The following is a 56,760-nucleotide window of genomic DNA, read 5'->3' as shown; positions in this document are numbered from 1 at the left end:
AACAGGATATTGACCGAGTTGATCATCGAGATGATGCAGAAGCCTTGAAGAACATTGGTCGTTCAATTGAAAGAAGTGTGTTGGCACGCGCAGTCAAATGGCATCTAGAAGATCGAATTATTGTGCATGAGAATAAAACCATCGTGTTTAATTGACCGCTTGACTTTTCTGTAGCAATTGGTCATAATATAAAAAAATTAACGAGCGTTGAAAAGGAATAGTAAGCAGGGACTGCTGTGTAAAGAGAGCGAATGAAATGCTGAAACATTTGCCACAGACAGCTGCTGAACCTACCTTTGAGCCTTAGAGGAAAAATCTAAGCGCATGCCTGGCGTTACAGGAGTTGAGTGGAATAAGCAATCATGCTTATTCAATGAAGGTGGTACCACGGAAAATCCCTTTTCGTCCTTTAAATTAGGAGGAAAAGGGATTTTTTTTATTGGGAAAGGTATAGCGGAGGGAATGTACGATGAAAAAGCAGAGAATTGTCATTAAAATTGGTAGCAGTTCATTAACAGAACAAAAGGGAGCGATTGATGAACAAAAAATGTGGGACCATGTCAAAGCCATCGCGAAGCTTAAAGAGGCTGGACATGAGATCATTTTAATTTCATCAGGAGCAGTTGCGGCAGGGTTTGGGCGTCTAGGATACCCTTCAAGACCTGTTACGTTAAAAGGAAAACAAGCCGCCGCCGCCGTTGGACAAGGCTTGCTCATGCAGAAATATACAGAGTTATTTTCTCAGTTTGACATGACGCCTGCACAAATGCTCCTCACTCGTAATGACTTTTCAGATCGAACCAGATATCGAAATGCGTATGCCACGATGATGGAACTGCTAGAAAGAAGAATATTACCAATTATTAACGAAAATGATTCTGTCTCTATTGAGGAACTCACATTTGGTGATAATGATATGCTGTCAGCTCTCGTTAGTGGATTAATCCATGCAGACCAACTGATCATTCTAACAGACATTAATGGGATCTATGATGCAAACCCTAATGAACATCCTGAAGCGAAGAGGTTTGACATCCTCACACATATTACGGATGAACTGTTCTCATATGCGAAGTCTACAGGCTCAAAGGTCGGTACAGGCGGAATGAAATCAAAGCTATCAGCTGCACAAACGGCACTATCTCTTGGAGTCAAAGTATTCATTGGAACAGGATCGGGAGAAGACAAGTTGCTTCAAATTCTTGCTGGTCATGGTGATGGGACTTACATTGGTGAACAGGACTTATCGGCGGTAACGAATCGTCGTCAATGGATTCAATTTCACTCACCAGTCTCCGGGAAAATTATGATTGACGGAGGAGCAGAAGCAGCCATTTCTCATAATGGAAGCAGCCTGCTGCCTGCTGGTGTCATTGATGTAGCCGGTGATTTTTCTAAAGGAGAGGTCGTCGAGGTCATTGGTCCAAACGGTTTAGTCGGGAAGGGACAAACGCTGTATGCAGCAGATGAGCTCCTGGCGGTAAAAGGGATGAGAAGTGATGAGCTTGATATAGAGAAACCAGAGGTCATTCACCGGGATCACTGGGTTCAACATGTGAAAATTGAGGAGGGTAACCGATGAATGAAGTTCTTGAAAAAGCGAAAAAAGCGAGTATAGCCAAAGAACAGCTACTATTAAAAACAACGGAACAAAAGAATGAAGCCCTAAAAGCGATTGCCAAAGCCTTAAAAGCGTCAACAGCTTTTCTCATCGAAGAGAATCGCAAGGATGTCCTAGCAGCAGAGGAAAAACAGTTCACCTCATCCGTCATTGACCGAATTACATTGACGGAAGAACGAATTGAAGCCATCGCAGATGCAACACTCCAACTTGTACAATTAAAGGACCCAATTGGTGAAACGCTAGAAACAATCCAAAAAGAAAATGGTCTCCTCATCGAAAAGGTACGTGTGCCTCTTGGGACTGTTGGAATGATTTATGAAGCAAGGCCGAATGTGACAGTCGATGCAGCGACACTTTGTTTGAAAACTGGAAATGCAGTGATTTTACGAGGAAGTTCTTCTGCTATCCATAGCAATAAAGCCATTGTCAAAGTGATCCATGAAGCGCTAAAAGAAACGGATATCCCTGTAGACAGTGTGCAATTGATTGAAGACACAGGAAGAGAAACCGCCAAAACGTTATTCACTTTAAATGACTATTTAGATGTACTCATCCCACGCGGAGGAAAAAATTTAATCGATCTTGTTGTAAGAGAGTCTACCGTGCCAGTGCTTGAAACGGGTGCTGGGAATTGTCACATCTTTATAGATGAAACAGCCCAAAAAGACATGGCTGAACAAATCGTATTGAATGCCAAAACACAAAGACCGTCTGTGTGTAATGCAATTGAGAGCATCATCATTCATAAAAATTGGGCAAGGACACACGGCGCTTCATTGTGTCAAACACTACATGCAAATGGTGTAGAAATACGTGGAGACGAGGATGTTTGTCAGCTTGATGAACATGTTACGCTAGCGACACAAGCTGATTTCGAAACAGAATTTTTAGCCCCAATTGTTAGTATCAAAATGGTGCAAAGTATAGAAGAAGCCATTCAGCATATTCAAACATACGGATCCAAACATTCTGAGGCGATTATTACTGAAAACGATCAACACGCTTCATTATTCTTAACGGCAGTCGACGCTGCAGCTGTGTATCATAACGCCTCCACTCGATTTACAGATGGCTTTGAATTTGGTTATGGTGCTGAAATTGGCATTAGTACACAAAAGCTTCATGCAAGAGGACCAATGGGTTTACCAGCTTTAACTTCTGAAAAGTTTGTGATTCGCGGACATGGTCAAGTAAGAGAATAAATCACGATAAAGAGAGTCCTATCGAAGAGGGCTCTCTTTTCCTTTTGTATTTTTTATGTTAAGTATGATAAAATATGGTAATGTTTTATATTTTGAGAAGATTGGAGAAGGCAACATATGGCGAAAACGATTCCCTCTTCCGATATTGGAGTGAAAATCAACAAGTGGTATGAATTAATCCGCAGATTTGATTCAGAACAAGCAGAACAGGTAAAGCAGGAAATTCGCACCTCTCTTGATTCAATGGAAGAAGATCAGAATTTGCTTCTCTATTTTTCTTTAATGGAATTTAGGCATGAAGTGATGCTTGATTATTTAAAGCCATTAAAAGAAGGAAAGCTGCGCGCCAACTTTTCCGAGCTTTCGAAAGAAATAGACGAGCACCAAACGCATGTGACAGGCATGCTTGAATACTACTACCATTTCTTCAGAGGCATGTATGAATTTGGCAGAAGGCAATACATTGCCGCCATCTCTTCTTACCAAAAGGCAGAGCACAAGCTTTCTTTTGTATCTGATGACATTGAACGAGCGGAATTCCATTTTAAAATGTCGGAAATCTATTACCATATGAAACAAACACATATCTCGATGCACCATGCAAAACTTGCGCTCGATGTCTATGTTCAGCATGAACTGTATGCACTACGTACCATTCAATGTGAATTTATTGTGGCTGGAAATTATGATGATATGAGGCGGCATGAAAAAGCGCTACCACATCTAAAAAGAGCACTCGACAAATCTAAGGACTTTCAAAATGTGCGTTTCATCGCATCCTCTTTGTTCAATATGGGGAACAGCTATTATCGAATGGGAGACTTGGTTCGCGCGCTTGAACTCATGAAAGAATCCATCGTGTTATTTGACCAAAATCAATCTGATCATCTCCGCCGATCTATTGATCCTCTTTATACAGCCGCACAAATCTTATTTAAACAAGGGCAAATAGAAGAAGCGATACACTACCAAACAGAATGTATGAAACGGGCAGAAGCTTTGCAAGACGATATTCATATTCAAAAGACAAAATTTCTAACCGCTCTATACAAAAAGCAAGATGCCGAACAAATTAAACAGATATTCCACTTTTTAGAGTCTGCATATGCATATCCAGATATAGAGGAGCTAGCATTAGACACCGCAAAGTATTATAATGAAATAGAAGATTATGAAAAATCTTCCATGTTCTATCAAGAAGCAGAACATGCGCGAATCTATATTCAGAGAGGGGATTGTTTATATGAATTTTAAAAAATGGGCAGTCGTCTGTACAAGTATCTCCGTTTTGGCATTATGGCTGACAGTATCTAATGCCGCTCCAGACAACAGAAACCACACGATGGAACAACAGAATCCGCAGCATGACTTCATCTGAAAGCCCTATATATAGGGCTTTTTTTATTTGTACATGTTGAAACGCACAATGGATTCAAACAAATGTCTTTCTGTTGACTTGGGCAATTAGATTGTGTACAATTCAATTATGAAAAATGTTTATAAAGGGAGAGGGATAGATATGTCAGATATTTTATTTACAGCTACTGTATCAGCAGTAGGCGGAAGAGAAGGAAAAGTGGTCTCAACAGATGGTGTACTTGAACATGATGTTGCGATGCCTGGGACACCTCGAGCGAAAAAGCTTGAAAAAGCGACCAACCCAGAACAATTATTTGCAGCAGGATACTCAGCATGCTTTGATTCAGCTCTTCAAATGGTCGCTAGAATGGAGCGCGTCCGTTTTGAAAGTGAAGTAACCGCACATGTAAGCTTAGTGAAAGATCAATCAGATGATGGGTTTAAATTAGGCGTCAAGTTAGAAGTGAAAGGGACTGGAATTGAACAATCTGCTTTAGATGAACTTGTTCGTAAAGCACATGGGGTGTGCCCATATTCAAAAGCAACAGCAGGAAACATCGAGGTAGAACTTGTAGCAGTTGCACAATAAAAAAGAGCATCATAAAAAGGCTGAGGACATGTTCCCTCAGCCTTTTTTGTGGGTTAATTCTTGTAAAAGCCCGTGTAAAGACGCACGTAATGTTTTCAGCTCTTCTTCAGATTTGCCTGTTCCAGTCAGCATCCGTAATGGAATGGTGGTTGCCTTCTCTTTTAACTGTTCACCGTATTCCGTTAATCGAATGTGCACAGAACGCTCGTCTTCTTTTGAACGCTCTCGGATAATCAATCCATTCTGTTCCATTCGTTTTAACATTGGGGTAAGTGTGCCTGAGTCTAAATAAAGAAGCTCTCCCATTTTCTTTACATTTAACGATTTGTGCTCCCATAACAACAGCAATGTCAAATATTGTGGATAGGTGATGTTGAGCTCATCTAATAACGGCTTATAACGCTTCGTCATCTCTCTTGAACTTGCATACAATAAGAAACATAGCTGATTCTCCAGCTTCATATGATCGAATTCATTTGTCATGTCTGTCACCAACTATTTTTATCATACTTTCCATTGTATAAGATTTTCATCCTTTTTAAAATAAATACATGCTGAAATTGAAAAAATATTCAATGTGCGCTCAATGTTTGAGAAAGTGATGAAACGTGAAAAGTAATAATAGAAAAAGGAGGAGATTGAAATGAAACCTTTATTCACAGCGAAAGTGAAGGCGCATCATGGAAGAGAAGGACATGTGCGATCAGACGATGGTGTTCTTGATCACCAGATTGTGATGCCGAATGTAAAGAAAGAGGGAGACACAGGCACGAATCCAGAGCAATTGTTTGCAGCTGGCTATGCAGCTTGCTTCGGGGGAGCGCTTGAGCAAGTGGCAAAAAAACAAGGGATCGAAATCGAATCGGACGTTGAAGGACAAGTCAGTCTATTAAAAGATGAAAGTGATGGGGGATTTAAGCTAGGTGTGAAGCTGATTGTCTCCGCAAAAGGTCTAGACCATGACAAGGCGAAAGAGCTCGTCGAGGCTGCCCATCAATTCTGCCCATATTCAAAAGCAACAAGAGGGAATATAGAAGTGGACCTTGAAGTGGCGCAGTAAGGAAAAATCTAAGACACCTGCATTGTGCAGGTGTCTTTATTAGTATTCTTTCTTCTTTTCGAAAGCTTCCCAAGCTTCAAATGGTGCAAGGTTTTTTGGAAGAGTTAGTTGATGGAATGGAATGTTTCTTGTTTCATACTCTTTGTTTATTTCTTCATAGATAAACGAGTCATCAAAACCAGAAGACGCTGCATCCTGATGTCCAGCTGCAAAATAAACCGCTTTTGGTCTCGCCCAATAAATAGCGCCAAGGCACATCGGACAAGGCTCACAGCTTGTATATAAAATACAATCTTCTAACTGATATGTATGAAGAGCCTGACACGCATGTCGAATGGCTACGACTTCTGCATGTGCGGTTGGATCATTGCTTGTCGTGACAGTGTTGCTTCCCTCAGCAATAATCTGCCCATCCTTCACAATAACAGTTCCAAAAGGGCCGCCTGTTCCTTGATGTACACTTTCTACTGCAAGGTCAATTGCGCGTTGTAAAAAAGCTTCGTGATTCATTGTTTGTTCCCTCCCAATGTTCGACTCATACCTTAGTATAAATGATTCATGAGAGAAAAGAAAATGACTGGTAGATGATCAGATCACGCATATGTGAAGTGAAAAAAATCCCCTGCTTCACATCGCAGGGGAGGGGTATTTCTTTATTTATGCATGCTGCGCTAGCTTTTTGCGGGCTACTTCAGCAGCTGTTACCATGTTTTTCAATGCCGCAATTGTTTCAGGCTCTTGTCTCGTTTTCAATCCGCAGTCAGGGTTGACCCAGAAGCGATCTGTCGGACAGACGTTCAGCGCATCATCAATAATCTGACTCATTTCTTCGACAGATGGTACGCGTGGGCTATGAATATCATATACCCCAAGTCCAAGACCTTTTAGGTAAGGGTGTAACTCTAAGTAATCAAGGAATTCACCATGGCTTCGTGAGTGCTCAATTGTAATCACGTCCGCATCAAGATCTTCGATGGTATCGACAATATCTTCAAAGTTACTGTAGCACATATGTGTATGAATTTGTGTCTCGTTTTGAACAGAAGAAGTCGATAAACGGAAGGACTCTGCTGCCCAGTTTAAATATTCTGCCCAATCACTCTCTTTTAAAGGAAGACCTTCTCTTAAGGCAGGTTCATCTACTTGAATGACTTGGATACCTGCTTCTTCCAGCGCTTCTACTTCTTTACGAAGTGCGAATGCGATTTGGAAGGCGATGTCTTTTCGAGAGATATCTGTTCTTGGGAAAGACCAATTTAAGATGGTAACAGGTCCTGTCAGCATACCTTTGACCTTTTTCTCTGTTAAGCTTTGTGCGTAAACCGTTTCTTTGACGGTCATTGGTGATGTGAATTCGACATCTCCATAAATAATTGGTGGTTTTACACAGCGTGATCCATACGATTGCACCCATGCAAACTTCGTAAAGGCGAATCCGGCAAGCTTTTCACCAAAATATTCAACCATGTCCGTACGTTCAAATTCACCATGAACCAGTACATCTAGACCAATCTCTTCTTGAATATCAATCCATCTCTTTGTTTCTCTCTTAATAAATTCATCATATTCCGCTTCCGTCCACTCATTTTTGCGCCATTTTTGGCGGGCACTCCGTACTTCTGCCGATTGTGGGAAGCTACCAATTGTTGTTGTTGGCAGTAGTGGTAGTCCGAGTGATTCGTTTTGAATACGAAGACGCTCTTCAAAGGCAACAGGACGCTTAAAATCTTTAGAAGAAAGACTATTGCGTTCAGCAGTTAAATCCGCATTTGTTCCTTTAGCAAACTCTTTTAAGGTAAGAAGTGCTTCTGTTGCTTCATTGATATGTTGTTCAATTGCAGCTTTGCCATTTGTGAGGCCTTCTTTTAAGCGTGTTAATTCAACCAGCTTCTCAGTGGCATAAGAAAGTCCATTTAATAGTTTTTCTTCAAGCTGTTCGCTTGGGTGTTTCGCCACCGGTACATGAAGTAAGCTGCTTGATGGCTGTAGCCATACTTCTTTTGCTTGTATATCCCCAATGAGTTCAGATACAAAAGATAATCGTTCACCAAGATCTGCTCTCCAAATATTGCGGCCATCAATGATTCCAGCTGCTAATATTTTATCTTTCGGGAAGCCATGCTTTTTCACCTGCTCAAGATTGCGTCCTTGGTCATGGACAAAATCAAGACCGATGGCTTCAACAGGGTAAGTGACAAGCTCTTCATACGCATCTACAGAATCAAAATATGTTTGGAGAAGAAGATGTAAGCCCGGGACTGCTTTTTTAATGGCTTCGTAAATGTCTTTTACTTCTTTTACTTCGTCACTCGAAGCGGTCACAAGTGAAGGTTCATCAATTTGAACCCATTTGACGCCGGCTTCTTGAAGCTCTTTTAATACTTGAATATAAAGTGGAATGAGGCGTTGCTGGATGTCTTTCTTTTCACTTGCTTCATAGCCTTTGGAAAGTGTAACAAACGTGTAAAGACCAAGGACAACAGGCTTTGTCTCAACCCCAAATGCTTTCTTCACCTTTTCATAGGCTTCAAGTGGTTTGTTATGTGTGACTTTGAATTCTGTGCTCTTTTCATATTCTGGGACGATGTAGTGATAGTTTGTATTGAACCATTTTGTCATTTCACTTGAGACAGCATCTTTCGTTCCTCTTGCCATCGCAAAGTATGTATCTAGTGGGTCTTTCAAGCTGCGGAAGCGCTCTGGAATCCAATTAAACATGACAGCAGTATCCAGAACGTGATCATAGAAGGTGAAATCTCCTGAAGGAACAACATCAATTTGTTGATCAATTTGCGTTTTAATCGCAGTTAAAAATTGATCATCGAGTGTGCTTAATAGTGTTTCTCGGTCAGTTTGACCTTTCCAATAAGACTCAAGTGCTTTTTTCCATTCTCTGTTTAAACCAATTCGTGGGAAACCTAGATTGCTTGTTTTAACAATTGTCAATTCCAATTCCTCCTCTAAATATAAAAAGACATTTACACTCATGGTCAAGATTGATGAGGGCAAATGTCTGGTTTAAAAAGACAAAATGTGTGTGCGAAATCAAGCGTAAGTATCACTGACGCTTTTCCGACATCTCCTATCAACCGTAGGTGTTTGATGTGATAGAGCGGCTGGTATCCTGGCTAGTGAATCTACAAGCCTTTCATCCTTCCCATCAAGTGACAGTGGATTCAAAAAGAAAAGCTCTCCTCACTTACAGTGGCGGGACCGCGCCGGATTTTCACCGGTCTTCCCAATTCAAATTCGACACGTAATCGAATTACCGACTCTCAAACTATGAATTTATTGTGTTCGATTATATAACGTTCACTTCATTTCGTCAAAGTAAATTTTGAATAATTTTAATTAAAAAAATCCTGAGAAAATTCTTTCTTTTCTCAGGACCTTTATCTACCTAGAGAGATAAAAGATCTGCTTCTACTGTTTTTTCTAAAAGTACATCTGGTGCCGTTAAATATAAAAATCCATTTCCTACAAGGGTTTTGGGTTGTTGTAGTGGTAGGGTTCTTCTCACAAGTTGTGCATAGACTTCAGGTTCTGTCAGCTTACGCTGGAAGGCTTCCTCTTCGGCATTTTTAATAATGGCGAGTGCACCGCTGACATGTGGAGCAGCCATTGAAGTCCCTGTGAGCCTGCCATATTTATGATTGGGAAGAGTGGATAAAATATTTTCCCCCGGAGCGACGAGATCGATTTCTTTATTGGCATTGGAAAATTCAGAGGATGTTCTAGTAAGTGAGACAGAACCGACAGCGATCACCTCATTGTATGCAGCTGGGTAGGAGAATTCTTCGGTACGCTCGTCCCCATCACCTTCGTTGCCTGCTGCACAAACAACAAGTACACCGCTTTTGACTGCTGCTTCAATGGCTTCCTGCAAGGCTGGTTCGTTGCTAGGTCCACCAAGAGACATAGAGATAATGTCTACTTTTTGCTCGACAGCGTAATTGATCCCGTTAATGATCCATTCATATTTCCCACTTCCATGTTCACCGCCAAGAACTTTTACGATGAGTAGCTTTGCTTCTGGGGCTACACCTGAAATTCCGCCATTGCGATCTGTTGCCGCAATGGTTCCGGCTACATGGGTGCCGTGACCATTGTAGTCTTTCACACTTTCAGCGTCGCTCTGATCATCATCAGTGAAGTTCTTTCTTCCGATGATTTGATCCTTCAAATCTGGATGTTCTGTGTCGCAACCTGTATCAAGGACGGCAATAGTCATGCCCTTCCCTTTGAAGCCACTTGACCAAAGATCGGGTGCTTTAATCTCCTGAATACTTTCTGGCGTTTCTTTCGCTTCCATCACATTGGCTTTTACTTCATACGGAATTAAGCGAATTTCACCTTTCATAAGAAAGCCCTCCTTATTTTGTTTTCAAAGTAGATTCAGGCTGCGTAATATTATTGTATAAAACAACCTCTCCATCGAAAAGGGTCAATTGTAATAATTTTTAAAATAATCAAAATATTATCAGCGGTGCAGATCTTATCACCTATTGTTGAAAGACGTCGTATGATGAGAGAAACACTTGATATCATATGAAAAAGAAGAAAATGATGTGTAGTGAGCTTGTGTATATATTGATGGAAATGGGTGGAAAGGACTAGTTTTAATTGAATGAATAAACAATAGAAAATAGTGATGAAGATTGTTTTTTAAACGGCTGTTGTTTTTTGAATATAATGTAAGGGGTGGTAGGAGGGAAATCGATTCGTATCAATTGAATCCTTGATCTTATGAATATAAATGTCTTTATTCAAGAAAAGATAGGATATGAAGATTGAGACTGTTCCAAAGGCGGGCAGGCAACCTTATAATAATGTAAAGATACAGCATGCTTTCAGATAGGAGAGATAGGAATGAATAAAGGGAAGATCCTCGTGGTCGAAGATGAAAAGAAAATTGCAAGGGTGCTTTCACTTGAACTTGAATATGAAGGATATGAGGTGACAGTGAAAGAGACAGGGGCTTTAGGACTCGAAGCTTTGAAGGAAGAGAGCTTCGATTTAGTCCTGCTTGACGTGATGCTTCCAGAATTAAGCGGTCTTGAAGTGCTAAGAAGGGTTCGGAAAACGAATAACACCACTCCCATTATTTTGATTACGGCGAGAGGGAGTGTTCCAGATAAGGTAAGTGGTCTTGATCTTGGCGCAAATGATTATATTACAAAGCCATTTGACATAGAAGAATTGTTCGCACGGATTAGAGCGCAGTTGAGATTCAACATACAGACACAAGAAGAAAATGAAGCAGAACTCAGCCTAGCAGATTTGAGAGTGAATGAGAAAACAAGAGAGATCAAAAGAGGCGATCACATGCTTGAGTTGACCCCAAGAGAGTATGATCTACTTGTTCATTTGCTCAAACATCAACAGCAAGTACTCACAAGGGATCAGCTTTTAACAGCCGTTTGGGGCTTCGATTATTATGGAGACACGAACGTAGTCGATGTGTATATTCGTTATTTACGAAAAAAAGTCGATTATCCATTTGAAAAACAGCTCATCCACACAGTAAGAGGTGTGGGTTATGTGATGAAAGGATAAAGAATGAGGTTAAAAAATAAGATCCAACTTTATACATCGTTGTCATTGTTCTTCATGGTATTGCTGTTCCATACATCCATTTATTTTATTTTTTCATATACCCTCACACAAAAGGATATGTCGCGCTTGTCTGAGGTAGCTGAGAATATGACCATTGCGTTAAAAAAATCAGAAGAGCAGGGTCTCCCGTCCTCCGAGCTGTTGCGTGCCTATCTCCCGCAAAATGGGATGATACGTGTCGTTACTCAAGATGATGAATCGAAACTGACGATTACAAAGGAATCAACATTTAGCTCACTCCCTTTTACATATGAAGCTGGTCAGAAAGCGGACATTATCGAATACCGCCAGCGTATGGTTGCGTTTGCCGCTATTCCAGTCATTTGGGCAAATGGAGAAGTGGTGTCGCTGCAAGTATTTGAAGAAATTGAAAATACAGAAGAAAACTTGTCGTTATTAAAAATCATTTTAATTGCAGTAGGTCTTCTATTCATTGCTCTTTCCTATTTCACAGGGCATATTTTAACCAAACAAATTGTCCGTCCAATTCGCACAATGACGAATACGATGAAGGAGAGTATGAGAGATAAAGCTTTTAAACGAATTGAATTAACAGGCGATTCTAAGGATGAATTGAATCAAATGGGACAAACATTTAATGAAATGTCAGAAATACTGGAGCAACACTACGAAAAAGAGCAACAATTTTTACACGATGCATCGCATGAACTGAAAACCCCCATTACCGTCATTATGAGCTATAGCAACTTATTAAAGCGCTGGGGACAAACAAAACCTGATGTGATTGAAGAGGCGTCACAAGCCATTCATGAGGAATCAAGAAAAATGAAGAGACTGACAGATGAGTTATTAACGCTTGCCAAACATGGTCAACCGGCACATCTAGATATGAAGCCAATGGATCTAGGCAGGATGTGCAAGCAGGTGTGTCATACACTTGAGGTGGCAACTGATCGGACGATTCACCTGCATGTCCAAACAGATCAGCCAGTATTTGCTGAAGGTGATGAAGAGAAAATCAAACAGCTATTGACCATTTTCATTGATAATGCATTGAAATATAGTACAGAGGCGGTACAAGTAAACTGCGGGTTCGTTGAAGACAAGCCATTTATTTCTGTTATCGATAAAGGGATTGGCATAAGGGAAGAAGATCAGCCGAAAATCTTTGACCGTTTTTTCCGTGTGGATGAAGCGAGAAACCGTGAGACAGGTGGAACGGGGCTTGGACTGTCGATTGCGAAACTCATTGCTGAAGAACATGGGGCTCAGCTAACGATTGAGAGCCATTTAAATGAAGGAACAAACATGACGATCCTTTTTCAGAAATAAATAAGCCTTTCTCATCAACTTCTCATGTACTCCTTATAAAATAGAGAATAGGAAGGAGGCGCAGAATGTCTAGAAAAATGAAAATGGGACTTGCCCTCGCAGGGTGCGTCACCGTACTAATCATGTTTGTCATCATCATCATCCAAACCTTTGAACAAAAAACGTTAACCGAATCAGAAATCAAAAAAATCATTGCAAAAGATTACGACGGGCACATCACACATGTCGATTTAATCAATAGTAACCAGGACTACACTTTGACGCTTGAAAATTCAAAAGGGACCTATCAAATCATTGCTTCTTCCGCAACGGGTCAAACGAAAGAAATCAAGCAGTTAAAAAGCAATCAAGATCTAATAGAACAAAATACACTAAGTCAAGCGGAAGAAGTGGCGGTTCATAAAGTAAACGGAACAGTCATTCAAAGGAAAGAGAAGTCAGACCGTTTTACGTTCACAATCCAATCAGAAAAAGACCTTTATCAAGTGGCGGTCGACAAGCAAACGTTGAAAGTGACGGAGACAGTAAAGAAAACAGCGACCCCTAAGGAAAAGAAACCGACCAAAATCACTGTAGACGAAGCCATCCAAATCGCGGTAAAAGAAGTTGGCGGTACGGCGGATGATGCTGATCTTGATACGAATGACGGATTACTTGTTTTTGAGGTGGAAATCGATTTGCCGAATGAGCGAGAGGCTGAAGTGTTAGTGAATGCCTATACAGGAGAAATTGAAGGAATTACTTACGAAAATTAATCCTTTTCTCATCAATTTCTCATGTTTCTTTCCTTTCTTTTTCATCTTCATTTCTTAAGATAAAGGAGAAATGAAACAGAGGAGGAAATAAACATGTTCAAAAAAGTAATCGTCGCTACAGTAGTAACAGGTGCGCTTGTTGCAGGTGGTTTCTCCCTACAAGCACAAAATAATCAAACGGTAAATGCAGAAGAATCGGTGCAACAGGCATCATCATTTGTGTCAAAAAAACAAGCTGAAAAAGCAGCCCTAAAAGTCGTCAAGGGATATGTAGATGATGTGGATCTTGAGCGTAAAAAGGGAAAATGGGTGTATGAAGTCGAGATTAAAAAAGGCGGTCATGAATATAAAGTATTCGTGGATGCAAAAACAGGAAAAGCCTTAAATGACCCAGTGAAAGAAAAGAAACAACATGTCAAAATTTCTAAGAAACAAGCAGAGCAAATTGCCCTTGCGAAAGTGAAAGGCACGGTCACAGATTCGGATTTAGATCAAGAGGATGGTGTGTATATCTATGAAATCGAAATCACCACACCAAATGGTGATGAAGTCGATTTTGAGATTTCCGCTAAAACAGGCAAAATCTTAAAGCAAGAATGGGATGATTGATCATTCATCGAACCTTACACGTTTCATGTGTAAGGTTTTTTCGTTCGGACAAACTAAAAGGAAAGGAGGCGAGAGAATATGAAGAAAAAAGAAGAACAGCGTATGGATCATGCGGAATATGTTCCGCATCCCGATGGAGAAGGATATGCTTTGTTTTTGCATGATTCTTTTCATCTACTCTCCCAAGAAGATATGAATCAGCCGGAAGAGGAATAAAGCATGTATAGCGATAGGACAATGCCTATCGCTTTTTTCTAAAAGTAAGCGAATACATGATTCGGCTTGGCACCTTGCTTATTGACATCAATCCACTTTTTCTGTAATCTCATTTGTGTTAACAATATGAGACTTCGTTAGGTGAGGCTCCTATATGGAGATACGCTGCTGCCCAAAAATGTCCAAAGACGCCAATGGGTCAACAGAAATCATCGACATAAGGTGATTTTTAATGCAGCTGGATTTTGTTCCTATGCCATACAGTGCTAAAGCTCTACGATTGAAGGAGCAAGGGTTTATTTTGTTATGCCTACAAAGCGCCTTCATTCGTTTGAAGGTGCTTTTTTTTTGAGAGAAGGAGGTGCGGGAATGGATTATCCCGATTCGAGACACATAGACAATATGTCAGATGATCAACCAGAGGCTACAGAAAAAGGAGATCCTGACCCCGCGCATTCTAAGGGATCAGGTATCTTCTAAAGACGGGGAGGTACAACGAATGATACAGAATATTTCGTATGATGAACTCATATTAAGGATCATTATTTTATTAAGAGATGGCAAACGTAAAGAATTTAAACACATCATGGAAGAACTCCAGCCGTATGATATGGCTTATTTATTTAAGGAGCTTCCAGAGAAGCACCGTGGCCGTTATTTGACTTTTTTATCAGTCGATGATTTGACGGAAATGATGGGTGAACTTGAGCGGGAATATCAAGAGATCGTCCTGAAAAAAGTAGGGAAAGACAAAGCGACTTTCGTGACCAACAAAATGGATAACGATGATTTAGCCAATCTGTTTGATGAAATGGATGATGAGCTGAAAGATCAGTTGTTATCCAACATGGAAGCCGAAGAGTCAAAAGCCGTTCAGCTCCTCATGAATTATCCTGCTGAAACAGCGGGACGTATCATGACCAACCGATTTGTTTGGATTCCTCAGCACTATACGGTGCAGGATGCGGTTGTGAAGCTAAAAAGCTTTGCCGAAATAGCTGAATCAATTAACTATTTATATGTGATCAATGAGCAAAAACAGCTTGTAGGGGTACTCTCATACCGAGATTTAATTTTAGGTGAACCAGATGAGAAAGTGCAGGATCTGATGTTTACAAGAGTGATTGCAGTGGAGGCATTTCAAGATCAGGAAGAAATCGCCAAACTGATTGAACGATATGATTTCCTTGCCATTCCTGTAGTCGAAGAGAACAACGTGCTGGTTGGGATTGTGACAGTCGATGATATCATTGATGTCGTCATTCAAGAAGCGGGAGAAGACTATGAGAAATTTGCTGCATCTGGTAAAGACATCACATTTGATACGCCGGCTTTTGTGGCGGCATATCGACGTCTACCATGGCTCATTTTACTATTGTTTATTGGTCTGATTTCAGGCAGTATTTTAAATTATTTTCAAGATACATTACAACAAGTGGTTGCTTTAGCCTTCTTCATGCCAATGATTGCTGGGATGACAGGGAATACTGGGACGCAATCACTTGCAGTCGTTATTAGAGGACTATCAAAAGAAGAGTTAACGAAAAAAACGATTGTGCGCCTGATTTTTAGAGAGATGAGAACAAGTATTTACATTGGGATTGTCTGTTCAATCATTATTACTGTCGTTGCCATGATATGGCAGGGGAATTTGATTTTAGGATTTGTGGTTGGTTCCTCCCTTCTTGCGACACTCATTATCGGAACGATGGCAGGTACTGTCGTGCCGATTATTTTACACAGATTAAACGTCGACCCGGCGATTGCATCTGGGCCGCTCATTACAACATTAAATGATATTTTATCACTGCTGATCTATTTTGGAATTGCAACAGCGTTCCTGCATACACTCATGTAAGCAAAAAGACTGTAAAACGTGACGTTTTACAGTCTTTTTTGAATAAAGATTGCATATAGCGCTTCCATCCTTTACATTTTAAGGAGAAGGTGGGAGAGAAATCATGAAGAAATTCTTACTCATGTTGATGTGTATGCTTTTGCTCATGGCATGTCAGAGAGAAGATGAGGGGAAAGACAGAAGGCTAGTAGCAGCAGAGCGAATGCTTGAAGCGATTACAGAAGGAAATAAACGAAAAATGGAACACATTTATGTCGAAGGAGCTGTGCCTCATCCAGATGAGATCTTGAAATTAAAAAAGGATTGGGGCATTGAGAAGTTATCTTATGATGATTTTCAATTAGAAGAAGCCAGTATTCATGTGTTCCATGCGAATTATCAAGATGCTCGAACGAAAGAGAAAAAGGCCATTGCGCTTCGGATCAAGGAAGATCCTACAAAAGGTGTCCTCATTGACTTTGTAGGCGTCGTGGAAGGGGAATAAAGAATCGTTCAATAGAGCGATTCTTTTTATTTATCGATTTTTGTACCGAAAGTGTGCATTGATTTGTCCTTCCAACATTTTTTTCTTAAATTGTCCATTTTTTAGAGCTTGTTCTTTTTTCTTCAGATCCCTTAAAATTTCCGCTGTCTGGACGCCGTCTTCTCGTTTATTGGCAATATCCATTAAACGTTCTACATCGGAAAAGGAATATTTTCGCGTGCCTCTTGTTGATCGCTGGGGGTAGATGAGTTTCCGTTCTTCATAATAGCGGATTTGCCTAACGGAAAGACCAGTTAACTCACTGACGATTCCGATTGAAATGACCTTTTTATCCTTATAAGATACTTCTTCTTGCGTCATATACTCACCCCTGCAAGTCTTTTCTTCTTATTATATAAAACAACCATTGAAAAAACCTAACGTTTGTTAGAATATTTCACATATGAATGAAAATACCTGAAATGAATGGAAGAAAACTTAACATAAGTGAACGGTGCATCAACGTGTCACAACGAACATGATCTCACCAAATGACTGTAAAAAGAATATCGATTTTTGTCATGACATAACGTGTGAATGTTCTCGAAATACAGCATATACATATGTGAGATCAAAACGGTTATAGGTGCTTAATATTATATCAATATTGAATTTTGTAGAATATTGACGAAAAAGGTAAAAGGAAATGTCGTATCCTTACAGATAATGTTAAAGTATACGGTCGTAAGATGGTTTGCTAAAAAAGCTTTTTTTCGAGTGGATTGTGAAAAATAAGAAGGATTTTAAAAGTTTATATCGAAATTCTATACATAACACGAATGGAGTCACTGATATGGTTGAAAGGGTTTTCAGAAACGTAGTACTTCTATTTTTTACGAAAGGCTCCAACTGCACCGCAAGAAAGCCTTGAAGTTAAAAAAATATTATAAGAGGTAGATAAGTGATGAGACTATCGTTTAATGAAGAAGAAGTAGAACGTTCAATGACGCTTTACAAAGTATTTGCACGAGCATTTAAAAGCGTTTCAGAACACAGTATTAGAGATAGCAAAGAGCATGGGTTTAATCCAACTGAATTTGCTGTTCTTGAGTTACTGTACACAAGAGGCGCTCAAAAACTTCAGCAAATTGGATCAAGACTCCTACTTGTTAGTGGGAATGTGACGTATGTAATTGATAAGTTAGAACGAAATGGGTTCATTGAAAGGGAACAAGATCCAAAGGATAAACGATCTGTTTATGCCCATTTAACAGATAAAGGACGTAATTATCTTGATAAGATTTATCCAATCCACTCACTTCGCATTGCGCGAGCATTTTCTGGATTGACGCGTGAAGAACAGGAGCAATTAATTGGTTTGCTCAAAAAAGCAGGGATACACAGTCAGCATTTATTATTTCGATAAACACATGTGAAAAAAGGTGCCTACGGGGCACCTTTTTTTATATGTGTGGCTGTTCAACAGGATAAGCGATAAATTTTTCAATGTCGCTTGCTGGAAGTGGTCTTGCATAATAAAATCCTTGGAAATCGTCACAGCCCTGTGAAGATAACAGCTGTGCCTGTGCAAATGTCTCAACCCCTTCAGCAATGACTTCGAGAGAGAGTTGATGCCCCATGGCAATAATGGCACCTGTGATTTGCTCAGATTTTGAATCACTTAATATATCCTCAATAAAGGACTTATCAATTTTAAGTCTGTGGATCGGTAAATCCTTTAAATAGCTAAGAGAGCTGTGCCCTGTTCCAAAATCATCAATACTAATACGAACACCAAGCTGCTTTAGTTGTGTAAGGACTTGTGTGGATTGCTTAATGTTTTCCATTGTCGTACTTTCTGTGACCTCAAGTTCCAGTAAAGACGGTTTGACATCATATTTCTTTAGCGTGAGTTTGATTAAATCAATTAAGTCCTCAGAGTTGAACTGCTTCGCTGATAAATTAACAGACACCGAAATGTCTAGTCCCTTGTCATGCCACCTTTTTGCCTGTTGGCATGCTGTATCGATCACCCACTTACCGATATCAATGATGAGACCCGACTCTTCAGCTAATTCAATGAATGCATCAGGTGATGTAAGGGAGCCATCTGGTGCTTTCATTCTTAAAAGCGCTTCAACACCTGTCATTCTTCTCGTTTTAGCACTGACTTGAGGCTGGTAGTGAAGAACAAATTGTTCATTTTGAATGGCATCTCTTAACTCTAATTCTCGAATCAATCTGTCCTCACTTGATCGTTCCATTGATTCGGTGAAAAACTCGTAGCGACTTTGTTTATGTTTTTTTGATAAATACATGGCCATATCCGCTTTTCTCAATAACTCCATACTGTCTTTTCCGTTTTGTGGAGAGCTCGCAATTCCAATACTAATGGATGTAATGAGCTGGTGATTCTGAATAAAAAACGGTCGTTCAAACTGCTTGATGATGTTTTGACAAAGATGTTCAACTTGATGTAGATCATGCTCCTTGTGAGAAAAAATCATTAAAAATTCGTCTCCACCAATCCTTGCAATAAATCCGTGATCAGGTAAACATTTCGTCAGCCTATTCGCGGCAGATTTGAGAAGCAAGTCGCCTATATTATGACCAAGTGCATCATTGATAATTTTAAAGCGGTTTAAATCAAGGAAGAGGACTGCGGTTGATGTGCCATTTTCCTCTTGAGAGGAGAGCATTTTGTTTAAATGCTGAATGCCATGCCGTCTATTCGGTAGCTCGGTCAGTGCATCATAATGTGCCATCACTTGTATTTCCTTTTCAGCAATCCGCTGCTTTGTTAAGTCCTTGAACACCACGTAAATACTATCCAGTGTATCGTTGACGTGAACAGGGATATACGTGACGTGATAATAGTAAAAACGATCGGTTGTTTTCAGTTCTGTTTCACGTGTGATCGCTTTCTTTGATTGATTGATCAATTCTTCCCATGTTTGATCAGGCATTACGTAGTCGCTTATCTGATCACCGATCCTATGATTGCAAATGTGTAAAATGTGTGTGCCAGTGTCATTAGCAGAAAGCACCTTTCGATCAACAGATAACACAATAATGCCATCTATATTATGCTTGATTAACGATTGGAAGCGTTGTTCATTATCTTTTAATTTTTGTGACTGAAGCATAATTCGATGATCAATAAATGCACCAAAAATCATGAGTAATTGGACAATTAATGTCATCAGTCCAATGACAACCGACACACTCAATGGAGACATTTCAAGAGAACTGCTGGCAGTCTCATGTCCACCTGCATGAAAAACGATCGTTGATGCCGCCATACCCGTATAATGCATCCCAGAAATGGCGCCACCCATCACGAGTGCACCAGCTATCTTCAACAGATGGTCCTTTTGTTTACTTTCAGAATGATGAAGCCGAAAGAAAAGCTTCATTGATATGAAAGAAGCAATCGCTGCAATCAAAAACGATACGAAAAATAAGATCGGTTCATAACGGATGGTTACATGGGCCATTGATTCCATTCCGAGATAGTGCATGCTGCAAATCGCCGTTCCCATCGTCAGCGCGCTCAGATACAATCGAATGGTCGATAGCTGCTGCCGGATGCAGATCGAAAATGCGATGAAAGAGCCGATAAAAGCAGCCACAATTGATAAGAGCATTAGGGGCGTTTCGTAGGTGATGCGAGAATCTAAGTGAAATGCCATCATGCCAATAAAATGCATCGACCATATTCCCATGCCCATGATCAGTGCACCTAGCACAAGCCATATCTTTTTCTTTGCGCCGTTTGACTGAATCACCCGGCTTGCTAACCGAAGAGCTGAATAGGAGGCGACAACGGCGACAGTGACTGATAGAAAGACAAGCCAGCCGTTGTAGTTTCCTGTAAAATGTGTCATGTGAGAAACCCCCAGTATCCTAAAAACAGACATATACCACATATATCGGATCAAATGGGGTCTCTGTTCACTTTTCATTCACTGAAAATGCACAATTAGCGTTTTTTTTGTCTTTCTTTTATAGTAAAATCAAATCTAATGTAAAAAAACGAAGAAAAGTGAATCGTTTTGCGGTTTTCATTCGTTTAATATGTGGCACGGTTCTACAAAGAGACGACTTGTCAGATTGATTATGTGTGAAAGGGATTGATAAACATCGAAGATTTCATTATTTCGTTAGCAGATGCCTTTAAAAACTTGTCTTATTTCGGCATCTTTCTTGCATTATGTATTGAGTTTGTTCCTGCTGAAGTGGTTCTGCCTCTTGCAGGCTACTGGGTATCAGAAGGGGACATGGCCTTAATCGGCGTAGTAGCTGCCGGTTCATTAGGCGGTGTGGCTGGTCCTTTGACCTTGTACTGGTTAGGACGTTACGGTGGCAGACCCTTTTTAAATAAATATGGGAAATATTTTTTTATAAAGCCTGAAGCACTTGATAAATCTGATGCGTTTTTTGAGAAGCATGGTGGTTTTGTTGCATTCAGTGGACGGTTTATTCCAGGGGTTAGAACCCTTATTTCCATTCCATGTGGGATCGCAAAAATGAATGTGTGGGTGTTTTGCTTATATACATTCTTGGCGATTACGCCGATTACATTCGTGTATGTATACCTCGGGTTTATGCTTGGAGATAATTGGAAAGAAGTCGGCTCCATGTTAGATCAATACCTATTGCCAATAGGAATCGGTGTGGTTTTATTATTCGGCCTTTACATCTGGCTGAAGCGAAGAAAGAAAAAAGAAGAAAAAACAATTGCCTAGAAAACAAGTTGACAATCCCGTGCCTATTGATTAAGATAAAACTAATCTAAATATTTGAATCCCACCAAAGGGGAGTAGCGTCCGGTTTTACCGGAAACAAAGTCGTCATTACATGGATACTGATTCCATCGGCTTTGTTGGCATGATTTACATACGACATGTCTAGCAAGACCTTTGCCATTACAGGCAGAGGTCTTTTTTGTATTCATAAGCTTTTGCCTGTTGTGGGACAATAGATAAAAACAAGGAGGAATGATGATGGATGCAGCAATACTTTTAGAATACGGGTGGGTTCTACTCGTACTGATTGGATTAGAAGGGATACTGGCAGCTGACAATGCTCTTGTCATGGCCGTCATGGTTAAACACTTGCCTGAAAAACAAAGAAAACGGGCACTGTTTTATGGATTAGCAGGAGCTTTTGTCTTGAGATTTGGATCTTTATTCCTGATTTCATTTTTAGTGGATGTTTGGCAGGTTCAAGCAATTGGCGCAATATATCTTCTTTATATTTCCATTCATCATATTTTGAAATCTCACGTATTTAAGAAGAAAGAAGATGAGACGAAAGTAAAACAAAGTGGTTTTTGGGCAACAGTGGTGAAGGTAGAACTAGCAGATATTGCATTTGCGGTAGATTCTATTTTAGCAGCGGTCGCTTTAGCTGTGACACTTCCAAAAACGAATTTGCCAGAAATCGGTGGACTTGACGGCGGACAATTTATCGTCATTCTTTTAGGTGGTATTATAGGTCTGATTATTATGCGTTTTGCGGCGACTGTCTTTGTGAAACTTCTGAAAACACGTCCAAGCCTAGAAACCGCAGCCTTCGCCATTGTCGGCTGGGTTGGTGTGAAACTCTCGCTCTATACACTTTCTCATCCAGCAATTGGCGTCGTATCTTCTGATTTCATCCACTCAACTTTGTGGAAAATCATTTTCTGGACGGTTCTTCTTGCCATTGCGGCTTTTGGCTGGTTCCTATCCAGTCCTTCAAGAAAAGGTGGGAAAGAGAACGAGGGAAAACAAGAAGTGCACGCAGAGGAATAAGTTTTTGCAAGAAATATCATTTCATTTTCATAACACGTATATTACAAATAAGGGGGAGATACCCCCTTATTTCTTTGCTTTTAAACGAAATGTTGTAAAAGAGATGGAGATTTATCTGTCATAATTGAGAAACAGGAAATGAATTCCTCATTTCTTCCTTTGCGCTTCCCTCATAAATTAGCTATCATAAATGAGTACTATAGGAAGAACTGAGGTGAAACCATTGCTTAGCCTTTTGTTTAAAAAAGGAAAGAAAAAGCAAACATTAGAGCAGTCGGCGATTCTTATCCAACAAGGAAATACCGAGCTGCAAAATGCATTAATCGAGCAATACAAACCATTTGTCGCTAAGACGGTTTCATCCGTTTGTAAACGATATATAGATGAAAAAGATGATGAATTTAGCATAGGCTTAATTGCCTTTAATGAAGCAATAGAGAAATATTCTTCCGAAAAGGGAAATTCACTCCTGGCTTTTGCGGAGTTAATTATTAAACGAAAAGTCATAGACTATATCCGAAAAGAAGCAAGAAATGCGCCAACCATTCAAATGGACCCTCAAGAAAATGAGAATGGCGAATATGCACAAAGTATGATTGAAGCAGAGTTATCTACAAATGAATACAAACGATTAATTGAACAAGAACATCGACGTGAAGAAATTGAACATTTTAAAGAAAGATTAAAAGTATATGGTCTAACGTTTCAAGAATTGCTTGAGCATTCACCGAAGCATGCAGACGCTAGACAAAATGCGATTAAAGTCGCCTATACACTTGTCAAACATGATGAGCTCAGAAACATTTTATTTCAGAAAAAACAATTACCCGTCAAACAGCTAGAAAAGCTTGTAGAAGTCAGCCGTAAAACGATTGAAAGAAATAGAAAATATATCATTGCAATGGCGATCATTTTGACAGGTGATTATGTGTATTTGAAAGATTACCTTAAAGGGGTGCTTAGTTCATGAGAAGAGGCATTATAGTAGAGAAAAATAAAAAATGTATCACACTGCTGACCCCTGATGGACAATTTCTGCGGACAAAAAATGAACAGCAAGATTATGAAATCGGTCAAGAAGTGACATTTCCGAATGAATCACGACTTGATAGAAAAAGAGCCGGTTTTTTTGACTTGCTTCGATTACGTCCATTATTTGCAGGTATCCTATCGATCGCAGCGATTATTGTCGTGATTTTTACTATGATGCCATCTTTCTCCGGTCAAAAAGCGTATGCTTATATGACCATTGACATTAACCCAAGCTTTGAGCTAAAGCTAGATGACAATTATCAAGTAATTGGTGTCACGCCACTAAACAGTGATGCAAAACAAGTACTCGGCAATATCAAAGATTGGGAAAAAGCCGACATGACCAAAGTCGTGCAGAAGATCATAGATGATTGTGATGAAAAAGGATACATTAACCAATCTAAAAGCATTTATATTGCAACGGTTTACGAAAACAAGCAGGATCATACATATAAAACAAACGTCAAAAACAAAATAAACACCATCTCTGGTGAATATGAAAAACGCGATTACACGTTAGAAACGATTGAAGGTGATCTTGAAACAAGAGAAAAAGCACAAAAAGCAGGCATCTCAACAGGGTCATATATGAGAAATCAAGAAGACAATGAAAAAGAAGACGTGAAAAAGGATCAAGACGCTGAAGATCAGGACGCTGATCAAGAAGAACCAAAGCAAGATGATGAGGAACAAGCAGATAAACAGGAACAAGAAAAAGTGAAGCCGGACGAAAATGATGAGTCGCATCCAAATAACGAAACGCCGAATGAAGAAGAGAAAGAGCAGAAAGATATAGAGAGGGAAGAGCAAAGGCCTCACCAAAAGCCTCATCAGTTGAAGCCTGATGATGAAACGAAAGGCAAAAAAGGGCATGATGAAAAAGACAACTCTTCACAGAAGGAGCAAAAAAAAAATCAAGCCACTGACCCAAATGAGAAAAAACATCACCGCGACAAATCTGGTCCTGATAAACATGCACAAAAAGAAAGTGGCCATAAGCGTCCCAATAATGAACAACATTAAGAAATGACATGTGCATACAATTAGACAATAAAAAACGCCAGAATAGATCCGGCGTATTTCACCATGTCTTTATTTAGATTGATTTCCCATCTGAGATTGTGCTTGTTGTACGAGTCTTTTTGTGATTTCTCCACCAACAGAACCGTTTGCACGTGAGACTGTATCTGAACCGAGAGTCACACCAAATTCTTGGGCAATCTCGTATTTAAATTGATCTAATGCTTGTTCTACTCCAGGAACAAGTAGGTGATTTCGATTTGCCATTGCCTGATTCCTCCTTTCGCCTCATGTTTTGTTACGCCTTTCTATTTTGAAAAAAAAGCGAGTGAATTATGCTGGCAATTGCTGCACAAAAAAACGAGGTGATGTGATCACCTCGGTAGCTCTTTTGTTTGATAATGTTCAAGTGTATGACACATCATTTCTTGTGCTGTGCTTTGCAAGTGAGACGTGAAAACAGAAAAGACCGTAGAACTAATGATGCCTTTAATCAAATCCCATTGTTTCCTTGTTAATTCGGTGAATTGTTCATGGAGCTTGTCTGTTTGTTCCTCTGTCATCTCACGTAGATTCATTTCCTTTAATGGAAAATGTGTATCGTGATAAATAAAATCAAGAATGCGTGCATATGCTTCATAAAAACGGATTGGACTAATAATATCGTCCGTTCGATCTGTAATGGAGTTAAATAATGCCGTTAAGATCGTCCGAATGGCATCGAAGTCAAACACCGATTTTAAATCTCTGACAATTAATAAAATCACGACCTGGTCAATGGAATACTTTTTACCAAGCTCTGGGTGACCAATCATATCTTTAATATCTCGTTTGATCCAATTTTGAATCGCCGTTGATTTAAGAGATGTGAGCTCACACAAGTTGCCTAGCTCAACGATTTCATTTGTTGAAAGCCCATGTTCTGCTTTTTGCTTCCGTCGTTCGAGCTTCTCGAAAAACGATGGAATCTTCAATTCGTCATATTGATGGTGTGTATCGTTCTTTACAGATAAATTCAAGAGTTGAAGCGGAGTCAGATCTCCCTCTCCTTTTAGAGAATAAAGAAGTCTTGTCATGTCCATTCTTGTTAATTTAAAAGTAACCATGTTCCACCTCATTTGTTCGTCAAAAACGTGATTATTCATCTAATTCAACATCATAATCTCTTTTAGTCGAAAATGCAAAATAAACTAAATGTAGCAGCTGCTGTCACAAATTGTTCACTTTTTTAGTCAGGCTGATTGCTTAAACGTTGAAGTGACACGGTTCAAATCGTATGATGAAGTGAGAAAATGCATCCCTTTTTCCTTGCAATTTGAGACGTTTATTTTTATAATTTTAGTAATAAGTTCATTTGAACTTAATATGATTGCGGAGGTTATGTATGAAAAGAATTTTTCTCTTTATATTAACGAACATTCTTGTTATCACTACGATTGGTATTGTCCTTTCGATTATTAGTGCAACAACTGGTGTTGGTTCTTATATAGGAGCAGACGGACGCCTTAATTTAGTTTATCTCCTTGTATTCAGTGCAGTTGTTGGTTTCGTTGGCTCGTTCATGTCACTTGCGATGTCTCGCTGGATGGCAAAGATGATGATGGGTGTTCGCGTGTTAAACCCTGAAAAGGACACGTTAACTTATGATGAGCAACAGCTTGTCGATCGCGTTCACAGATTATCTAGAGCAGCTGGTCTTTCTAAAATGCCTGAAGTGGGTATTTATCAATCTCCTGAAGTAAATGCTTTTGCGACAGGTCCTTCTAAAAGCAGATCACTTGTTGCAGTATCAACAGGATTGCTTCAAGAAATGGATGATGCAGCGGTTGAAGGTGTTATTGCCCATGAAGTGGCTCACATTGCAAATGGTGACATGGTCACAATGACGTTACTGCAAGGGGTTGTCAACACGTTTGTTGTCTTCCTTTCAAGAATTGCGGCATGGATCGCAAGCCGTTTCGTTTCACGTGAAGAGCTTGTCCCGATTGTCCACTTTATTGCGGTGATTGTGTTCCAAATTATTTTCTCCATTTTAGGAAGCCTTGTCGTGTTTGCCTATTCTAGACATCGTGAATTCCATGCAGACCGCGGTGGTGCGGATCTTGCTGGGAAGGACAAAATGGTTCATGCGCTTCGTTCACTCCAAGCGTATACGTCTAGAATCAAAGATGACGATCAAACAGCAGTCGCTACACTGAAAATCAGTGGTAAAAGAAAAGCATCTCTTTTCTCTACACACCCTGATTTAAACGAGAGAATTAGAAGACTAGAAGCAAAATAAGATAGACGAAAAGACATCCTTTTGAAGGGTGTCTTTTTTCTTTTTGATGAAAAAGAAAATATCGCATAAAATATCTTTAAAAGGTTGTCTCTTTTCTTTAAAATGATAAAGTATTCTAAAAGAAAGATTAAAGAAGGAAATGAAAATGAACCCAATCAAAAAACTCATTAAGCGGCTATCGCCTTTTCAGCTAATTGCTCTTTATTATTTTCTTGCAGTCACCGTGTCGCTTATTCTTCTCAGCCTGCCAATTGCTCACAAAGAGGGAGTGAATTGGGCATTTATTGACGCCTTATTCACAGCAGTGAGTGCTGTGAGTGTCACAGGGCTGACGGTTGTTGATACCTCACAAACATTTAGTGTGGCAGGTATGTGGATCCTTGCATTTGTTCTACAAATCGGTGGAATCGGTATTATGACCCTTGGCACCTTCGTATGGCTTGTGATGCGAAAGAGGATCGGTATTAAAGAAAGAAAACTCATCATGGCTGATCAAAACCAAAGCAATCTATCAGGCATCGTGAAGCTCATGAAGCAAGCCCTGTATTTGATTTTGCTCATTGAGTTTGTCGGCGGTCTTATTTTAAGTGTATATTTTCTTAAATATTATGACTTGCAAGGAGCTTTTCTACATGGCTTCTTCTCGAGTATTAGTGCAACGACCAATGGTGGGTTTGATATTACAGCGAATTCATTCATTCCATACAAAAATGATTATTTTGTTCAATTTATTACGATGTTGCTTATTGTGTTTGGCGCCATCGGCTTCCCTGTGCTAGTGGAAGTAAAGGAGTATTTATTTAATCAAGATCGAAAGCATGCCTCGTTTTCATTGTTTACAAAAATCACCACCATCACGTATGGCAGTCTCATTGTGATTGGTGCAATCGCTATATTTGCATTAGAAGCGAGATTTTCTTTTCAAGGGAAAAGCTGGCATGAAATTTTGTTTTATTCGTTATTCCAATCTACAGCGACTAGAAGTGTTGGTTTATCGACGTTAGACATTACCCAGCTCACAGAGCCGACGTTGTTATTTTTATGTTTGCTCATGTTTATTGGTGCGTCTCCAAGCTCTGTGGGGGGCGGAATTCGGACAACTACGTTTGCCCTCAATATACTGGCGCTGTTTCATTTTGCAAGAGGGAATAAGTCCATCAAAATCTTTAAAAGGGAGCTTCACCATGCGGATATTCATAAATCGCTCATGGTGACGATGATGGCCTGTATATTGGTGTTCGGTTCCACGTTTTTGTTGACATTGTCAGAGAATAATTCGTTGCTTGAAAATCTATTTGAAGTTTGTTCTGCTTTCGGAACGACAGGGTTATCATTAGGGGTTACGTCAGATCTTTCAGTGTTTGGAAAGTGTATCATTATGGTGGTCATGTTTATCGGTCGAATTGGTATACCGAGCTTCTTATATTTAATAGGTCGCAGAGAAGTGGAAGCAAATTATCATTATCCGAAAGAACGTGTCATCATTGGCTAAACAGCATTCATTCGAATGCTGTTTTTTTAATTTCCATTATATAACTGGCTAAATGGAACTTCATTATCACATTCTAAAGGTAAGAGGTGAATGAGACGTGCTGGAAGTGTTATGGAAAGCGATTATTATGCTGCTAGTTGGAACGTTGCTATTACGAATAGCGGGGCCTAAATCCATTAGTCAATTAACTGTGCAACAAACGGCCATCATGGTATCCATTGGGTCCATCATTATTCAACCGTTTATTGAGCATAGTTTACTTGAAACGATATTTGCAGCAACCATATTTATTGTGGCACTCGTGGTCATGGAAAAGCTCTCCATTCAATTTGATTGGTTTGAAAAATTTGTTTCAGGCAAATCTGTGGTGATCTTACAGGATGGCGAAATGCTAGATCATAAGCTGAAAAAAACGCGACTCACACGAGATCAATTCAAGATGCGACTAAAACAACAAGGCATTTCCGATATCAGCTGTCTCAAAAAAGCGACACTAGAAGCTAATGGACAAATTGGCTATGAGCTAAAGCCAGATGAAAAACCAGTCACGGTCAAGCAAATGAAAGAACTCTTCGCCCAATTAAAAGAAGAACTAAATCAAACAAAAAAGGACGGATCTTAAATGAAACGAAAAGCAGCGAAAAATGAAGCACTGACCAATAATATGACGCCAACGGAAAGTATGGCACATGATCAAGGGAAAACACAATATGATGAACAATCACTAGACAGGCAAGCAAATCGAAATTCTCACCAAGGAAAACAAGGGGGAGCATCTCGTGACTAAAAAACATGAGAAAAGTAAAGACATGAAAGAACATAAGAAACCAATGGACCCAGACATCTTACAAGAGGAATTTGGAAGTGAACTTGGAGATGTGAATAGTAGTAAATGGTTTGAAACGTTCATGAAGCCAAAAAAGGATACAGCCTGTCAAGATGAGAAAAATGAACAATAAAAAAACGATCATTCTCGATCGTTTTTTTATTTGCTATAGCTACTTTGCCTACCAGTGATGGATCGCATGAGGTTGGTCATTTTCAGTTCAATAAATGGCTGGGCAACTGTTTTGACAAAGGTACTTGATAAGGTGAAAGTTAATAGCACGGTGATGAAGAGCAAAATCATAACGCTAGCTGTATTTAATACCCAATCATCAAACCATGTTGTTCTAAATAGCTTAATGAAAAAGCCATGCAGTAAATAGACATACAACGTTCTTGTGCCCCATTTTGTAAAGAAGAATCGCCTTGTTGGGACGAGCGCAAAGAAGCTGAAGGTAGCTGCAAATGCAAGCAAGTACCATGCCATTCGTTTCATAGCAGCAATCAATCCCTCGTCACCAAGTGAAGCGTATGATTGTGAACCAAACAAGAAAGAGTAATCGAATTCATAAAAATAACAAAACATGAGCACACCGATTAAGATCAGAAAGGCTGTCACTTTCCCAGCGTGAGTACGAATGAGTTCGAAATGCTGTTTCTTTAAATAGAAGCCAGCTAGAAACATCGGTAAAAAGACAAACGTCCGTGATAAGCTTAGGAAATGACTAATGCTGTCTACATAGCCGGCAAGTAATGCAATGGATAAACTGACGACCATTGCCCAGTGGAACGGTAGCTTAGAAAAAGGAATGAGTAGCAAGTTCCAAAAGAATAAGCTCATTAAAAACCATAACGACCATTGCGGGTCAAAAGGGTTGACGCTCGACATGCTTTGATCCTGAAGAAAGTAATAATAGACAGAATAGATAACCTGAAAAATTAAATACGGAATGATCAGTTTCATCGCTACTTTCTTCATAAAACCAGGTTTTCTAAATCCTTTTGCAAAAAAACCGGACACCAATACAAAGGCAGGCATATGAAATGTATAAATAAATTTATATAAGTAAAGCATCCCATCATGATCATGAATGAAGGACCGTAACAAATGACCAAAGACGACTAAAAAGATTAGAAGGAATTTCGCATTATCAAAATAATGATCTCGAGTAGCTCCCATAACATCACCTTTCCTGATTCATTTACACATAAATGTTCTATGTGCACTGTTCCCTCATTTTCCTCATTCTAAAATACATTTTTGGTCTTTTCGCCATTTGATGTGAAATTGTCGAACGGTTGTAAAAGAAGGGTAACAATAGCGACTGTCTGATAAAAAGGTGTCATCCAAATGAAATAAATGAACCAGTCTAACTTTGGAAAATTTTCTTTTTTATGAGTCAAATGAAGGAACAATGAAAATATTGTAGAAATATTGTAGAGGAGTTAGGCAGGAAAAGGAGTGTAAGAGAATGACTGAAACGCTCAACGACAAGAAAATATTTACAACAGGAGATATCAGAAAATTAGAAAAAGAAAATGAACATTTACGAAATGAATTAATGCAGCAGAACATGCTGTTAAATAAGACGTCAGATGCCATTTTTATCTTTGACCAACATCTCAACATCATCCAAGCCAATGAAGCCACATGCAAACTCGTGCAGACACCGAAAGAAGACCTCCTACATAAATCCGTCCTTGATTTCCTATACGGCATCCCTAAAAATAAAATTGTCTGTTCGCTAGAGACGTTTTTCCGAAAAGGGACATTAAAAAGAGAAATCTCCATTCACCTTGAAAATGGAGAAACAAAATATATAGAATTTGTTGCAGAACAGGATGAATTAAAACAGCAATATATTGTCATTATGAGAGATATTTCTTCAAAGAAAATTCTAGAGCGTGAACGATCCATGAATGAGCAGCTTTTTAAGGATTTGTTTGATCGAGCGATTGATGGTATGGTCATCTTTGATCAAGATGGCTGTATGATTGACGCCAATCACTCTTTTTGTCAGAGTTTTGAGCTTAAAAAAGAGGATTTAACTGATCGTTATTTAAATGAATTTGTAGAAGAACAAAATCGCCCTGCCTTATTGCAATTGTTAATGTCACTAAAAGAGACAGGACAGGCGAAGGGTGAGTTACCTGTTACTCTTCAATCAGGACAGCAAAAGTTATTCGAGCTAACCATTACGTCAAATGTCATGAGTGGTTTTTTTATGTCCATCATGCGAGATATTACAGAAAAAAGAATGATGGAAGAAAAGCTGTTAAAAAGTGAAGAGCGATTTAGGGAAATATTTGAAAATGCGATGGATGCGATCATCATATGGGCTGACGATGGGGTGATTGTGAGAGCCAATGAATCAGCGTGCCGAATTTTTGAATTACCGATGCATCAGTTGATTGGCCGGAATTTAACGGATTTTTTAGTGAAGTCTGATCAGAGATATCGACCAACAAGAAGGCGCTATTTTAAACATCATGAAATACGGGAAGAACTCCTGTTTGAAATGGCAAATGGACAATTTAAGGAGCTAGAGTTTACATCGAAGCATGCGGTATTTGAAGGGCAGCATTTAACCATTTTACGTAATGTCAGTGACCGGAAACGAATGGAGCAGGAGTTGCGAGAGAGCGAGCTCAAATTCCGTAAAGTGTTTAATGGTTCAATGGATGGCATTGTTCTCTTTGATAATCAATATCGCATTATTGATGTCAACCCGACCGCGAGTGAACTTCTTGCCCTCAAGGATGGTCAATTAAATGAAATGAATCTATTGCATATTCTCGCCCCTTATCATATCGAAAACTTGGCCCAGCCTGCACAATCGATGTCATTAGATGAGATCGATAATGAAGTACCATTTGTCTTAAATCATCCAGATCAGCGTATGATGGAATTCTCTTTTAAACGAAATATTATTCATAATATGAATCTGGCCATTTTTAGAGATGTGACCGAGAGAAAGGAATTGGAAGAACGGGTAAGAAAATCAGATACACTGCATGTCGTTGGGGAGCTTGCTGCTGGAATTGCACATGAAATTAGAAATCCGATGACGGCATTAAAAGGGTTCATTCAGCTGTTAAAAGGGAACATTGAAGGAGAATATTCACTTTATTTCAATGTCATCACATCGGAGCTGAAAAGAATTGAATCCATCATTACTGAATTTTTGATTTTAGCAAAGCCACAAGCCATCGTATATGAAGAAAAAAATGTGGTGCAAATTGTGAAAGACACAATGGACCTGCTACATGCACAGGCGAACCTTGGCAATGTCCAAATGCATCTTAATGTGCTGGATGACATCCCTCTGATATACTGTGAACAAAATCAATTAAAGCAAGTTTTTATTAATATTTTAAAAAATGCCATTGAAGTGATGCCTCGAAAAGGAAATGTATTTGTATGCATTCGGCGTAAAGACGAGGAACATATTGTCATTTCACTCCGTGATGAAGGATGCGGAATGGCAGAGGACAAACTAAAGCGGCTTGGTGAGCCATTTTATACGACAAAAGAAAGAGGTACGGGACTTGGCTTAATGGTCAGCTATAAAATCATTGAAGAACATCAAGGGACCATTGAGGTTGAAAGCGAGGAAGGTGTCGGAACGGTTTTTCATCTCACCTTGCCACTCAGACAACAACGACAAGAAGGAGAGCTTTAATGTGTATTATACAGTTTATACCGCACCACTTGGCGAATTATACATACTAGAAAACGAAGGGTTTGTGATTGAAGTCACGTTTGATGGCGAGCCATTCGTTGTGTCAAAGCAGCAGGGGATTAGCGCGATAAAAGAAGAGACACCCGTCTTAGTTGAAGCGAAGAAACAGCTTGATGAATATTTTAAGGGGGATCGTCAAACATTCGATCTCCCCCTCAAACAAGCTGGGACACCTTTTCAAGAGCAAGTATGGGCAGCATTATCTGCGATTCCATATGGGGAGTCGAGAAATTATGCGGATATCGCAAAAACGATCGGCAATCCTAAGGCAGTCAGAGCCATTGGACAAGCCAATCGGCGAAATGCCCTGCCAATTTTGGTTCCATGCCACAGGGTGATTGGAAAAGACCGCTCACTAACTGGTTATGCAGGGTCGAAGACGGAGATAAAAGAAGTTCTGCTAGAATTAGAACGGATCCCATTTATCAAAAAATAAATCGATTGACCTGTTCCAAATGTTTAGCAAACGACATATCCTTTTACTAAGCTAAAAAAGTTGGTCGAGGGAAAAAGGAGGCCGCTACAATGTTTGGGGGTAAAAAAGAAAAGATTTATGCCATGACGTCATTGTGTGTCAAAATGAACATATTAACAGAGGAACAAAAGAAAGAAATAGTAGCGAAAACAATCCAGACAAAAAAGCGCGGTGCTCTTAAGTAATCAGAACATCGCGCTTTTTATGATCAGATCATGTGATTAGGGGAAATGGCATATTCTTGTGATTTTCAAAATGACGGTGGTGTATACAAATTGATATTACATAATGGAATTACAGGCTTTTATGATTCTGAAGACAATGCACCTACACAAGTAGACGGGAAGCTTTTTAAACAACTTTGCTTCGATTTTGCCTGTCGTCGTCGTGGGGAAATCATTGATTTCACTCCTCCGCAATCCCCGTCGAACATTGCACAATTTGATGGGCATCATCGATTTAGATAAACTCAATGTTCCTTTGGACCAAAACCTGCTACAGACATCACAATTAAATCGTGCTGAATTCAAGCAATTGGCTTATTGGAAACCCATTAATCATTGGGATTAAATAAACGGAACTCCACGGAGTTCCGTACGAAAATCAACTGAGGCTACGCTAAAGTGAGGCTTTCTGAAAATAGAGCATCGATCTCTTCTTTATAGTTAGAAGTAATGATCCCTTTCTCTGTAATGATCCCTGAAATGAGTTCATGTGGCGTGACATCAAAGGCAGGATTGAATACCTGGACATCAGGTGGTGCTATTTGTATGCCGTTTACAGTTTTCACTTCTTGGGGGTCTCGTTCTTCAATCGGAATATCAGATCCGTGATCAATCGATACATCAAAGGTTGAAAGAGGTGCCGCGACAAAAAACGGAATTTGATAGTGTTTTGCTAAGATGGCAAGACCTAGGGTGCCGATTTTATTTGCTGTATCACCATTTCGAGCGATTCGATCGGCTCCAACAATGATTGCAGAGACTTGTTTTTCTTTCATTGTATGGGCTGCCATGTTATCCGTAATGAGCGTGACATCCACACCGCCTTGCATCAATTCCCATGTGGTCAACCTTGCTCCTTGCAGGACAGGACGTGTCTCACACGCATAAATATGAAGATCAAGGTTTTTCTTTTTTGCTAAGTAAAAAGGGGCGAGTGCTGTTCCGTAGCGGCTAGTTGCGATGGATCCCGCATTACAAATGGTCATAATTCGGTCACCAGATTTAAAGAGCTGGAGTGCATTATGACCGATTTGTCGGCACGTTTCTTCATCTTCAATTTGAATTTGAATGGCTTCATGCACAAGATCTGTTTTGGCTGCATTCACAGAAGCGGCGCGTTCAATGCGCTGTAACAGTCTGTCTAATGCCCAAGCGAGATTCACGGCAGTTGGACGAGCCCCATTGAGATATTCCCTTAAACGCGCTACTTCTTTCTTGAATACGTCTATTTCATCTGTGTCTATGCTTTGGGCGCTTAATGCGAGCCCAAAGGCAGCCGTAATGCCAATAGCAGGTGCGCCACGCACTTTTAATGTGACGATGGCATCAAATACATCTTCCTTCGTATATAAGTGTTCAAATACCGTGTCAGCCGGTAATTTTTGTTGATTTAATATTTTGATGTGATTTTCTTCCCATTCAACTGAACGAGGAACTTCAAATTCTTTTGACAAATCTCGTCACTCCTTTACAGATTGTTGGAATAAGGCGACGAGGTCAGACGCTGTTTCCACTGTATCGTATTGTTTGATGAATGTTTGGCCGAGCGTAAGTGCTGCTTTTTTCTGTTTGATCCGTCTTGTTGGTGAAGAAATGGCATCTAAATCAGCTGCATGGGCAAGACCAATCGTTCGGCGGATGAGCTCACAGCCAGCGAAGCCGGTTGCTTCTTTTAAAATACGGTCAAAGGTTGTTTCTAAAAAGCTGTCTGATACACTAAATGCCTCGATGCTATCTTCCTTCCATGCTTTTCTGAAAACCTCTGTAAACGTAGACCAAACATTTTCAACATGATCAAAAAGAGGCTGTTGATCTTGTTTATTCTCACGGGATAAAGCATTTAAGAGGAGATTGGCTATAAAGTGACCAATATCGAATCCGAATGGTCCATAAAAGGCGAATTCTGGATCGATCACCTTTGTTTCATGCACATTTGCAAAAATACTCCCAGTATGAAGATCTCCGTGCACGAGTGTTTCAGCAGATGTTAAGAAAATTCGCTTTAGCTCCGCTGCCTTTGCTTGCAGTTCTAAATCCGCCCAAAGTTTTTCAGCATCCTCTCTTAACGCTTCTTCAAAATCATTTGTTTCACTATCGAAAAAAGGGTCTGTGAACACAAGTTTTTCTGTAATGTCACAAAGATCAGGATTGGTAAACTGCTTCACATATTGTTTTTTAATTTTAGGGTTAGTCGCGAAGTCAGACGTGTAAAATAACGTTTTCCCTAAAAATTCCCCTACATCATTTGATAAATTCGGATATTGTTTTCCCGCAATTAGCCCTTTTCTGACGATTTCTAAGTGTGAAAGATCCTCCATGACTGTTACGGCTAGGTTTGTGTCAGAATAGTACACTTCTGGCACGAGATGTGGTGCATATTCAGATTGCTTAATGAGAGCCGTGCTTTCAATTCGTGCCCTGTCTAATGTCAGTGGCCAGCTTTCACCTACAACTTTTGCATATGGCAATGCCTGTTTAATGATCAATCCTTTTTCATGCTTATGATCAAAAATATGAAAGACATAATTTAAATTTCCGTCACCAATTTCGGTACATGTCAAATGACTGCTTTCTTGAATCAGTCCAAGTCTAATAGCCAGTGCGACTGCCGAACTCTCTGTTAATTCTTCATACGATGCTGTCAATGTAACCAAATGTTTCCCCTCCAAATCATATAAAAAAGCCTCTTTCTCCTGAGAGAAAGAGGCTTGATATGTGTGTGTGCACAAAGCCTCTCTTATCTCTCAGCACATACGTCTGATGGAATTAGCACCGTGCCCTATAAGACTGTCGTCTTGGCGCGATCATGCTGCGCCCCACTTCACAGTGGTATTAACGGTCGGTTGCTGTTGGGGTCAAAAGGCCAAATCCCTCGCCCAACTCTCGATAAGAGAAATCAATATGTAATTGTTTTTCATCTGTCACATTTCTTAATTCAAGATATTATCAGAACTGATCTTCGCGTGTCAATCTTTTTTCGAAATTGCTTTACAATTCATAAAACAATCCATTACAGTGAGTTTATTGTTACGTAACTTGAATAGAAGGTGAAAAAATGGAATTTCAGCAATCAGATGTGTTGAGAAAATTACCTAAGCAGTTCTTTGCATCGCTTGTCCAAAAAGTGCAGAAAAAGATGCAGGAAGGGGCAGATATCATTAATTTAGGTCAGGGAAATCCTGATCAGCCAACTCCGCCACATATAGTGAAAGCCATGCAAGAAGCGGTAGAAAAGCCTGAAAATCATCAATATTCTTCATTCCGAGGAACGACAGAATTAAAAGAGGCTGCCGCTACCTTTTATGAAAGAGAGTATGGCGTTACCCTTGATCCGACATCGGAGGTTGCGATTTTATTTGGTGGTAAAGCAGGGCTTGTTGAATTACCCCAATGCTTACTGAATCCTGGTGATACACTCCTCGTTCCAGATCCAGGCTACCCTGATTATTGGTCGGGCGCTGTGCTTGCCGGAGCTGAAATGGTGACAATGCCTCTACTCGAAAAAAATGATTTTTTACCTGATTATGATCAATTGTCAGATGATCATAAGGAGAAAGCAAAATTGATGTACTTAAATTATCCAAACAATCCAACGGGTGCAACGGCCCATCGTGCCTTTTTTGAAAAAACAGTCACTTTGGCAAAAGACCACGAGATATGTATTGTCCATGACTTTGCATATGGTGGCATTGGATTCGATGGAGATCAACCAGTGAGCTTTATGCAAATAGATGGCGCCAAAGACATAGGAATTGAAATATATACATTGTCTAAAACATATAATATGGCTGGCTGGCGCGTCGGTTTTGCTGTCGGGAATCCGTCTGTGATTGAAGCCATTGAGCGATATCAGGATCATATGTTTGTTTCCCTTTTTAAAGCAACACAAGACGCAGCAGCGACAGCACTATTAGCTGATCAAACATGTGTACAGGAACAAAATGAACGATACGAAAAAAGGCGCAATACTTGGATTGCAGCCTGCAAGGAGATTGGCTGGGACGTTCAGGCACCGAAGGGATCATTTTTTGCTTGGTTAAAGGTGCCAGATGGATATACATCGGAATCTTTTTCGGACTTATTATTAGAAAAAGCGCATGTGGTCGTTGCACCAGGAAACGGTTTTGGGTCTCACGGTGAAGGCTACGTGAGAGTGGGTCTTTTAACAAGTGAGGAACGGCTAAAAGAAGCAGTGAAACGAATTGCTGCGTTAGGTTTGTTTGAAAAAAAGTCATTGACAACGTAAAAGAACGATGCGATAATTCAGGCAACATTTAAGAAAATTGAATATTCTTATCAAGAGTAGGCAGAGGGACTAGCCCAATGAAGCCCGGCAACCGACTTCCATGAAGCACGGTGCTAATTCTTGCAGCAGGCGCTGAGAGATAAGATTCGGATGAATGATACGAAACCTCTTTAAGGCGCTGATCTAGCACTGAAAGAGGTTTTTTTGTTTGAACATAAGCAGGACGCAATTGAAAGGGGATTCCTAGTGAGTGAATTACTGGCGACATATGTACTAACACATCGAGAGAATGAAGAGATGGACCGGAAAGCGGAGCAGATCGCGCTTGGATTAACGGTCGGATCATGGACAGATTTGCCGCAGCTCAAAAAGGAGCAGCTCAAAAAACATAAAGGCCGTGTGGTCAACGTCAATGAGAAGTTTGCCGCAACACCAAATGGATTGTTTCAATCAGAGGTGACCATTGCATACCCGGAGGCAAACTTCTCAGCAGATATACCAGCCGTTTTAACGACGATTTTCGGGAAGTTATCATTGGACGGGAAAATAAAGCTTGTTGACATCGAATTCTCTACGGCGTTTAAGAAAAACCTACCAGGACCGGTATTCGGAATTGAAGGCATTCGAAAGAAGCTAAATGTGTATGATCGTCCGTTATTAATGAGTATTTTTAAAGGCGTGATCGGTCGTGATATGGCGGATTTAAATGAACAACTTCGACTGCAAGCGTTAGGCGGCGTTGACTTCATTAAGGATGATGAAATCTTATTTGAAAGTCCACTCGCTCCTTTTGAAGATCGAATCAAAGAAGGAAAGAGGATCTTAAAGGAAACCTATGAAGAGACAGGTCACCGCACGCTCTATGCAGTCAATCTCACTGGCAGAACCTTTGATCTAAGAGATAAAGCCTTAAAGGCAGCCGAACTTGGGGCTGATGCGTTGCTGTTTAACGTCCATGCCTATGGGCTTGATGTGATGCAAAGTTTAGCGGAAGATTCAGAGATTCATTTGCCGATCATGGCTCATCCAGCAGTGAGCGGGGCATACACATCGTCTCCTGAATATGGATTCTCAACGTCTCTTCTTTTAGGAACCCTCAATCGATATGCAGGCGCCGATCTGAGTCTATTTCCATCTCCTTATGGCTCTGTCGCACTTCCGAAAGCAGAGGCGCTTGGAATCTATGAAGCTTGTCTGAAAGAGGACACCGTAAAGCGAACATTCCCTGTCCCATCAGCTGGCATTCACCCTGGCATGGTACCGCAATTAATCAAAGATTTCGGAATCGACCATGTGATCAATGCAGGTGGAGGGATTCATGGACATCCACGTGGAGCCATCGGCGGTGGCAAAGCATTTAGATCAATCATTGATGCTGTAATAAATGATATTCCGGTTGAACAGCAGGCATCCTCTTGTTCAGACTTACAAGCAGCACTTGATCTTTGGGGAAGGGTAGAGGATTAGATGAAAAGGCCAATTGTATGTTGTGATTTTGATGGAACGATCACGAAAAACGATAATATTATCAGGATCATGAAACAGTTTGCACCTAGCGAATGGACGAAGCTAAAAGACGCTGTTTTGTCAAAGGAGATCACCATTCAAGAAGGTGTCGGACGAATGTTTCAATTACTAGACAGTGATCAGAAGGAAGCGATACAATCGTTTATTTTACAAGATACAGAGATTCGAGAAGGATTTGAAGAATTTGTCGCTTATTTAAAAAAAGCTGACATTCCTTTTTATGTGTTAAGCGGAGGAATGGACTTTTTTGTCTACCCAGTACTTGAGGGCATTGTAGAGAAGCAATCTATTTATTGCAATCATGCGTCGTTTCAAAAGGAGCGTATTCAAATTGAATGGCCTTTTGCCTGTGATTCGCAATGCCAAAATGGCTGTGGCTGTTGTAAGCCGTCCATTATTCGACAGCTGACCGATGAGAATGACTTTATTATCATGATTGGAGATTCGGTCACAGATATAGAGGCGGCAAAGCATGCTGATTTCACATTTGCCCGTGATTATTTACTGAATGAATGTAAAGAAATGAACGTCATCCACCAAGAGTATGAAACATTTATTGATCTAAAAGCGCAATTCGCACAAATAAAGGAAGTGAAGGAATGGGAGAGACAAAGAGTAAACGCTGGCAGGAGTTAGCCGAAGTCAAACGTGAACTGGCACAAAGAGACTGGTTCTTTGGAACAAGCGGAAATCTATCCATCAAGGTGTCGGATGACCCAATCACATTCTTGGTGACGGCAAGCGGGAAGGATAAACGAAAAGAAACAAACGAAGATTTTGTGCTTGTTGATGCACAAGGTCAGCCAGTTGAACCGGGCGAAACGCTTAGACCATCAGCCGAAACATTGCTTCACACCTACTTGTATGAACGGACGAATGCAGGCTGCTGTCTCCATGTGCACACAATTGATAATAATGTGATATCTGAGCTATATGGGGATCAAGGAGAAATTCGGTTTAAAGGCAACGAAATCATTAAAGCGCTTGGTTATTGGGAAGAGGAGGCAGAAGTCGCTCTACCTATTATAGAAAACCCAGCACATATCCCGCATCTTGCTGAACAATTTGCTGCACATCTAAGTGAAGGTAACGAATCAGGAGCTGTACTCATACGTAATCATGGCATTACGGTGTGGGGAAAAACAGCATTTGAAGCAAAGCGTGTGTTAGAGGCATATGAGTTTTTATGTAGTTATCATTTGAAATTATCACTCTATCAATCCCAACTTATTAGATCATAGGAGGAGAAACATATGGCGACAATTTATATTCATAATGAAGAGAAAACATTACTTGAAAACGAACAAGAAGTTCAGGCATATTTAGAAGAACAAGGTGTCATTTATGAACATTGGGATATTGCAAAACTACCAAGTTCATTATCAGAAAAGTATGATTTAACTGATGAAGAGAAAGAAGAAATTTTGACCGTCTTCCAAGATGAAATTAGGGCCATTTCTGAGCGAAGAGGCTACAAAGCACAGGATGTCATTTCGTTATCTGATTCGACACCTCATTTAGATGAACTACTTCAAAACTTCCAGCGCGAGCACCATCATACAGACGATGAAGTGAGGTTTATTGTGAGTGGACATGGAATCTTTGCGATTCAAGGGAAGGATGGCGTCTTTTTTGATGTAAGACTAAACCCAGGCGATTTAATTTCAGTGCCTCCTCATATCCGCCATTACTTTACACTGCAAGAAGATCGCAAAGTAGTTGCCGTTCGCATTTTTGTCACGACTGAGGGCTGGGTGCCAATTTACGAAGAAGAAACCATATGATGTGAGAGCTGATCATTCCGTGAAGACGGAAGATCAGCTTTTTTTAGTAAATTAGACATAAAACGGGGAAAAACTTGTTTTTTTTACACTTCTGCATAGGAGAAATTTCTGTTGAACTTTTGAGTCAGTCCCGCCAAATTTGACGTTTACACCTTAAAATGATTGGGTAGAAGGTCTTTAGACTGTCAAAAATTAAATAAAATAAGCATATTTAATTTAATTTACAAATAAAGTATAATTTTGGTGTCGGTTCATTTAAAGCGTAGACAGACGAATTCATTGCGGGAGCTGAGATGAGATGAATATGTATGTAAAGAAAGAACAGTTATTAATGTCAATTGATGAAAAGAGAAAACAAATGGTAGAAGCGGCACAAGTAGAAGGATACACAGCTGAGATGACAATCAAGTATAGTCAAGAATTGGACAACCTGATGAACGAGTATCAATACCTTCTATCACATGAGCAACAAGCTGTGACTTCCTTTCATGATATTGTGTCTCAAATGAGTCTCTTATCAGTGAATCGTCCCTCTTACTAACAGGAAAAACCGACTTGCGTATGCAAACCGGCTGAATGTAGCTATGCTGAGTGTGCAGAAGGAAGCATGATGAGTACCGTTGTTCCTTTATTCACTTCACTCTGAATATCAATTGTCCCGCCATACATCGAAATGATTCGTTTACAAACAACAAGCCCAAGACCTGTTCCTTTTTCCTTCGACGTAATAAATGGAAGGAAAATGTGTGTAAGCATTTCTTCTGGGATTCCTTCACCTGTATCTTTCACTTTAATAATCACCTGTTCTTTTTCAGTCTCAATCATAATCTTCAAGTGACCACCATTAGGCATGGCTTCTAATGAGTTTTTTGCTATATTCAATACGACCTGTTTAATGTGATCCTTTGTGCAATAAACACCAACATCTTGAATCGTATTGATTTGTAAATCAACCTCAACATTATACAGATTGGCTTCTGAGAAAACGATAGGCATGATTTCGCTCACAATTTCTTTGACGGAATTATTCTGCCACTTCTCAGCAGTTGGTTTCCCTAATACAAGAAACTCACTAACAATTTGATTGATTCGTTTAATTTCTTCCTCGATGACAGAGAAATAGAGCTTGTCTTCCTCAGAATGATACTTCTTTTGAAGCAATTGAATAAATCCACTAATACCGGTTAAAGGGTTGCGAATTTCATGTGCGGTACTTGCTGCAAGTGTCCCAATTAACTCAAGCTTTTGCGCTTCATTTTGCTGACGTTCTTGTTGGGTTTGTCGTCTTAACATCATGTATTGGACAAGCGTGAATAAAATATTTAATAAAATAAATGCACTTGATAGAGGAAACAGCATAACAGATAGGACTTCAGATACTGTAGCTCGCTGCGGGAAAACCTCTAGCTTCCAGCTATTTTCATCTAAATATGTCGACACCGTTCGGTCATTTTCAGATGCTGGCTGTGGGCCACTTGTAAACACCACATCGCCATGTTGGTTGTGCATTTTAAAATGAAGATCTGGATTCAATACGTTCATGATATTTCTTAAATAATCAATTTGAATCGCAGCGACTAATACATTGGTGACTTGATCATTCTCATCTAAGACAGGTACACAAATAGAGAGGATGCGTTGTTTCGTAATTCTACTTATGTAGTTATCTGTAATCTCAGTCTGTTTTGTGATTTGAATGCGCTTGAAATAATCTCTGAATGATAAATTGACTTTTTCTTTTAACGGGGTAGTGCTGGCAGTGACATCTCCTTTTTCATTTAAGAGATACAAGCCTGAAAAACGAGGTTCTTGTTTATAGATTTTCTCTAGGATGTGTTGGACTTTTTTCGTTTCTAGCGGCTGATCAAACCCCATCGCGAGGGATGTTAATCTCGCTTCTGTTTCACTGATTAAATAATTCATTTGGTTTTTGTGAATATTTAACATGAGTGTCGCCGTTTGTTTGTTTTTTAAATCGATTTTTTCAGTTTCTTTTTCATAGATAAAATAACTAATGATTAGGGTTGGAAGCACCACCAAAATAAGATACAGTCTGATTTTCTTCCAAAACCCTTTCAGTATGCTCATCATTCATCGCTCCAACGTATTACCTAATAGACTTATTATAGCATTGAAATAATCTTCATTACGATCACTTGTGTCATTTTTAAAAAATTAGGTGATTCGGTATAGGCTTATTTTCATGTTATTTATTGACCAACATATTGACATTTTACTTATTGTTTATTAATGTCACAGTAAGTGGGTTGTATGACATAAAGGATGATAAAAAATGGAAAATAAAAATGTTGAAAAATCATTGAAATTGTTTATTGTATTATCACGTGCGTATCGTTCAATTAACCACCATATGAACAAGCATATTATTCAGCACGGTCTGAATCCGACTGAATTCGCTGTATTAGAATTGCTTTATCATAAAGGGGATCAACCGCTTCAACAAATTGGTGATAAGATTCTCCTAGCGAGCGGAAGTATTACGTATGTAGTGGATAAATTAGAGAAAAAAGAACTACTCAGTCGTAAAGCTTGTGCTGAAGACCGCCGGGTGACATTTGCCCATATTACAGAAAAAGGACGGGCGTTGCTAGACGATATCTTCCCAGATCATGCGAAAGAAATACATGAAATGATTAGTGTGCTGAGCGAAGAAGAGAAGGATGCCTGCATTGATATGCTTAAACATGTGGGACTTCGTGCAAAGCATTTATACGACCATAAAGAATAGCATAAAATAAAAAGGAAGCCACAGGCTTCCTTTTTATTTTGCTTTTTTCTCAATCGGTAAAATGAGAACTTCTACGCGTCTATTTTTACTTCTACCTTCTGCTGTATCATTTGAAGCAATTGGTTTGAATTCTCCATATCCCTTTGTACTAAAGTTTTCTTGGTCTAAGTCGGAGTTTTCAAGAAGAATATCTAAAAAGTTAACAGCGCGAATGGCACTTAAATACCAATTGGATTGAAAGTCTGAATTTTTAATTGGCACATTGTCTGTGTGTCCGCTAATGACAATGCCGCGTGCTGGGTTAATGACAAGTAGTTTAGAAATCTCTTTTGCCAGCGGAACATCTTGTTGCCGGATGACGGCTCTACCTGAATCGAAGAAAATACTATCTTCAATTGTAATTAAAAGCCCTTCATCTGTTAGCTTCGTTTGTAGTTTAGCATCTAGTTTTTTATTTGCTATGAACGTATCGACTTGCTTTTTGACCTTTGTTAAAACTGCTTGATCTCGTGCTTTCGCTTTTGCTTCCTCATCATCTTCTGCTGATTTTTTTGTTTGATTACTTTGGTCCGGATCCTCGGTGCTTTGCATACTTGAATGATCCATTACACCGGTACCACCAGTAAAGACAACATTAAACGATTTCGCCATCTGCTCATATTTTGCAGCATCAATGGAACTGGATGCGAACAAGACGATGAAGAGGGCAAGGAGAAGCGTCAGAATATCAGCATAAGGAATTAGCCAAGACTCATCTACATGTTCATCATGATCTTGCTTTCTCCGTTTCCTAGCCATTTTGCTTGTCTCCTTCTTCAATGACGATACTTGCACGTTCATTGGCTGGGATGTACATCAGTAGTTTTTGTTCAATGATTTTAGGAGATTGACCTTCAAGAACAGAAAGAATCCCTTCAATCATAATAAGACGAAGCTTTACTTCTTCTTTTGATTTCCGTTTTAACTTGTTTGCAAATGGATGCCATAAAACATAACCTGTAAAAATCCCGAGGAGTGTGGCAACGAACGCAGCACTGATGGCTGCTCCTAATTGATCAATGTCTGCCATGTTTGCCAGTGCGGCAATCAGACCAACAACAGCACCAAGTACTCCTAGTGTTGGAGCGTATGTACCGGCTTGTGAGAAAATTAATGCACCCGCCTGATGTCTTTCTGACATGGCATCGACTTCCTCTGTTAATACATCTCGGATAAATTCAGCACTTTGACCGTCAACGGCCATGCTGAGTCCATTCTTTAAGAAATCGTCATCCACTTCTTCAAGGCTTGCTTCTAATGCTAAAAGACCTTCACGACGAGCAATTTGCGCCCAATTTGAAAATAGAGGGATCATTTCTTGAATCGTTGGCAGCTGGTTATCCTTAAAAAGCTTGCCAAATAATTTTGGTGTTTTCTTAATTTCACTAGTAGGGAAGGCGATGACAACGGCTGCAACGGTCCCAACAATAATAATTAATATAGCCGCAGGGTTGAGAAGAGCGGTTAAACTCACACCTTTCATAACCATACCGACACCAAGTGCAACAAATGCTAAAATAATACCAATCAACGATGTTTTGTCCATTATCTCACCAAATCCTTTTACTTTCTTTTTCTATAGTTAATATCGGTATCTTCTAGAAGGGTTTTAGCTTGAATAGTAAATAAAGCTGCTATCTGTGAAGAAATCTTGTCGAAAGTTTGCTCTTACCGTCTAAAAAAAGAAACTCCCTATCTATTTGAAGGGAGTTTCTTTGAGTCAAGTTCGCCAATGCTTACTAAACGCATCTCTGTTTCTTCTATTGTATTGGCAAAAGGGGCATGTAGTATCGACGCTGATGGACTTAGCTTTTTTTCACAATGATTTCATCTTTTTCAACATCGACTGTAAATCCGTCAAGATGTTCTTCTTCAAGCATGATCTCGGTCATTTGATCTTCAATGTGTTCTTGGATTGTTCTTCTTAATGGACGAGCACCAAATGCAGGATGATATCCAAGCTCGGCGATTTTTTCTTTTGCTTCATTTGTGACTTGAATCGTTATATTTTGTTCTTTTAATTGGTCTGTTAGCTCATTCAATAGAAGGTCAACGATTTTGACTAAATCTTCTTTACCTAATGATTCAAACTGAATGATACTGTCAAATCGGTTCAAGAATTCTGGCTTAAAATACGGACTGAGCGAATCAATCAATGATTGTTCTTTCATTGTGTCATCTTGCGCTGACTGGAATCCCACTTTGATGGTTTTATCAGTGCTGCCAGCATTACTTGTCATAATCAATACAGTATCTTTAAAGCTAACGGTTCTGCCTTGACTGTCTGTCAATCGACCATCCTCCATGATTTGTAAAAAGAGGTGCTGGACATCTGGATGTGCTTTTTCAATTTCATCTAACAAAATGATGCTGTAAGGATTTCTGCGAACCTTTTCAGTGAGTTGACCAGCTTCTTCGTGCCCAACGTAACCAGGAGGAGAACCAATGATTTTGGATATAGAATGTTTCTCCATATATTCACTCATGTCCAAACGAATCATCGCATCTTTTGAGCCGAATAATTCTTCAGCCAATGTTTTGGATAACTCGGTTTTCCCTACACCAGTAGGTCCAACAAATAGGAAGGAGCCAGTTGGTCTATGTTTAGATTTTAACCCAGCTCTGCTTCTTTTTACGGCTTTTGCTACTTTGTCGACCGCATGTTCTTGACCAATCACTTTGGCTTTTAAACGGACGTCAATTTCTTTCATTTTCGTTTGTTCGTCTGCTTGTAATTTGCCCACTGGAATTCCTGTTTGTTGTTCCACAATGGCTTGAATATCCTCTGCTGTGACGATATGTTCTGCTTGATTAGACTTGTGTTGCAGTTTAGCTTCAATCGCTTCTTCTTCGTCTCGAAGCGTCGCTGCTTTTTCATATTGTTCAGCCTTTAATGCCGCTTGTTTTTCAGTGGCAATTTGTGCTAATCGATTTGTGAGTTCAGCTTCACTAGCGACATCAAGTGAGAGGTTCGCTTTTGAACCCGCTTCATCCATCAAATCAATGGCTTTATCCGGCAAGTGACGGTCTTGAATATAACGCGCTGACAATTGGACACAAGCTTTAATCGCATCCTCAGAGTAGGTAATGCCATGATACGTTTCATACTTATCTTGAATGCCTTTTAAAATCTGGACGGCTTCATCTTGTGTTGGTTCAGCAACGGTGACAGGCTGAAAGCGACGTTCAAGTGCTGCATCTTTTTCGATCTGACGATATTCTTTTAATGTAGTGGCACCGACTAGTTGCAATTCACCTCTTGAGAGAGCAGGTTTTAATATGTTCCCAGCATCCATTGAACCTTCGGCAGAACCGGCACCGACTAATAGATGAATTTCATCGACAAATAGAATAATATTTTTACGGCTTTGTAATTCTTTCATTAACTGCTTCATTCTTTCCTCAAATTGACCACGAACACCTGTGTTCGCTACGAGGGAAGCCACGTCTAATAAATAAATTTGTTTGTTCTTTAATTTATTTGGTACATCACCGCTCGCAATTTTCAGTGCAAGCCCTTCTGCAATGGCTGTTTTACCAACACCTGGCTCACCAATGAGCACTGGATTGTTTTTATTTCTTCTATTTAATATCTCAATGACTCTTGCTACTTCTTCATCACGGCCAACGACTGGATCAATTAAACCAGCCTTTGCACCATCTGTTAAATTACGGCCGAGCTCATCGAGTAACCCTTTTTGTTGTTTTGATTGCTCCTGATGCGGGGCATGTCCTGTTGGTTGAGAGAAAAATGAACCTCCGCCGAACATGTTAGGTCCCATTTTCATTTTTGACTGCTCCATCAAAGAGGTGTAGCAGTCTTCACATAAAACCATTTGGCTACGGGACGAATTGACTTGCATATTCAGGCGAATAGTTGCTTCATTTACTTGACAATGTTGACAACGCATTTGCCATGACCTCCTTAAAATAAAAGTTTGACCTTATTTGACTAATGATATGAAAAGAAAATGGTCTGTTGTTTGACCATCTTTGACTATAGTATACTCTGACCTATTTTGACTTTCAAGTACTTTGCACAGAGCAGGATAAATGATCCTTTTTTGCATTTAATCATGGTTTGTCCTTCTTTTCAAGAAACCTGTCTCATAGGATAAGAAAAGAGACAATTGAAAGTGATGGGTGCGGAGGGGTCACATGAAACGTTCAAATGAATCCGCTTTTCAGCTTGCCTTTGTATATGTAGGAACTGTGGTTGGAGCTGGGTTTGCGACGGGAAAAGAAATCGTAGAATTTTTTGTTCGTTTTGGCTGGATTGGGTTAGTGGGAATTCTCATTAGTGGCGCTATTTTTACTGGTCTTGGTGCTAAAATGATGCTTATTTCTAAACGAATCAATGCTGAATCATACCAAGACATGAATCGTTTTTTATTCGGATCAACAGCAAGTCAATATATCAATGTCGTCATGTTTTTTATTTTGCTTGGTGTGACCTCTGTGATGATTTCGGGCGCTGGTGCTATTTTTGAAGAGCAGCTAGGCATTTCAAAGGAATATGGTGTGTGTTTGACAATCATTCTCAGCATTATTGTCCTTTTTAAAGGATCAAAAGGGTTATTTGGTGTCAATGTACTCGTTGTACCAATGCTGATTTTCTTTTCGCTGATGGTATTCCTTGATTCATTTGTTTTTAGTAGCAGTGAAAGTCATGTGCTTGCATTGCAATTTGGAGAAGGTGAATGGATTTTATCTGCGATATCTTATGGTGCTTTTAATTTAGCGCTATCACAAGCCGTCCTCGTACCAGTTGCAAATGAGATGACATCGGAAGCTGTCATTAAAAAGGGAGCGGTACTTGGAGGTGTGATGCTAACACTCATACTTCTTGTCTGTTTTTTATCACTTTCTTCGTTAGCCATGCTAGAGGCCTTTGACATTCCAATGGCTCAAGTGGTGTATCAAGTTGCAAATTCTATTCATCTGATTTACTTATTTGTCATCTTCGGTGAAGTATTTACATCAGTGATTGGGAATTTATATGGATTGGAGAGACAGGTGAGGGCGTATATTAGATTGAGAAGCATGTATACGATTTCTCTGATTCTGATTTGCTGCTATGTGATTAGTAAAATCGGATACGGTACACTTATTTCAACGGTTTACCCCATTTTTGGTTATGTCAGTATCTTTTTTGTTATTTTTCTTAGTCTGAAAAAAGTCCCTTCATCAATTGATAGGTAAAGAAAGGATGGCTTGTATAAAAAATATATGCTACACTAAGATCTGTGAAAATTGAACAAAAATCCGTGAAGACGGGAGAGGTTCTAGCAAAACCCTCTATAAAAAACTAAGGACTTGCCGTATCCTTGGATGTGGCATTTTTTATTTTTTATGGCTAGGACACCTCTATGAATGTGAAGGTGTCTTTTTCTTTTGAGAAAAATGGGGGTTTGAGAGGCCTTTCAGATGCAGTTTCGTGCACTGGCACATGATTGCAAAAGGAGGAACGTAGGAAATGAAAAATGAAAAAGCAGTTGTTGTCTTTAGTGGGGGACAGGACAGTACGACCTGTTTATTATGGGCACTTCAACAATTTAAAGAGGTAGAGACAGTTACCTTTCATTATAATCAGCGTCATCAAGAAGAAATTGATGTCGCCAAAAGGATTGCTGAAAAGTTAGGTGTGAAAAATCATTTATTAGACATGTCTCTGTTGAATCAACTGGCACCAAATGCCTTAACAAGAGATGACATCGATATTGTAGAAAAGGAAGGAGAACTGCCGTCTACATTTGTTCCAGGTAGAAATTTAGTCTTCTTATCTTTTGCATCTATTCTTGCGTATCAAATTGGTGCAAGACACATCATCACAGGAGTATGTGAGACTGACTTTAGCGGTTATCCAGATTGCCGTGATGCGTTTGTAAAATCTTGCAATGTGACAGTCAACTTGGCAATGGAAAAGCCATTTGTCATCCATACACCACTGATGTGGCTCGACAAAGCTGAAACATGGAAGCTAGCAGACGAGTTGGATGCGTTAGACTTTGTGAAAAATGAAACGCTCACTTGCTATAATGGCATCATTTCTGATGGCTGCGGGGAGTGTCCTGCATGTAAGCTTCGCAAAAATGGATATGACACGTATATGGAAATGAAGGAGGCGAAATAAATGCTTTCGCAAATCTATCCACAAACGGATCATCCATATTCATTTGAATTGAACAAAGATATGCATCTATCAGCAGCGCATTTTATTCCAAGAGAAGATGCTGGTGCGTGTAGTCGTGTTCATGGACATACGTATACGATCAACATCACAATTGCTGGAGACCATTTAGATGAATCCGGATTTCTTGTCAATTTCAGTACGCTGAAAAAGCTGATACATGGGCAGTACGATCATACATTGTTGAATGATCATGAAGAATTTTCTACGGATGACCCATATGCGATGCCAACAACTGAGGTTGTGGCTAAGACGGTACACGATAAAGTGGCGGCCTATTTATCGACACTAGCAAACAAGCCAACCTGTGTTCAAGTCTTTGTCAGAGAGACACCGACAAGCTATTGCATTTACCGTCCGAAACGAGTTGAATCAAATGGCTAAGGCGATTCCTGTATTAGAAATCTTCGGTCCAACGATCCAAGGAGAAGGAATGGTCATTGGCCAAAAAACCATGTTTGTTAGAACGGCTGGCTGTGACTATTCATGTAGCTGGTGTGATTCTTCATTTACATGGGATGGATCAGCCAAGCATGATATTCAGTGGCTACATGCGGAAGAGATTGTGAAAGAGCTGAAAAAAATAGGTGGACAGGCTTTCTCTCATGTCACGATTTCAGGGGGGAATCCTGCGCTTTTGAAACAAATGGAATCACTCATTGATTTGTTACATGAAGAGGGAATAGATACAGCGCTAGAAACACAAGGAACGATGTATCAAGATTGGTTTTTGAAGATTGATGATTTAACGATTTCTCCAAAGCCGCCAAGCTCAAATATGAAAACAGATTTTACGAAACTGGACCGTATCATAGATGAGTTAAAACGTGGAAACAGGCTACAACATGCGAGCCTGAAGGTCGTCATCTTTGATGATCGTGATTTAGCCTATGCGAAGGATGTTCATGCGAAATACCCAGAGCTACTGTTTTATTTACAAGTAGGAAATGATGATACGACGACATTAGATGACGCGTATTTATTAACGCACTTATTAAAGAAATATGAATCACTTGTCGATCAAGTAGCAAAAGATCCAGACTTGAATCGCGTAAGAGTGTTGCCGCAATTACACACATTGTTGTGGGGAAATAAACGAGGCGTATAGAAAGGAAGAGACGACATGACGACTAGAAAACCAGAAGAATTAGAAGGTGTCACTTTACTAGGAAACCAAGGAACCGAATACTTATTTGAATACGCACCACAAGTGCTAGAGTCATTCCCAAATAAACATACAAATCGAGATTACTTTGTAAAATTCAATTGTCCAGAATTTACATCCCTTTGCCCGCAAACAGGACAGCCCGATTTTGCGACCATTTACATTAGCTATATTCCAGATGAAATCATGGTTGAAAGTAAATCGTTAAAATTATATCTGTTCAGCTTCCGTAACCACGGTGATTTTCATGAGGATTGCATGAATATTATCATGAATGACCTAATCGAATTAATGGACCCACGCTATATTGAAGTATGGGGGAAATTCACGCCAAGAGGCGGTATTTCGATTGATCCGTATACAAACTACGGAAAGCCTGGGACGAAGTATGAAAAAATGGCCGAGTACCGTATGATGAATCATGATATGTATCCGGAAACGATTGATAATCGCTAATCATCAAGTGTTGTAAGCTTTCAGAGGTTTATCGTGATATGTTGGGTGAACTAAGTCCCCTTGAAATTGTTCAAGGGGACTGTATTTATGGTATCGATTTTCATATATAAAAGTATTAAAATGAACAAATTTTTTTAATACTCGCATACTTTATCTTCGCACTCAGGCTTTTCTTTAGCATCAACAGTAAATAAACCCACTTCATCATTACCTTTATCATAGATTCCCCATATTTCTTTTTTCTTATTTCCATTGAGGTAACCATTAATTGAAATGCCTCCCATTGGGTTTACCATATAATCATTCGTATAATCAATACGTTCAATATCAGTATAGTTTGTTTTAATAAAGTCAGTCATTCTTTTTTTTTGCCAAGGAATACAATTCTTCTTTTTTAGCTTCTAGGGCTTCTACTTTTTTGTCATGATGTTCCTTCATAAATATCCCTCCAAGTGCAATAATAACCAGAGTTATTATAAGGATAATTGTGTGTGTTTTCATAAAACCATCCTTTATCTAAAGTATGAGTAAATCAGCAGTGAGAACGATGTATTCAAGAACAAGTCCAATTGTATCAGCTACACCTGAATCTAAAATAAATAGTCCTCTTGAATAATCGAGAGGACTGGTTTGTTTATTCTGATGATTTACCTCTTTTTAATACTCGCATACTTTATCTTCACACTCAGGTTTCTCGATTGCATCTACAGTGAAAGATATGACTTTGTCATTACCTTTATCATAGATTCCCCATATTTCTTTTTTCTTATTTCCATTGAGGTAACCATTAATTGAAATGCCCCCCATTGGGTTTACCATATAATCATTCGTATAATCAATACGTTCAATATCAGTATAGTTTGTTTTGATAAAGTCAGTCATTCTTTTTTTAGCCAAGGAATACAATTCTTCCTTTTTATCTTCTAGTGCTTCCATTTTTTTATCGTGTTGTTCCTTCATAAATATCCCTCCAAGTGTTATAATAACCAGAGTTATAAGGATAATTATGTATTTTTTCATAAAACCATCCTTTCTGTATTACATTTTACATGAGAGAAAGGGCATTGTACATGAATACAAAGACCGACATACCTAATTTAACCGATGAAGACTATTTTTCTCTTAGTCAAAATACATATGATGAAAAGAAAATACAAAAAGCCTATGAGAATAAGACGCCACTTATAACTGATTCAAAAAAGGCTTTTTATGTAGATAAAATCAAAAAAGACCCAGACACAGGCTTAGATGCTTACGTATTCGTACAAGGTAAGAAGAAAGACGGTAAATGGATAAAACCTAAAAACCCTGAAAATGTTGTTGTTGGATTTCAAGGGACTAATCAAGAGCAAATAAAAGCTGACATCATTGATGCTGATGGTGGTAATGTTGTCATGGGTAAAGACCCGAAAAAGAAAGTCAAATACATAATGAAAAAAGAAGCGCAAATCCATTCTAAAGCCATTAGCAAATATAATGGTAGCATGGAGCAAGCTATGTTACTGAAGAGCGGAAAGTATAAAATTGTCACCAAAACTTCCCAATTCGATCAAGGGGATAAGCTTGTGGCTAATGAAGTAAAAAAATACGCAAATACTAATACAGTGATTTCAACGACTGGACATTCACTTGGTGGAGCAGATGCTGAATATGCTGGTGTAAACAATAACGTTTACAGTGTAGCCTTTAACAATCCTTCCATTGTTAAGTTGCATGATGAAAAAACACAGAAGAAAATCAGAAACGGCGAATTTGATTTGTATCAAAAGTCCATCATCAATCCGGATGACATGGTTGGGGCCGGTTGGTTATTAGAATATGACCGGCACAACGGAACGACAATTTATACGAAAGATCCAAGTCAATCACGAAGAGAGCGTATAGAGCGGTTTATGTCACCGCTTGGTGTTCCTGGGGTTTTAGGAAATTTGATTACTTCTTTTTATGGACAAGCATTTGCAAAAAATCCGGATACTCATAGTTTAAGTGATGCGAATTTTCAATTCGATAAGAATGGTAATATTAAGAGTGTTGATGGCAGCAAAGGTGTTTATAACCAGAATGTCGAATCGTTCTCATCTTATTCAGGTATGAATGGGCAAACCATTAAAGTGGATGCCAAGTATGCAAAAGAATTAGCCAAACGATTACAGGCAGCTATCGAAGACTTAAAAACAAAAAAACAAGCAATTGAACGATTCCCTCATGATCACAGCAAAATGGTTTATGACGTAAAATCTATTTACGGAAAGAGATTGGGAGAGTTCGAGGAACTTGGTCCTAGTGATCTTGATCAAGCTGTATTGTACCATGCACCCACTGTTGAAAATGAAAAAGCAGCATTTTATGACTTAGAAGAACACTATGAAACTGAGGCTTCTCTACATTATTTGATTAGAGATTTAGAGGATATTAGTGAGTTTATAGTTAAAATGGCTGAGGATTTAAAAAATAAGGATAATGAATTAGCAAATTGGTTAAGGGTGTAAGGAGGATAAGTTGGATACACTAGAATTTTATAATAAAATGATGCAAAATGAGAAATTGAAAAAAATTGTAGGATCAAGTTTAAAGACTCATTGTCACAACCTAAAAGAAGATACAAAAATCGCATCAGATTTTTCTTCAGCACAACAGGCGATAGCTGAAGTGTATGTTGCATTACTCTCTTCATTTGATGGGCAAGCTAAGGAAGCACTCGTACAAAGGCTCAATGAAAATGCAAGATTACTGACTGATGCTACTGAAAACAGAAGTGCTTTTTTAAAAAGTATTAAGACTAAATAAAATTAAACACCCTTTCATTTAAAGGGTGTTTTTAGTTCGTTTTTATGGTGAATTTATAGTTGAAATTGAGAAGCATATCTATATTCAAATTTCACAAAGAATCAATCCAACATAAACCACAAAAAAAGAGAAGAGTCATTTCGCTCTTCTCATACAAGTAGGAATAGAACTTGCTAGGACGGCTGGGGGCTACCAGCTCATAATTACATTATACAAGATAGAACATATGTTTGTAAAGTGTGTTCAGGCTTTTTTTGCTCATCACGTTTGTTTTGAGATAGAATAAGGACAGTTGTCGGGAAACGGAGGCGTATGTGTTGGAAAACGAAAAAGAGAAAGCGGAGCAACTGGTAATGGAGCTGAAAGAAGAGCTTCACATGCTGGAACATCAAAATAAAGAACGCTATAAATGGAGTGCTTCTACATTACTTGGATTGATTGCGCTTTTGATCGATAAAGGGGTCATCACACCTGAAGAAGTAGAGATGTACAAAACCAAAGCGGAAATGCAAACCTTTCATACGCAAAAAGACTGATCTCCATATATGAGGTCAGTCTTTTTTGTATGTGATGTCTAAGAGAGCGAAGCTGCTAGTTGAAACAGCCTTGCTGATTGATTCTATGTAACGAGCGTCTGGCTTGAGGATTGCAAAATTATTGTACGGAGTCTTTGATGATTTTATAATTTTTATGATTAACGACTGTCAGTGAGTCTAGTTCTAAATCTCTATAGTTGTCCATAATGGTGACATCCACAATCACTGAGTTTTCGTTTACTTTTTCAACTACACCTGTTAAACCATTTCTAAATTCAATCACGTTTCCAATTTTTGCAATCTTCAACCGATCCCTCTCCTTTAAAAACAGATTTCTTTCCCTATTAAAAAGTATTTTGCAATATTTTCATACCGTTGTAAAGGGTAAAGACGTTTTTGTTTCGTTTTCGTTGTACGCGTTTAAAACGAATGGTATATTTAATAATTGATCATCGCAGAAAGGGAGAGGTTTTTTTGACAGAGGAACAAATTCACACAATCATTGAATCATTAAGGAATGGAACAGAAAAGCAAGTCACCATTCAAAAAGATGATTTTTTATATTTTCGGTCTTTTTTAGTCAAGCAAGATGATTTTAAACACTTTCGCGGGACAGCTAAACATGGTGGAGATGTTATTTTTGAATATCTTAAAGAAGCAAGAAGCTAAAGCTTTTTCTCATTTATGAGAGAAAGCTTTTTTATTTTGGCTGTTTTGACATACTTCAAAACAGCCTGATACATATGAAAAGAAAATGTAATAACCCAACATTCGGTGCATATGGATGATGATAGGCTGAAAAATCACTCTTTCAAGCGTTAACATTTCCATTTTGTACACAAGTGAACTAGAAGATGCCATTTAGTGACGGAATTTGGACAGGCATGCAAATCTTTGTGCGTGAAAATAAAAGAGGCTCTTGTTAGAGTGGACAAGTATCTTGCAGCCTACTTTTATTAAAGGAGGAATGAGGCGAATGATGAAAATTCATACAGCTCTATTTGTCATCCTTATGCTCGTATCAGCGATGAAAATGGACAATATCCAACACATCCAACACAAACAAAATGCATCTAATCAGGAAATGGCAGCTTCATCTATGAAGCATCAGCTTTCAAATATAGATCAAGACGAAGATCAAATGGTGACCCCGCTACTTTTAGATATGGGACAGCAGCGAGAAGTGAGAAGGAAAAATATGTCTGAATCAAAATCGTCAAATCAGTCACAACAGAAAAAAGAAAAAGCTGAAACAAAGAACGAGAAAAAGCAAGCGCGTTATTCTCGTGATGAAGTGGACTTGCTATCTCGATTGGTGCATGCGGAAGCGAAAGGAGAATCCTTCGCAGGTAAAAAAGCGGTGGCGAGTGTGGTTTTAAATCGAGTGGAGCATCGTTCTTTCCCTGATAGCGTCAAGGGGGTTATTTATCAGCAAAATGCCTTCCAACCGGTTTCTAATGGGAGTATCCATGATAAGGCGGATCGAGAATCGATCAAGGCAGTGAAGCAGGTGGTGAAAGGCCAAGACCGAACAACTAAAGCCATTTATTTTTACAACCCAAAGACTGCGACAGATCAATGGATTCGTTCCCGTACCGTTGTAGAACAAATTGGCCGTCATGTTTTTGCAGTTTAACGAAAAAGCAACGACATATCAGTCGTTGCTTTTTTGTGTTTAATAATCAAAATATTTTCAGGACTTGTCTCATAGAATGTGAAAAGAATTTTCTTTTAGACAAGGGGAGAC

General features: G+C 39.3%; 61 protein-coding genes, 1 pseudogene, 6 riboswitches and 1 other annotated feature (1 of these 69 running past the window's edge). Of the genes and pseudogenes, 44 read left to right on the top strand and 18 right to left on the bottom strand.

All coding sequences use genetic code 11. The features are described from left to right. The 5 genes from purU to AB1K80_RS02850 form a co-directional block, all read left to right on the top strand. A protein-coding gene (gene purU, locus AB1K80_RS02870; protein WP_412855110.1) for a formyltetrahydrofolate deformylase crosses the window boundary here: on the top strand, nt 1–155 show its 3' end. 748 nt of this gene lie to the left of the window's left edge; only the last 155 of its 903 coding nucleotides appear in the window; its start codon lies off the left edge, out of view; it ends in the stop codon at nt 153–155. 43 nt (nt 156–198) lie between these two features. Continuing rightward, nucleotides 199–413 (top strand) — a binding site (T-box leader). A 56-nt stretch (nt 414–469) separates the two neighbouring features. Further along, on the top strand, nt 470–1,582 hold the full coding sequence (gene proB, locus AB1K80_RS02865; RefSeq protein WP_412855109.1) for a glutamate 5-kinase: 1,113 nt from the start codon (nt 470–472) through the stop codon (nt 1,580–1,582). Then, nucleotides 1,579–2,826, top strand: coding sequence for a glutamate-5-semialdehyde dehydrogenase (locus tag AB1K80_RS02860; RefSeq protein WP_412855108.1), 1,248 nt, complete (start codon nt 1,579–1,581; stop codon nt 2,824–2,826). The genes proB and AB1K80_RS02860 overlap by 4 nt, the downstream gene beginning before the upstream one ends. Before the next feature lie 117 nt (nt 2,827–2,943). Beyond that, entirely contained in the window at nt 2,944–4,080 is a 1,137-nt protein-coding gene (locus AB1K80_RS02855; protein ID WP_412855107.1) for a tetratricopeptide repeat protein, read from the top strand. A 265-nt stretch (nt 4,081–4,345) separates the two neighbouring features. Further along, complete coding sequence (locus AB1K80_RS02850; RefSeq protein ID WP_412855106.1) at nt 4,346–4,774, top strand: organic hydroperoxide resistance protein; 429 nt, start codon at nt 4,346–4,348, stop codon at nt 4,772–4,774. Nucleotides 4,775–4,810: 36 nt separating this feature from the next. Here the strand turns inward: AB1K80_RS02850 and AB1K80_RS02845 are convergent, their stop codons facing one another. After that, a complete protein-coding gene (locus tag AB1K80_RS02845; protein ID WP_412855105.1) occupies nt 4,811–5,257 on the bottom strand; it encodes a MarR family winged helix-turn-helix transcriptional regulator in 447 nt (148 codons plus the stop codon). 160 nt (nt 5,258–5,417) lie between these two features. On the opposite strand from AB1K80_RS02845, the gene AB1K80_RS02840 reads away from it, so the two are divergent. Further along, a complete protein-coding gene (locus AB1K80_RS02840; protein ID WP_412855104.1) occupies nt 5,418–5,834 on the top strand; it encodes an organic hydroperoxide resistance protein in 417 nt (138 codons plus the stop codon). Between the two features lie 39 nt (nt 5,835–5,873). Here the strand turns inward: AB1K80_RS02840 and AB1K80_RS02835 are convergent, their stop codons facing one another. The 3 genes from AB1K80_RS02835 to AB1K80_RS02825 form a co-directional block, all read right to left on the bottom strand. Beyond that, the gene (locus AB1K80_RS02835) at nt 5,874–6,344 is read right to left on the bottom strand and encodes a nucleoside deaminase (protein ID WP_412855103.1); all 471 of its coding nucleotides are present in this window, start codon (nt 6,342–6,344) and stop codon (nt 5,874–5,876) included. Between the two features lie 147 nt (nt 6,345–6,491). Further along, nucleotides 6,492–8,780 (bottom strand): 5-methyltetrahydropteroyltriglutamate--homocysteine S-methyltransferase, encoded by a 2,289-nt coding sequence (gene metE / locus AB1K80_RS02830; RefSeq protein ID WP_412855102.1) that lies wholly within the window; start codon nt 8,778–8,780, stop codon nt 6,492–6,494. A gap of 150 nt (nt 8,781–8,930) precedes the next feature. Then, nucleotides 8,931–9,122, bottom strand: a riboswitch (cobalamin riboswitch). 112 nt (nt 9,123–9,234) lie between these two features. Further along, nucleotides 9,235–10,194: a S8 family peptidase gene (locus AB1K80_RS02825; RefSeq protein WP_412855101.1), complete on the bottom strand. Its 960-nt coding sequence runs from the start codon at nt 10,192–10,194 to the stop codon at nt 9,235–9,237. Nucleotides 10,195–10,703: 509 nt separating this feature from the next. Here AB1K80_RS02825 and AB1K80_RS02820 point away from each other — a divergent pair. The 7 genes from AB1K80_RS02820 (at nt 10,704) to AB1K80_RS02790 (ending at nt 16,665) form a co-directional block, all read left to right on the top strand. Beyond that, nucleotides 10,704–11,390 carry a response regulator transcription factor gene (locus tag AB1K80_RS02820; RefSeq protein ID WP_412855100.1) on the top strand — a complete coding sequence of 229 codons (687 nt, stop codon included), beginning with the start codon at nt 10,704–10,706 and terminating at the stop codon, nt 11,388–11,390. Between the two features lie 3 nt (nt 11,391–11,393). After that, nucleotides 11,394–12,743, top strand: a complete 1,350-nt coding sequence (locus tag AB1K80_RS02815) for a sensor histidine kinase (RefSeq protein WP_412855099.1) — start codon at nt 11,394–11,396, stop codon at nt 12,741–12,743. A gap of 65 nt (nt 12,744–12,808) precedes the next feature. Continuing rightward, nucleotides 12,809–13,498 carry a PepSY domain-containing protein gene (locus AB1K80_RS02810; RefSeq protein ID WP_412855098.1) on the top strand — a complete coding sequence of 230 codons (690 nt, stop codon included), beginning with the start codon at nt 12,809–12,811 and terminating at the stop codon, nt 13,496–13,498. Between the two features lie 93 nt (nt 13,499–13,591). Next, nucleotides 13,592–14,107 (top strand): PepSY domain-containing protein, encoded by a 516-nt coding sequence (locus tag AB1K80_RS02805; RefSeq protein ID WP_412855097.1) that lies wholly within the window; start codon nt 13,592–13,594, stop codon nt 14,105–14,107. Nucleotides 14,108–14,185: 78 nt separating this feature from the next. After that, nucleotides 14,186–14,323 (top strand): hypothetical protein, encoded by a 138-nt coding sequence (locus AB1K80_RS02800; protein WP_412855096.1) that lies wholly within the window; start codon nt 14,186–14,188, stop codon nt 14,321–14,323. Nucleotides 14,324–14,449: 126 nt separating this feature from the next. Continuing rightward, nucleotides 14,450–14,615, top strand: a riboswitch (M-box (ykoK) riboswitch). A gap of 207 nt (nt 14,616–14,822) precedes the next feature. Next, complete coding sequence (gene mgtE, locus AB1K80_RS02795; protein ID WP_412855095.1) at nt 14,823–16,181, top strand: magnesium transporter; 1,359 nt, start codon at nt 14,823–14,825, stop codon at nt 16,179–16,181. Nucleotides 16,182–16,284: 103 nt separating this feature from the next. Further along, entirely contained in the window at nt 16,285–16,665 is a 381-nt protein-coding gene (locus AB1K80_RS02790) for a hypothetical protein (RefSeq protein ID WP_412855094.1), read from the top strand. Between the two features lie 30 nt (nt 16,666–16,695). On the opposite strand, the gene AB1K80_RS02785 is transcribed toward AB1K80_RS02790, so the two are convergent. Beyond that, nucleotides 16,696–17,025, bottom strand: a complete 330-nt coding sequence (locus AB1K80_RS02785; RefSeq protein ID WP_412855093.1) for a MerR family transcriptional regulator — start codon at nt 17,023–17,025, stop codon at nt 16,696–16,698. Between the two features lie 580 nt (nt 17,026–17,605). Between AB1K80_RS02785 and AB1K80_RS02780 the strand changes: the two genes are divergently transcribed. After that, complete coding sequence (locus AB1K80_RS02780; RefSeq protein ID WP_412855092.1) at nt 17,606–18,070, top strand: MarR family winged helix-turn-helix transcriptional regulator; 465 nt, start codon at nt 17,606–17,608, stop codon at nt 18,068–18,070. Between the two features lie 37 nt (nt 18,071–18,107). Here the strand turns inward: AB1K80_RS02780 and AB1K80_RS02775 are convergent, their stop codons facing one another. Continuing rightward, nucleotides 18,108–20,531 carry an EAL domain-containing protein gene (locus tag AB1K80_RS02775; RefSeq protein WP_412855091.1) on the bottom strand — a complete coding sequence of 808 codons (2,424 nt, stop codon included), beginning with the start codon at nt 20,529–20,531 and terminating at the stop codon, nt 18,108–18,110. Nucleotides 20,532–20,777: 246 nt separating this feature from the next. Here AB1K80_RS02775 and AB1K80_RS02770 point away from each other — a divergent pair, with 246 nt between their 5' ends. The 4 genes from AB1K80_RS02770 to AB1K80_RS02755 all read left to right on the top strand — a co-directional run bounded on the left by AB1K80_RS02770 (nt 20,778) and on the right by AB1K80_RS02755 (nt 24,497). After that, entirely contained in the window at nt 20,778–21,392 is a 615-nt protein-coding gene (locus tag AB1K80_RS02770; protein WP_412855090.1) for a DedA family protein, read from the top strand. A gap of 57 nt (nt 21,393–21,449) precedes the next feature. Then, nucleotides 21,450–21,612, top strand: a riboswitch (yybP-ykoY riboswitch). A 38-nt stretch (nt 21,613–21,650) separates the two neighbouring features. Next, nucleotides 21,651–22,442 carry a TerC family protein gene (locus tag AB1K80_RS02765; RefSeq protein WP_412855089.1) on the top strand — a complete coding sequence of 264 codons (792 nt, stop codon included), beginning with the start codon at nt 21,651–21,653 and terminating at the stop codon, nt 22,440–22,442. 214 nt (nt 22,443–22,656) lie between these two features. Further along, on the top strand, nt 22,657–23,412 hold the full coding sequence (sigI, locus tag AB1K80_RS02760; RefSeq protein WP_412855088.1) for an RNA polymerase sigma factor SigI: 756 nt from the start codon (nt 22,657–22,659) through the stop codon (nt 23,410–23,412). Further along, complete coding sequence (locus AB1K80_RS02755) at nt 23,409–24,497, top strand: anti-sigma factor domain-containing protein (protein WP_412855087.1); 1,089 nt, start codon at nt 23,409–23,411, stop codon at nt 24,495–24,497. Before sigI ends, AB1K80_RS02755 begins: the two co-directional genes overlap by 4 nt. 69 nt (nt 24,498–24,566) lie before the next feature. On the opposite strand, the gene AB1K80_RS02750 is transcribed toward AB1K80_RS02755, so the two are convergent. After that, nucleotides 24,567–24,761: a small, acid-soluble spore protein, alpha/beta type gene (locus tag AB1K80_RS02750; RefSeq protein WP_412855086.1), complete on the bottom strand. Its 195-nt coding sequence runs from the start codon at nt 24,759–24,761 to the stop codon at nt 24,567–24,569. Between the two features lie 107 nt (nt 24,762–24,868). After that, nucleotides 24,869–25,600, bottom strand: a complete 732-nt coding sequence (locus AB1K80_RS02745; protein WP_412855085.1) for a DUF1836 domain-containing protein — start codon at nt 25,598–25,600, stop codon at nt 24,869–24,871. Between the two features lie 278 nt (nt 25,601–25,878). On the opposite strand from AB1K80_RS02745, the gene htpX reads away from it, so the two are divergent. The 5 genes from htpX (at nt 25,879) to AB1K80_RS02720 (ending at nt 29,226) form a co-directional block, all read left to right on the top strand. Next, nucleotides 25,879–26,775, top strand: coding sequence for a protease HtpX (gene htpX / locus AB1K80_RS02740; protein WP_412855084.1), 897 nt, complete (start codon nt 25,879–25,881; stop codon nt 26,773–26,775). A 145-nt stretch (nt 26,776–26,920) separates the two neighbouring features. Next, nucleotides 26,921–28,267 carry a TrkH family potassium uptake protein gene (locus AB1K80_RS02735; RefSeq protein WP_412855083.1) on the top strand — a complete coding sequence of 449 codons (1,347 nt, stop codon included), beginning with the start codon at nt 26,921–26,923 and terminating at the stop codon, nt 28,265–28,267. Nucleotides 28,268–28,364: 97 nt separating this feature from the next. After that, complete coding sequence (locus AB1K80_RS02730; protein ID WP_412855082.1) at nt 28,365–28,889, top strand: DUF421 domain-containing protein; 525 nt, start codon at nt 28,365–28,367, stop codon at nt 28,887–28,889. Continuing rightward, nucleotides 28,890–29,054, top strand: coding sequence for a hypothetical protein (locus tag AB1K80_RS02725; RefSeq protein WP_412855081.1), 165 nt, complete (start codon nt 28,890–28,892; stop codon nt 29,052–29,054). Beyond that, nucleotides 29,047–29,226 carry a hypothetical protein gene (locus AB1K80_RS02720; RefSeq protein WP_412855080.1) on the top strand — a complete coding sequence of 60 codons (180 nt, stop codon included), beginning with the start codon at nt 29,047–29,049 and terminating at the stop codon, nt 29,224–29,226. Before AB1K80_RS02725 ends, AB1K80_RS02720 begins: the two co-directional genes overlap by 8 nt. 26 nt (nt 29,227–29,252) lie before the next feature. Here the strand turns inward: AB1K80_RS02720 and AB1K80_RS02715 are convergent, their stop codons facing one another. After that, a complete protein-coding gene (locus AB1K80_RS02715) occupies nt 29,253–30,272 on the bottom strand; it encodes an acyltransferase family protein (protein ID WP_412855079.1) in 1,020 nt (339 codons plus the stop codon). 292 nt (nt 30,273–30,564) lie between these two features. Here AB1K80_RS02715 and AB1K80_RS02710 point away from each other — a divergent pair, with 292 nt between their 5' ends. From AB1K80_RS02710 to AB1K80_RS02695, 4 genes are all read left to right on the top strand, one after another. Beyond that, entirely contained in the window at nt 30,565–32,775 is a 2,211-nt protein-coding gene (locus tag AB1K80_RS02710) for a PAS domain S-box protein (RefSeq protein WP_412855078.1), read from the top strand. A gap of 1 nt (nt 32,776) precedes the next feature. Then, complete coding sequence (locus AB1K80_RS02705; protein WP_412855077.1) at nt 32,777–33,271, top strand: methylated-DNA--[protein]-cysteine S-methyltransferase; 495 nt, start codon at nt 32,777–32,779, stop codon at nt 33,269–33,271. An 89-nt stretch (nt 33,272–33,360) separates the two neighbouring features. Then, nucleotides 33,361–33,495: a hypothetical protein gene (locus AB1K80_RS02700; RefSeq protein ID WP_412855076.1), complete on the top strand. Its 135-nt coding sequence runs from the start codon at nt 33,361–33,363 to the stop codon at nt 33,493–33,495. A 45-nt stretch (nt 33,496–33,540) separates the two neighbouring features. Next, nucleotides 33,541–33,777 carry a hypothetical protein gene (locus AB1K80_RS02695; protein ID WP_412855075.1) on the top strand — a complete coding sequence of 79 codons (237 nt, stop codon included), beginning with the start codon at nt 33,541–33,543 and terminating at the stop codon, nt 33,775–33,777. Nucleotides 33,778–33,923: 146 nt separating this feature from the next. Here AB1K80_RS02695 and mtnA read toward each other — a convergent pair whose 3' ends face one another. Both mtnA and mtnK read right to left on the bottom strand, forming a co-directional pair. After that, nucleotides 33,924–34,988 carry an S-methyl-5-thioribose-1-phosphate isomerase gene (gene mtnA / locus AB1K80_RS02690; protein ID WP_412855074.1) on the bottom strand — a complete coding sequence of 355 codons (1,065 nt, stop codon included), beginning with the start codon at nt 34,986–34,988 and terminating at the stop codon, nt 33,924–33,926. A gap of 6 nt (nt 34,989–34,994) precedes the next feature. Beyond that, entirely contained in the window at nt 34,995–36,188 is a 1,194-nt protein-coding gene (mtnK, locus tag AB1K80_RS02685) for an S-methyl-5-thioribose kinase (RefSeq protein ID WP_412855073.1), read from the bottom strand. 80 nt (nt 36,189–36,268) lie between these two features. Continuing rightward, nucleotides 36,269–36,427: riboswitch (SAM riboswitch) on the bottom strand. 162 nt (nt 36,428–36,589) lie between these two features. Between mtnK and AB1K80_RS02680 the strand changes: the two genes are divergently transcribed. The 6 genes from AB1K80_RS02680 to AB1K80_RS02655 all read left to right on the top strand — a co-directional run bounded on the left by AB1K80_RS02680 (nt 36,590) and on the right by AB1K80_RS02655 (nt 41,632). Continuing rightward, nucleotides 36,590–37,780, top strand: a complete 1,191-nt coding sequence (locus AB1K80_RS02680) for a pyridoxal phosphate-dependent aminotransferase (protein ID WP_412855072.1) — start codon at nt 36,590–36,592, stop codon at nt 37,778–37,780. A 44-nt stretch (nt 37,781–37,824) separates the two neighbouring features. Beyond that, a riboswitch (SAM riboswitch) is annotated at nt 37,825–37,926 on the top strand. Nucleotides 37,927–38,026: 100 nt separating this feature from the next. Continuing rightward, nucleotides 38,027–39,247 carry a 2,3-diketo-5-methylthiopentyl-1-phosphate enolase gene (gene mtnW, locus AB1K80_RS02675; protein WP_412855071.1) on the top strand — a complete coding sequence of 407 codons (1,221 nt, stop codon included), beginning with the start codon at nt 38,027–38,029 and terminating at the stop codon, nt 39,245–39,247. Beyond that, nucleotides 39,248–39,943: a 2-hydroxy-3-keto-5-methylthiopentenyl-1-phosphate phosphatase gene (locus AB1K80_RS02670; RefSeq protein WP_412855070.1), complete on the top strand. Its 696-nt coding sequence runs from the start codon at nt 39,248–39,250 to the stop codon at nt 39,941–39,943. It begins immediately after the preceding gene. Beyond that, the gene (locus tag AB1K80_RS02665; RefSeq protein ID WP_412855069.1) at nt 39,907–40,548 is read left to right on the top strand and encodes a methylthioribulose 1-phosphate dehydratase; all 642 of its coding nucleotides are present in this window, start codon (nt 39,907–39,909) and stop codon (nt 40,546–40,548) included. Before AB1K80_RS02670 ends, AB1K80_RS02665 begins: the two co-directional genes overlap by 37 nt. Nucleotides 40,549–40,560: 12 nt before the next feature. Beyond that, a complete protein-coding gene (locus AB1K80_RS02660) occupies nt 40,561–41,091 on the top strand; it encodes a 1,2-dihydroxy-3-keto-5-methylthiopentene dioxygenase (protein WP_412855068.1) in 531 nt (176 codons plus the stop codon). Between the two features lie 298 nt (nt 41,092–41,389). After that, a complete protein-coding gene (locus AB1K80_RS02655; RefSeq protein WP_412855067.1) occupies nt 41,390–41,632 on the top strand; it encodes a Spo0E family sporulation regulatory protein-aspartic acid phosphatase in 243 nt (80 codons plus the stop codon). A 41-nt stretch (nt 41,633–41,673) separates the two neighbouring features. Here the strand turns inward: AB1K80_RS02655 and AB1K80_RS02650 are convergent, their stop codons facing one another. Then, a complete protein-coding gene (locus AB1K80_RS02650) occupies nt 41,674–43,179 on the bottom strand; it encodes an ATP-binding protein (protein WP_412855066.1) in 1,506 nt (501 codons plus the stop codon). A 205-nt stretch (nt 43,180–43,384) separates the two neighbouring features. On the opposite strand from AB1K80_RS02650, the gene AB1K80_RS02645 reads away from it, so the two are divergent. Further along, a complete protein-coding gene (locus AB1K80_RS02645) occupies nt 43,385–43,840 on the top strand; it encodes a MarR family winged helix-turn-helix transcriptional regulator (protein ID WP_412855065.1) in 456 nt (151 codons plus the stop codon). A gap of 33 nt (nt 43,841–43,873) precedes the next feature. On the opposite strand, the gene motB is transcribed toward AB1K80_RS02645, so the two are convergent. From motB to AB1K80_RS02630, 3 genes are all read right to left on the bottom strand, one after another. Continuing rightward, the gene (motB, locus tag AB1K80_RS02640) at nt 43,874–44,638 is read right to left on the bottom strand and encodes a flagellar motor protein MotB (protein WP_412855064.1); all 765 of its coding nucleotides are present in this window, start codon (nt 44,636–44,638) and stop codon (nt 43,874–43,876) included. Next, complete coding sequence (gene motA, locus AB1K80_RS02635; RefSeq protein ID WP_412855063.1) at nt 44,631–45,425, bottom strand: flagellar motor stator protein MotA; 795 nt, start codon at nt 45,423–45,425, stop codon at nt 44,631–44,633. The genes motB and motA overlap by 8 nt, the downstream gene beginning before the upstream one ends. A 259-nt stretch (nt 45,426–45,684) precedes the next feature. Next, complete coding sequence (locus AB1K80_RS02630) at nt 45,685–47,790, bottom strand: AAA family ATPase (protein WP_412855062.1); 2,106 nt, start codon at nt 47,788–47,790, stop codon at nt 45,685–45,687. A gap of 247 nt (nt 47,791–48,037) precedes the next feature. Between AB1K80_RS02630 and AB1K80_RS02625 the strand changes: the two genes are divergently transcribed. The 5 genes from AB1K80_RS02625 (at nt 48,038) to queF (ending at nt 51,690) form a co-directional block, all read left to right on the top strand. Then, the gene (locus AB1K80_RS02625; RefSeq protein WP_412855061.1) at nt 48,038–49,081 is read left to right on the top strand and encodes a hypothetical protein; all 1,044 of its coding nucleotides are present in this window, start codon (nt 48,038–48,040) and stop codon (nt 49,079–49,081) included. A gap of 71 nt (nt 49,082–49,152) precedes the next feature. Next, nucleotides 49,153–49,197: riboswitch (PreQ1 riboswitch) on the top strand. A 158-nt stretch (nt 49,198–49,355) separates the two neighbouring features. Then, a complete protein-coding gene (gene queC, locus AB1K80_RS02620) occupies nt 49,356–50,012 on the top strand; it encodes a 7-cyano-7-deazaguanine synthase QueC (RefSeq protein WP_412855060.1) in 657 nt (218 codons plus the stop codon). Further along, on the top strand, nt 50,013–50,453 hold the full coding sequence (queD, locus tag AB1K80_RS02615) for a 6-carboxytetrahydropterin synthase QueD (protein WP_412855059.1): 441 nt from the start codon (nt 50,013–50,015) through the stop codon (nt 50,451–50,453). Beyond that, nucleotides 50,446–51,177, top strand: a complete 732-nt coding sequence (gene queE / locus AB1K80_RS02610; protein WP_412855058.1) for a 7-carboxy-7-deazaguanine synthase QueE — start codon at nt 50,446–50,448, stop codon at nt 51,175–51,177. Before queD ends, queE begins: the two co-directional genes overlap by 8 nt. Nucleotides 51,178–51,192: 15 nt before the next feature. Then, nucleotides 51,193–51,690, top strand: a complete 498-nt coding sequence (gene queF / locus AB1K80_RS02605) for a preQ(1) synthase (RefSeq protein WP_412855057.1) — start codon at nt 51,193–51,195, stop codon at nt 51,688–51,690. Nucleotides 51,691–51,824: 134 nt separating this feature from the next. On the opposite strand, the pseudogene AB1K80_RS02600 reads toward queF, so the two are convergent. Next, nucleotides 51,825–52,128: pseudogene (locus AB1K80_RS02600) on the bottom strand (DUF1433 domain-containing protein). Nucleotides 52,129–52,347: 219 nt separating this feature from the next. Further along, nucleotides 52,348–52,710 carry a DUF1433 domain-containing protein gene (locus AB1K80_RS02595; protein WP_412855056.1) on the bottom strand — a complete coding sequence of 121 codons (363 nt, stop codon included), beginning with the start codon at nt 52,708–52,710 and terminating at the stop codon, nt 52,348–52,350. A gap of 50 nt (nt 52,711–52,760) precedes the next feature. On the opposite strand from AB1K80_RS02595, the gene AB1K80_RS02590 reads away from it, so the two are divergent. The 3 genes from AB1K80_RS02590 to AB1K80_RS02580 all read left to right on the top strand — a co-directional run bounded on the left by AB1K80_RS02590 (nt 52,761) and on the right by AB1K80_RS02580 (nt 55,013). Beyond that, nucleotides 52,761–54,179 carry a lipase gene (locus AB1K80_RS02590; RefSeq protein ID WP_412855055.1) on the top strand — a complete coding sequence of 473 codons (1,419 nt, stop codon included), beginning with the start codon at nt 52,761–52,763 and terminating at the stop codon, nt 54,177–54,179. A 10-nt stretch (nt 54,180–54,189) separates the two neighbouring features. Then, the gene (locus AB1K80_RS02585) at nt 54,190–54,477 is read left to right on the top strand and encodes a hypothetical protein (RefSeq protein WP_412855054.1); all 288 of its coding nucleotides are present in this window, start codon (nt 54,190–54,192) and stop codon (nt 54,475–54,477) included. Between the two features lie 353 nt (nt 54,478–54,830). Continuing rightward, on the top strand, nt 54,831–55,013 hold the full coding sequence (locus AB1K80_RS02580; protein ID WP_412855151.1) for a hypothetical protein: 183 nt from the start codon (nt 54,831–54,833) through the stop codon (nt 55,011–55,013). A 118-nt stretch (nt 55,014–55,131) separates the two neighbouring features. Here the strand turns inward: AB1K80_RS02580 and AB1K80_RS02575 are convergent, their stop codons facing one another. Further along, nucleotides 55,132–55,320 (bottom strand): YkvS family protein, encoded by a 189-nt coding sequence (locus AB1K80_RS02575; RefSeq protein WP_106030764.1) that lies wholly within the window; start codon nt 55,318–55,320, stop codon nt 55,132–55,134. A 167-nt stretch (nt 55,321–55,487) separates the two neighbouring features. On the opposite strand from AB1K80_RS02575, the gene AB1K80_RS02570 reads away from it, so the two are divergent. Further along, nucleotides 55,488–55,682 (top strand): hypothetical protein, encoded by a 195-nt coding sequence (locus AB1K80_RS02570; protein WP_412855053.1) that lies wholly within the window; start codon nt 55,488–55,490, stop codon nt 55,680–55,682. Between the two features lie 307 nt (nt 55,683–55,989). Next, on the top strand, nt 55,990–56,649 hold the full coding sequence (locus tag AB1K80_RS02565) for a cell wall hydrolase (protein WP_412855052.1): 660 nt from the start codon (nt 55,990–55,992) through the stop codon (nt 56,647–56,649). Nucleotides 56,650–56,760: the final 111 nt, after the last annotated feature.

Origin of the sequence: Bacillus sp. 179-C3.3 HS (assembly GCF_047229225.1) — a bacterium.
GTDB lineage: Bacteria > Bacillota > Bacilli > Bacillales > Bacillaceae > Bacillus.
The sequence above is the reverse complement of the archived record's forward strand: the minus strand, read 5'-3'. Positions and strand labels throughout refer to the sequence as shown.

Bases quoted from the DNA above. Each gene is read 5' to 3' on its own strand.
- proB (WP_412855109.1), top strand. From the start codon at position 470: ATGAAAAAGCAGAGAATTGTCATTAAAATTGGTAGCAGTTCATTAACA.
- AB1K80_RS02860 (WP_412855108.1), top strand. From the start codon at position 1,579: ATGAATGAAGTTCTTGAAAAAGCGAAAAAAGCGAGTATAGCCAAAGAA.
- AB1K80_RS02855 (WP_412855107.1), top strand. From the start codon at position 2,944: ATGGCGAAAACGATTCCCTCTTCCGATATTGGAGTGAAAATCAACAAG.
- AB1K80_RS02850 (WP_412855106.1), top strand. From the start codon at position 4,346: ATGTCAGATATTTTATTTACAGCTACTGTATCAGCAGTAGGCGGAAGA.
- AB1K80_RS02845 (WP_412855105.1), bottom strand. From the start codon at position 5,257: ATGACAAATGAATTCGATCATATGAAGCTGGAGAATCAGCTATGTTTC.
- AB1K80_RS02840 (WP_412855104.1), top strand. From the start codon at position 5,418: ATGAAACCTTTATTCACAGCGAAAGTGAAGGCGCATCATGGAAGAGAA.
- AB1K80_RS02835 (WP_412855103.1), bottom strand. From the start codon at position 6,344: ATGAATCACGAAGCTTTTTTACAACGCGCAATTGACCTTGCAGTAGAA.
- AB1K80_RS02825 (WP_412855101.1), bottom strand. From the start codon at position 10,194: ATGAAAGGTGAAATTCGCTTAATTCCGTATGAAGTAAAAGCCAATGTG.
- AB1K80_RS02820 (WP_412855100.1), top strand. From the start codon at position 10,704: ATGAATAAAGGGAAGATCCTCGTGGTCGAAGATGAAAAGAAAATTGCA.
- AB1K80_RS02815 (WP_412855099.1), top strand. From the start codon at position 11,394: ATGAGGTTAAAAAATAAGATCCAACTTTATACATCGTTGTCATTGTTC.
- AB1K80_RS02810 (WP_412855098.1), top strand. From the start codon at position 12,809: ATGTCTAGAAAAATGAAAATGGGACTTGCCCTCGCAGGGTGCGTCACC.
- AB1K80_RS02805 (WP_412855097.1), top strand. From the start codon at position 13,592: ATGTTCAAAAAAGTAATCGTCGCTACAGTAGTAACAGGTGCGCTTGTT.
- AB1K80_RS02800 (WP_412855096.1), top strand. From the start codon at position 14,186: ATGAAGAAAAAAGAAGAACAGCGTATGGATCATGCGGAATATGTTCCG.
- mgtE (WP_412855095.1), top strand. From the start codon at position 14,823: ATGATACAGAATATTTCGTATGATGAACTCATATTAAGGATCATTATT.
- AB1K80_RS02790 (WP_412855094.1), top strand. From the start codon at position 16,285: ATGAAGAAATTCTTACTCATGTTGATGTGTATGCTTTTGCTCATGGCA.
- AB1K80_RS02785 (WP_412855093.1), bottom strand. From the start codon at position 17,025: ATGACGCAAGAAGAAGTATCTTATAAGGATAAAAAGGTCATTTCAATC.
- AB1K80_RS02775 (WP_412855091.1), bottom strand. From the start codon at position 20,531: ATGACACATTTTACAGGAAACTACAACGGCTGGCTTGTCTTTCTATCA.
- AB1K80_RS02765 (WP_412855089.1), top strand. From the start codon at position 21,651: ATGGATGCAGCAATACTTTTAGAATACGGGTGGGTTCTACTCGTACTG.
- AB1K80_RS02755 (WP_412855087.1), top strand. From the start codon at position 23,409: ATGAGAAGAGGCATTATAGTAGAGAAAAATAAAAAATGTATCACACTG.
- AB1K80_RS02750 (WP_412855086.1), bottom strand. From the start codon at position 24,761: ATGGCAAATCGAAATCACCTACTTGTTCCTGGAGTAGAACAAGCATTA.
- AB1K80_RS02745 (WP_412855085.1), bottom strand. From the start codon at position 25,600: ATGGTTACTTTTAAATTAACAAGAATGGACATGACAAGACTTCTTTAT.
- htpX (WP_412855084.1), top strand. From the start codon at position 25,879: ATGAAAAGAATTTTTCTCTTTATATTAACGAACATTCTTGTTATCACT.
- AB1K80_RS02735 (WP_412855083.1), top strand. From the start codon at position 26,921: ATGAACCCAATCAAAAAACTCATTAAGCGGCTATCGCCTTTTCAGCTA.
- AB1K80_RS02725 (WP_412855081.1), top strand. From the start codon at position 28,890: ATGAAACGAAAAGCAGCGAAAAATGAAGCACTGACCAATAATATGACG.
- AB1K80_RS02715 (WP_412855079.1), bottom strand. From the start codon at position 30,272: ATGGGAGCTACTCGAGATCATTATTTTGATAATGCGAAATTCCTTCTA.
- AB1K80_RS02710 (WP_412855078.1), top strand. From the start codon at position 30,565: ATGACTGAAACGCTCAACGACAAGAAAATATTTACAACAGGAGATATC.
- AB1K80_RS02700 (WP_412855076.1), top strand. From the start codon at position 33,361: ATGTTTGGGGGTAAAAAAGAAAAGATTTATGCCATGACGTCATTGTGT.
- AB1K80_RS02695 (WP_412855075.1), top strand. From the start codon at position 33,541: ATGGCATATTCTTGTGATTTTCAAAATGACGGTGGTGTATACAAATTG.
- AB1K80_RS02680 (WP_412855072.1), top strand. From the start codon at position 36,590: ATGGAATTTCAGCAATCAGATGTGTTGAGAAAATTACCTAAGCAGTTC.
- AB1K80_RS02670 (WP_412855070.1), top strand. From the start codon at position 39,248: ATGAAAAGGCCAATTGTATGTTGTGATTTTGATGGAACGATCACGAAA.
- AB1K80_RS02665 (WP_412855069.1), top strand. From the start codon at position 39,907: ATGGGAGAGACAAAGAGTAAACGCTGGCAGGAGTTAGCCGAAGTCAAA.
- AB1K80_RS02660 (WP_412855068.1), top strand. From the start codon at position 40,561: ATGGCGACAATTTATATTCATAATGAAGAGAAAACATTACTTGAAAAC.
- AB1K80_RS02655 (WP_412855067.1), top strand. From the start codon at position 41,390: ATGAATATGTATGTAAAGAAAGAACAGTTATTAATGTCAATTGATGAA.
- AB1K80_RS02650 (WP_412855066.1), bottom strand. From the start codon at position 43,179: ATGAGCATACTGAAAGGGTTTTGGAAGAAAATCAGACTGTATCTTATT.
- AB1K80_RS02645 (WP_412855065.1), top strand. From the start codon at position 43,385: ATGGAAAATAAAAATGTTGAAAAATCATTGAAATTGTTTATTGTATTA.
- motB (WP_412855064.1), bottom strand. From the start codon at position 44,638: ATGGCTAGGAAACGGAGAAAGCAAGATCATGATGAACATGTAGATGAG.
- motA (WP_412855063.1), bottom strand. From the start codon at position 45,425: ATGGACAAAACATCGTTGATTGGTATTATTTTAGCATTTGTTGCACTT.
- AB1K80_RS02630 (WP_412855062.1), bottom strand. From the start codon at position 47,790: ATGCGTTGTCAACATTGTCAAGTAAATGAAGCAACTATTCGCCTGAAT.
- AB1K80_RS02625 (WP_412855061.1), top strand. From the start codon at position 48,038: ATGAAACGTTCAAATGAATCCGCTTTTCAGCTTGCCTTTGTATATGTA.
- queC (WP_412855060.1), top strand. From the start codon at position 49,356: ATGAAAAATGAAAAAGCAGTTGTTGTCTTTAGTGGGGGACAGGACAGT.
- queD (WP_412855059.1), top strand. From the start codon at position 50,013: ATGCTTTCGCAAATCTATCCACAAACGGATCATCCATATTCATTTGAA.
- queE (WP_412855058.1), top strand. From the start codon at position 50,446: ATGGCTAAGGCGATTCCTGTATTAGAAATCTTCGGTCCAACGATCCAA.
- queF (WP_412855057.1), top strand. From the start codon at position 51,193: ATGACGACTAGAAAACCAGAAGAATTAGAAGGTGTCACTTTACTAGGA.
- AB1K80_RS02595 (WP_412855056.1), bottom strand. From the start codon at position 52,710: ATGAAAAAATACATAATTATCCTTATAACTCTGGTTATTATAACACTT.
- AB1K80_RS02590 (WP_412855055.1), top strand. From the start codon at position 52,761: ATGAATACAAAGACCGACATACCTAATTTAACCGATGAAGACTATTTT.
- AB1K80_RS02580 (WP_412855151.1), top strand. From the start codon at position 54,831: ATGGAGCTGAAAGAAGAGCTTCACATGCTGGAACATCAAAATAAAGAA.
- AB1K80_RS02565 (WP_412855052.1), top strand. From the start codon at position 55,990: ATGATGAAAATTCATACAGCTCTATTTGTCATCCTTATGCTCGTATCA.